Genomic DNA, 56865 nt, shown 5'->3' on the forward strand with positions numbered 1-56865 from the left:
CGGCGGCACGATGCGAACCCTCAGCCTGCTGGATCTGGACAAGGAAAAAGGCAAGTTCACTTCGATCGGCTACCAGTACGACAACGGCACCTGGGTCAGCAGCAACGAGTGGACCTCGCGCATGATCGAGAACGATGACATGGAAGCGATCGACTCCTTCTACCTGATGGGCGGCCGTCGTTTCGGCGACTTCCTGCCGCATGTCACCTACGCACAGCTGGACGACAACGGTGGCCGTCAGAGCTCCTGGACCCTGGGCTTGAACTACCAGGCCGCACCGACCGTGGTGATCAAGGGAGAATACAAGCGCGTCGACACCAAGAATGGCTACGACGGCGTATTCACCCGCAATGCTCAGGAAGTGTTCGACAACGCCGCTTACGACCTGAGCGGTGGTGCGGTTGGCGCCCTGGCCCGCAACTACGACGGCGACATCGTCTCCGTCGGCGTCGATTTCGTATTCTGAGGAGCGTCCAGATGAAAGCATCCATTCGCACCCTCGGCGCTGCCATGCTGCTCGGCCTGGCTTCCCTGGCGCAGGCCGAAGTGGCCGTGATCGTCAATCCGGCCGCGGCCAAGGCACCGTCGCAGTCGGAAGTAGCCAACATCTTCCTGGGCAAGGACAAGTCCATGAAGGGCGTCGACCAGGCGGGCTGGAACCCGGCCAAGGAAGCCTTCTACGCCGGCGTGACCAGCAAGAACGAGTCGCAGCTCAAGTCCTACTGGTCGGGTCTGATCTTCACCGGCAAGGGCCAGCCCCTGCCCAGCGTCGCTGACGACGCGGCGGTGGTGGCCAAGGTCGCCGCCGAAGCCGACGCCATCGGCTACGTCGACGCCTCGGCGGTAAATGGCTCGGTCAAGGTGCTGTTCACCCTGCCCTGAGTTCGATGACGAAGCAAAGGAGCCGGCCCCAGTGGCCGGCTTTCTTATGCCTGAAATTCATCGCAACAGCTCGAAACACGAGGCTGATCCCGATCAGCTTTCCTAGCGTCCGCGCTGACTAGACTTACGTCCAATTGGGTCTGGCCGACCCGCAGCCCACCATTAATAAAAAGTGGAAGCCAAACATGAGCACACCCGACGCCTTCTCCCAGGCAGGGAAGACGGCTGTACTGCAGAACATCCATGGAACCATGGAGTTTCTGCGCAAGTACGCCCCGTTCAACCAGATGGAGCCAGCCCATCTGGCTTACCTGGTGGAGAACTGCGAGCTGCGCTTCTACGCCGAGGGCGACTGCATCATTTCGCCCGAGGACGGTGTGGTACAGCACTTCTATATCGTCAAGCAGGGCCGCGTTCACGGTCAGCGCCCGCATACCGCCAAGCGCGGCACCGACACCACCTTCGAGGTCATCGTCGGCGAATGCTTCCCGATGGCCGCGCTGATGGGCGAGCGAGCCACCCGTACCGCGCACCTGGCGGCCGAGGACACCTTCTGTTTCCTGCTGAACAAGCCTGCCTTCGTCAAGCTGGTCTCCAGCTCCGACGTGTTTCGCGACTTCGCCATACGCGGCGTCAGCAGCCTGCTCGACCTGGTCAACCAGCAGGCGCAGATGCGTGCGGTGGAAAGCCTCGGTGAGAACTTCTCGCTAGAAACCAGCATTGGCGAGCTGGCCCTGCATCACCCGGTGTCCTGCCTGCCGACCCGGCCGCTCAACGAAGCGGTGGCGATGATGCAGGAGGAGAACGTCGGCAGCATCGTCATCGTCGATGAAGCGCTGCACCCCCAGGGCATCTTCACTCTGCGCGACCTGCGTCGCGCCATCGGCACCGGCACCACCGATCTGAGCCAGCCGATCTCGCAGTTCATGACGCACGATCCGTTCTATCTGCCACCCGACGCCACCGCCTTCGACGCGGCGATCGCCATGACCGAGCGGCATATCGCCCATGTCTGCGTCGTCGATAACGGGCTGCTGCGCGGCGTCATCTCTGAGCGCGACCTGTTCTCCCTGCAGCGGGTCGACCTGGTGCACCTGGCACAGACGATTCGGCATGCCGATCATGTCGATGCACTGGTGGTCATCCGCAGCCGCATTCGCCAGCTGGTCGACAACATGCTCGCCCATGGCGCGTCATCGACGCAGATCACCCGCATCGTCACCCTGCTCAATGATCACACCGTCTGCCGCGTCATCGAGCTGGCGATCAAGCACATGGGCGATCCGGGCGTTCCGTTCACCTGGCTGTGCTTCGGCAGTGAGGGTCGACAGGAGCAGACGCTGCACACCGACCAGGACAACGGCATGCTTTTCGAGGCCGCCGATGCCGCCGAGGCTGCGCACATCCGCGGCCGGCTGCTGCCGCTGGCCGAGCGGATCAACCGCGACCTGGATACCTGCGGCTTTACCCTGTGCAAAGGCAACATCATGGCCAGCAACCCGCAGCTGTGCCTGTCGCGACAGGAATGGAGTCGGCGCTTCAGCTCGTTCGTTCGTGAGGCGACGCCGGAAAACCTGCTCGGTAGCACCATCTATTTCGATCTGCGCAGCATCTGGGGCCCTTCCGAGGGCTGCGAGCAACTGCGCCAGGACCTGCTCGAGGAGATCGGCGACAACAGTCTGTTCCAGCGCATGATGGCCGAAAACGCCCTGCGCCATCGTCCACCGGTCGGCCGCTTCCGTGACTTCGTGGTGGCCCGCAAAGGCGACGGCAAGGACACCCTGGACCTCAAGGTGCAGGGCCTGACGCCGTTCGTCGATGGTGCACGGCTACTGGCGCTGAGCAATGGCATCGGCAACTGCAACACGCTCGAACGATTGCGCAAACTGGTCGAAAAGGGCGTGATCGAAAAGAAGGACGGTGCGGCCTACGAAGAGGCCTATCATTTCATTCAGCAGACCCGCATGCAGCACCACCAGCAGCAGGCACGCGACGGACTGCCCTATTCCAACCGCCTGGACCCGGATACGCTCAACGTGCTCGATCGCCGGATCCTGCGGGAGTCCTTCCGTCAGGCCCAGCGTCTACAGGCCAGTCTCGCGGTGCGCTATCAGCTATGAGTATGTTCTGGTTCAACCCACGCGGGCCGAAACTTTCCCTGGAGCAGCAACAGCGCGTTGCCGAGCTGCAGCGGCCTTCTCCTCCCAAAGCCGTGCCTCTGCGCGAGCAACGGCTGGTCGTCCTGGATCTGGAAACCACTGGCTTGCATCTCAAGCGCGACCTGGTGATCGCCATCGGCGCAGTGGTAATCGAGAACGGCGCCATCGCCTATTCCCAGCAGTTCGAATGCACGCTCTGCCGCCAGGTCAAGGTAAACGAAAGCGTACTGATCCATGGCATCGCGCCCAGCGAACTGGCCAGCGGCCTGCCGCCGGCAGAGGCTCTGCTGAGCTTCATGGAGTTCGCCGGCGACAGCGTCATCCTGGCCTTTCACTCCCCGTTCGATCAGCGCATGCTGGCCCGCGCGCTGAAACAGGAGCTTGGCTATAACCTGGAACACAGCTTTCTCGATGTAGCCGATCTGGCGCCCATGCTGTTTCCGGAAGCGATGATTCATCGCGGCGGGCTGGACCACTGGCTCGGTTACTTCAACATCCACATTCCGCAACGCCACAATGCCGCAGCCGACGCCATGGCTACAGCTGAGATCGCCCTGATCCTGCTGAATCGCGCGCAGCGCACCGGACTCCAGCGTTTCGACGAACTGGCTCAGCGACTCAGATGCTGGCAGCGCGCACGCAAGGCGGCGTTCAACTCGATCTGATGCCACGACCGCGCCGCGACGTGGCGGCAGGTGGCCTCGGTCACGCGGACTTCGGCCCGCTCCGATTCGCGCCACGCCGTGGCAGGCACCGAACACCGGCGGCCGGTGCGTGGTGCCTGGCTCTGCTGGTATATCCCGTCAGCGGTCACGTTCGCAGATGGCCTGGTACAGCGGTGAATCGCTTTCCAGCTCGGTCAGCGTCTCGACCTTGGCCTCTCCGGCATCGTTGAGCCTGAACATGGCCCTCTCGCTGCAGATCAGCTGATAGCTGGCGCTCTTCACGACCGACGTCAGGTGTTGCTTCTCGAAACGGTACAGCACGAAGCGGCCGAGACGGCCTTGAGTGGTGTCCTGTACCTGGGCATTCGCACCGTCCAGCACGGTATAGGCCAACGGCATCGGATAGATCATCGTCCATGGGCGCCAGAGCATTTCGCCCTCTTCGCTCCTGACCACCAGCGATCCTTCCGGCAGGCGCGCTTGCGTGGTTTCGAACCAGGTGTACTCGTAATGGATGGTGTAACTCAGCATTCCCAGACCGGCGCAGACGGGAATGATCCATTTCGGCAGTCGCTTACGCGTCAGTGAGCGCAGCAGCAGGCCAATACCGGCTCCCGCCACACCTGCGACGATTGCCGCGATTAGATGCCAGAACATATACGACTCCCCTAAAAAAATCGGGCTTCCAACTGGAAGCCCGACTTCTACCTCAACCTTGTGTCAGAGCAGGTCTGACGTCCGGCTGCATTATCAGTTAGTGATCAAGTGCAACGCCAGCACCCTTAGGGGTACGAACGCTCTCGACCAGATCCTGAATCTCCTGCGGCGGAGCCTCGGTGGCCATCGAAACGACGTAGGCAACAGCGAAGTTCAGAATCGCGCCCACGGCACCGAAGGCCTGCGGGGAGATGCCCATCCACCACTGATCAGGGGTGTTCGGGATGCTTGCGGTGCCAGGGATGAAGAACCAGCCGAGGTACAGGAAGATGTACACGGCGGTACTTACCACACCAACCAGCATACCGGCGACAGCACCCTTGCTGTTCACGCGCTTGGAGAAGATACCCATCATCAGCGCCGGGAACAGGCTCGCTGCCGCCAGACCGAATGCCAGCGCCACCACCTGCGCGGCGAAGCCCGGTGGATTCAGACCCAGCCAGGTGGCCAGCAGAATCGCTGCCGTCATGGACAGACGGGCTGCCAGCATTTCGTTCTTCTCGCTGATCTTCGGATTGATGAGTGTCTTGATCAGGTCATGACTGATGGCAGACGAGATCGCCAGCAGCAGACCCGCAGCGGTCGAGAGCGCAGCAGCGATAGCACCCGCAGCGATCAGACCGATGACCCAGCTCGGCAGGTTGGCGATTTCCGGGTTGGCCAGAACGATGATGTCATTGTTCACGGTCAGCTCGTTGCCGTTCCAGCCACGCTCGGTAGCGGTCGGAGTGAAGGCGGCGTTGGCGTCGTTGTACATCTGCACACGACCGTCGGCGTTCTTGTCTTCCCACTTGATCAGACCAGTCTGCTCCCAGGTCTGCACCCACTGCGGACGATCTTCATAACGGATCGCTTCGGCCTGCGGGCCTTCCGGATAAATGGTGTTGACCAGGTTCAGACGCGCCATGGAGGCAACGGCCGGAGCGGTGAGATACAGCAGGGCAATGAAGACCAGGGTCCAGCCAGCGGACCAGCGGGCATCAGCCACCTTCGGTACGGTGAAGAAGCGGATGATGACGTGCGGCAGACCAGCAGTACCGATCATCAGCGACAGGGTGAACAGGAACATGTTCAGCTTGTTGTCGACGTCAGCGGTGTAGGCGGCGAAGCCAAGGTCAGTAACGACCTGGTTCAGCTTGTCGAGCAGCGGCATACCGGACTCGGTATGAGTGCCGAACATCCCGAGCATCGGGATCGGGTTGCCAGTCAGCTGCATGGCGATGAACACGGCCGGGATGGTGTAGGCAATGATCAGAACCACGTACTGCGCCACCTGGGTATAGGTGATGCCCTTCATGCCGCCGAATACCGCGTAGGCGAACACGATGGCAGCAGCGATCCAGATACCGGCGGAGTTGCTCACTTCCAGGAAGCGGGAGAACGCCACACCAGCACCAGCCATCTGGCCGATTACGTAGGTAACGGAGATGAGGATGAGGCAGACGACAGCTACCAGGCGAGCGCCACGGCTGTAGAAACGGTCGCCGATGAAGTCCGGCACGGTGAACTTGCCGAACTTGCGCAGGTACGGCGCCAGCAGCATCGCCAGCAGCACGTAACCACCGGTCCAGCCCATCAGGTACACGGAAGTGGCATAACCGCCGGAAGCGATCAGACCGGCCATGGAAATGAAGGAGGCCGCAGACATCCAGTCTGCCGCCGTTGCCATACCGTTGGTTACCGGGTGAACACCACCACCAGCGACATAGAACTCTTTAGTTGACCCGGCGCGAGCCCAGACCGCGATCCCGATATAGAGCAGGAACGAGGCGCCCACGAACAGCATGTTGATCCAATATTGGCTCATGGCTTATTCCTCAACCCCAAATTCCTTGTCCAGTTTGTTCAGCCGCCACGCGTAGTGGAAGATGATCGCAATGAACGTGATGATGGAACCCTGTTGAGCAAACCAGAAGCCTAGATCCGTACCCCCGACGGGGATCCCGGAAAGCAGGGGACGCAAGAGAATGGCAAAGCCATAAGAGACCAGAGCCCAGACCACGAGGCTCCATGTTATGAGGCGAACATTCGCCTTCCAGTACGCAGCAGCATTTTCTTTATCGTTGTCGGCCATTGACGTTCTCCGCCTTATTGTTATTGCGAGTGAGAGAAAACCACATGCTGAATCTAACAAAGGTGCCTTATAGAATGAAAGCCCCGACTTTAGTCTGACAATCAACCCCGAGCGGCGACCGGGCACTGCGCCAGAGCCTGCGAAGACGCCGCGTTCGCCACCAGCATTTTGCCATCAGGCGGGCGCTAACCTTCGATCCAGACCGCCGCCCATCTCCTTGCCAGCGGTCCGCCAGCAGCCGTACGGATGAGGTTGGCGGCCGGCAACGGCCGGTTTAAACGCGACTAACCGGTCACCAAACTACCAACCGTTATATATATTTGAAAGACAACGGCAGAGCAGAACAATACACGGGCAATGCAATACAAACAGACACAACGAATTAATTAACTTATAGCGATCCCACTTAAATAAGTTAATTAATTCCACGCCAGATCACGCCATTAATTAGCACTAATGTATTGCCGATTCATTGCACTTGCTCGAGTCGGGCCGAGACAATCCGCAGCGCACCATGGCACGACTGCTAGCTAGTCATGCGCACCGCCGGCCAGTGAACGGCAGACCAGCCGTGAATGGAGGGGCGGACCCCGGCCCGGTACGGCCTGGGCCCGCCGTAGCACTGCGAGGCGAGGCGCAGGCCCAAGGCTGACGCACGGCGGCGCGCTCAGCAGGTCGGCTGGCCCGCCGTGTAACGTTCGGTCGGGTAGATCGCGGCGTTCAGGTCGCGAATGGTTTCCGCGCCGATGAGCAGCGGGTAGCTGAAATGGCTGCGGTCGGTGAGGTTGACCTCGACCTCGCGCAGCTGGTCGCCAATGCACAGCTGCATGCCGACGATGGGACGCTCGGCGCGCGGCGGCTCGCTTCCCGGATCGATGTCGCCGGCTTCCTCGGCACGGGTCTTGATCCGACTGACGCCCAGCATGCGCTGCTCATAGAGCGTGTCATCGGCGCCATCCACGGCCAGGCGGAACCGCACCCAGTCCTCGCCGTCGCGCTGGAACTGCTCGATATCACGGGCCGACAGCGAGGCCGTCATTGCGCCAGTGTCCATCTTGGCCGGAAGGATCTTGCCGATCTCTTCGATCTTGATTCGTTCGTAACGTCCATAGAGCGTGGGCTCGGCTGCAAAAGCGGGCAGTGCCAGCAACCCAGCGAGGAAAAGCACACGAGACAAAACAACCTCCTGCTTAGAGCGATTGGGTAGTTTTCGATCAGGTGTCACCTCCAGGGTTCCGTCTACCGAAGCGCCCATGCGCGCCGCGCGTTTCAGTAGCGCCTGTTAGACTGCCGGTCGATTCCTTGCCGAAGATTCTTTCCGTGACCAGTACCGCCTTTTCCTCGCTGCCCCTCTCCGCGGCCATGCTGGCCAATCTCGAAGCGCTCGGTTACACGGCGATGACCCCGATCCAGGCGCAGAGTCTGCCCATCATGCTCAAGCGCCAGGATCTGATCGCGCAGGCCAAGACCGGCAGCGGCAAGACCGCCGCCTTCGGCATCGCCCTGCTCGACCCGATCAACCCGCGCTACTTCGGCTGTCAGGCGCTGGTCCTGTGCCCGACCCGCGAGTTGGCCGACCAGGTGGCCAAGGAACTGCGCCGGCTGGCGCGGGCTGCGGACAACATCAAGATCCTCACCCTCTGCGGCGGGGTCTCCATCGGCCCGCAAATCGCCTCGCTCGAGCATGGCGCCCACGTGATCGTCGGCACGCCGGGACGCGTGCAGGAGCACCTGAAGAAAGGCACACTCAAGCTCGACGGCCTGAACACGCTGGTCCTCGACGAAGCTGACCGCATGCTGGACATGGGCTTCTACGACGCCATCGCCGAAATCATCGGACAGACGCCGGCCAGGCGGCAGACGCTGCTGTTCTCGGCCACCTACCCGGCCGGCATCAAGCAACTGTCGGCCACCTTCATGCGCGACCCGCAGCAGGTACGGGTCGAGGCGCTGCATGACGACACCCAGATCGAACAGCGCTTCTATGAAATCGATCCGCAGCAACGCATGACTGCCGTGGTGCGCGTGCTGAGCGCCTTTCGACCGCAGAGCTGCGTAGCGTTCTGCTTTACCAAACAGCAATGCCAGGAGCTGGTCGAGCAGCTGACCAGCAAAGGCATTTCCGCGGCAGCGCTCAACGGCGATCTGGAACAGCGCGACCGCGACCAGGTGCTGGCGATGTTCGCCAACCGCAGCCTGTCGGTGCTGGTGGCAACCGATGTTGCCGCGCGCGGCCTGGATGTCGAGGCGCTGGATCTGGTTATCAACGTCGAGCTGGCGCGCGATCCGGAGATCCATGTGCATCGCATCGGCCGTACCGGACGGGCCGGCAAGCAGGGCCTGGCGGTCAGCCTCGTGGCGCCGGCCGAAGCCCATCGTGCGCAGGCCATCGAGAATCTGCAGCAAGCACCACTCAACTGGCAGCCACTGGATGCGCTCAAGTCGCAGTCCGGGGAACCGTTGCAGCCACCCATGGTGACCCTGTGCATCGCCGCGGGGCGCAAGGACAAGCTGCGCCCCGGCGACATCCTCGGCGCCCTGACCGGCGACGCCGGCATCTCGGGCAGTCAGGTGGGCAAGATCGCCATCTTCGATTTCCAGGCCTTTGTCGCAGTGGAACGAACTGTCGCCAGGCAGGCCCTCAAGCGCCTGAACGATGGCAAGATCAAGGGCCGCTCGCTGAAGGTGAGACAACTGTAGAACCGTACCGCAGTGCACGGCGAAGACGAGACACGCATACGGCCATCAAGGGAATGGGACTTGCAAAGCAAGATCGCTACCGTGACAGCCGCAAGAGCGCGACCGTCCAATCCGCTGCCACCTTGATGGACCGATAGATGCCGCAACCCTCGTTCCGCCAGTCACTGCGGCGCCTCTGGGCGCTGGAGAAGTTCGGCTACAGCCTGCGCGTGCTGATCGCCATGGCCGGCAGCATGGGCCTGAGCTGGTACCTCGGACAGCCGTCGCTGATCATCCCGCTGTTCCTCGGCATCATCGCCAGCGCCCTGGCGGAGACCGACGACAGCTGGCTGGGCCGGCTCAGCGCGCTGCTGGTGACCCTGCTGTGCTTCAGCATCGCCGCGATCGCCGTCGAGTTGCTGTTTCCCTATCCGTGGCTGTTCGTTGCCGGCCTGGCGTTGTCCACCTTCGCCCTGGTCATGCTCGGCGCGCTCGGCGAACGCTACGGCGCGATCGCCCAGGCCACGCTGATCCTCTCCATCTACAGCATGATCGCCGCCGACCAGCGCAACGGCGAGCTGCAGCAGTTCTGGCGCGACCCACTGCTGCTGGTGGCCGGCGCCGCCTGGTATGGCCTGCTGTCGGTATGCTGGAACGCGCTGTTCGCCCATCAGCCGGTGCAGCAGAGCCTGGCGCGGTTGTATCGCGAGCTGGGCCTGTACTTCCGCTACAAGGCAGCGCTGTTCGAACCGGTGCGCCAGCTGGACGTCGAACAGCGCCGGCTCGAGCTGGCGCAGCAGAACGGCCGGGTGGTCAGCGCTCTGAATGCGGCCAAGGAAACCCTGCTGCACCGCCTGGGCAGCGGCCGCCCCGGCAGCAAGATCAATCACTACCTGAAGCTGTACTTCCTCGCCCAGGACCTGCACGAGCGGGTCAGCTCTTCGCACTACCCTTACCAGGCCCTCGCCGAAGCCTTCTTCCACAGCGACGTGCTGTTTCGCTGCCAGCGCCTGCTGCGTCTGCAGGCCAGTGCCTGCGCCGAACTCGGCGAGGCCATCCAGCTGCGCCAGACGTTTCGCTACAGCGAGGCCAATGCCCAGGCACTGGAGGACCTGCAGGCGTCGCTGGAGCACCTGCGCGAGCAGAACAACCCGGCCTGGCGCGGCCTGCTGCGCTCGCTGCGTGCGCTGTCGAGCAACCTCTCCACCCTGCAGCGCCAGCTCGCCAGTGCCAGCGACCCCGCCGCGCTGGAAGGCACGCAGGACAGCAGCCTGCTGGATCGCCAGCCGCAGACGCTGCGCGAGGCATTCAACCGCATCCGCCTGCAGCTGACGCCCACTTCCCTGCTGTTCCGCCACGCCTTGCGCATGGCCATCGCCCTGGTCGCGGGTTACGCCGCGCTGCACGCCATCCACCCCGAGCAGGGCTACTGGGTGCTGCTGACCACCGTATTCGTCTGCCAACCCAACTATGGCGCTACCCGGATCAAGCTGGTGCAGCGCATCAGCGGCACTGTGCTCGGCCTGGTGGTCGGCTGGGCGCTGTTCGATCTGTTCCCCAGCCAGCCGGTGCAGGCACTGTTCGCCGTGGTCGCCGGAGTGGTGTTCTTCGCCACCCGCAGCACGCGCTACACCCTGGCCACGGCCGCGATCACGCTGATGGTGCTGTTCTGCTTCAACCAGGTCGGCGATGGCTACGGGCTGATCTGGCCGCGCCTGTTCGATACCCTGCTCGGCAGCCTGATCGCCGCCGCCGCGGTGTTCCTGATCCTGCCGGACTGGCAGGGCCGGCGTCTGAACCAGGTGGTCGCCAACACCCTCAGCTGCAACAGCGACTACCTGCGCCAGATCATGCGCCAGTACGACAGTGGCAAGCACGACGACCTGGCCTACCGCCTGGCCCGGCGCAACGCCCACAACGCCGATGCCGCGCTGTCGACCACCCTCTCCAACATGCTTCTGGAGCCCGGCCACTTCCGCAAGGATGCCGAGACCGGCTTTCGCTTTCTGATCCTCTCGCACACCCTGCTGAACTACCTGTCCGGCCTCGGCGCCCATCGCGAAAGCCTGCCTGACGATGCCAGCGATGCGCTGCTCGAGCGCGCCGCGGAGCAGCTGGCGGCGAGCCTCGACGACCTGGCCACGGCGCTGGCACAGAACAAGCCGGTGGCCATCTACAGCGAAGAGGAAGAAGCGCTGGCGCAGCAGCTCGAACAGACTCCGGAGGAGATGGACGATGCCCATCGCCTGGTGCAGACCCAGCTCGGGCTGATCTGCCGTCAGCTGGCGCCGCTGCGCAGCATGGCCGCGCACCTGATCAAGCAGCAGCCGGCGCAGCGCTAGTACCGGGGCAAAGCTTCCGGGGCGGGCATGCCGTGGCGGCGAAAGATCGCCGCGTAGCTGCCGTCCTCGACCATCGCGGCGATCTCGCGCTCGAAGGTCGCCACGACGTCAGTCGCCTGCGGGTGGTCGCTGCGCACCACCAAGGACAGCCCGGCCCGCCTGAACTCGCCGGGGACGAAGGAGAGTTCATCCCGCTCATGGCCCAGCTCGCGCTCGAGATGGAACAGCACGGTGCGCTCGTCCTCCAGCGTCAGGTCGACACGGCCGGCAAGCACCATCGCCGCCGCCTGGACGAAACTGGCAGCGTAGCCCTTTTGCAACCGCGCATTGTCGTCCAGTTCGTCGCTGTACATGTAGCCCCGGCTCAAGGCGATCGGATGGCCGATCAGGCTATCGAGGCCGTCATAGCGAAAGCCGCTTCCGCGTCGCTGGACCCAGCGCATCCGGTTGATCAGAAAGGGGCGGGAGCTCAGCGTGTAGTCGACGCGCTTGAGCGTCGGCCAGCCATTGACCATGTCGTAGCTGCCGCTGCGCAGGCCGAACAGTGCGCGCTCCCAGGGCACCTCGATGTACTCGACCCGGTAGCCCCCGCGTTCCAGCGCGGTACGGATCAGCTCGACGGACAGCCCTTCGCCGGGCAGGCTCTTGTCCGTATAGGGCGGCCAGACGTTGCCGGCCAGACGAAGCACTTCGGCCGGCAGCGAAGCGCTTGCCAGCAGCAGCATCAGTCCGATCAATCGTCGCATGGCCATCACGCCCACCCGCCCCTCTGGCAAAGAGCTATCAGCTCATCAGAACACAACGCAGGTCGATTGACGTCGGCGCCTCGTCGGATGCCTGGCTGCAGCGAAACCGCGAGCGGAGTACCATCGCGCGTTTTCCGGCGAGGTAACACAGTGGTGCAGACTGACGTGGTGGTAATCGGCGCCGGTGCCGCCGGCCTGATGTGTGCATTTACCGCCGCCGCGCGCGGCCGCCAGGTGCTACTGCTGGACCACGCCAACAAGGCCGGCAAGAAGATCCTCATGTCCGGTGGCGGGCGCTGCAACTTCACCAATCTCTATACCGAGCCGTCGAACTTCCTCTCCAGCAACCCGCACTTCTGCAAGTCGGCGCTGGCGCGCTACACCCAGTGGGACTTCATCGAGATGGTCAGCCGCCACGGCGTGCCCTATCACGAGAAGAAGCTCGGCCAGCTGTTCTGCGATAACAAGTCCAGCGACATCCTCGAGATGCTGCTGGACGAATGCGCGCAGGCCGGCGTGGATCTGCGCCTGGACACCGCCGTGACAGCGATCGAGCGGCTCGATCAGGGGTATGCGCTGCAGACCGGCATTGGCGCGGTGCGCTGCCAGTCGCTGGTGATTGCCACTGGCGGGCTGTCGATCCCGACCCTCGGCGCCAGCGGCTTCGGCTACCAGATCGCCCGCCAGTTCGGCCACAACGTGCTGCCGACCCGCGCAGGGCTGGTGCCATTCACCATCACCGACCCGCAACTCAAGACCATCTGTAGCGAACTGTCCGGCACCTCGGTGGAGGATTGCCTGGTCAGCTGCAACGGGCAGAGCTTTCGCGAGAACATCCTGTTCACCCATCGCGGCCTGTCCGGACCGGCGATCCTGCAGATCTCGTCGTTCTGGCAGCCAGGCGACGTGGTGCACATCAATCTGCTACCGCATCTCGAGCTCGGCGAATGGCTGGTGACGCAGAAGCAGGAACGGCCGAACATCGAACTGAAAACGCTGCTCGGCGAAGTCTTCACGCGCAAGATGGCCGGGCTGCTGTGCGAGCACTGGTTTGACTCCCGACCGCTGAAGCAATACGGGCCCAGTGAGCTGGAGGCGATCGCGAACAAACTGGCGGACTGGCAGCTGGTACCCGCGGGGACTGAGGGTTACCGGACGGCGGAGGTCACGCTGGGCGGGGTGGATACCCGCGAAGTTTCGTCCAAGACCATGGAATCGCAGAAGTCGCCAGGGCTGTACTTCGTCGGCGAGGTACTGGACGTTACCGGCCACTTGGGCGGGTTCAACTTCCAGTGGGCCTGGGCATCCGGCCACGCCGCCGGCCAGTTCGTCTAGCGGACGCTGCCGGAGCAGGCCGCCCGGATTACTCGTTGGTTCGGTTGGAGGGTGGCGAAATCTCCCGCGGCCCCGCCGGGTCGGTCGCGGTGTTCTGATATTCCTGCTGGTTGCGGGTGTTGTTGTCGTAGGCAGATCTTTCATCGTCCGGCGAGCAGCCCAGCAATGTGAGGGCAGCCAGCGCGCCGGCCAACGCATGTATCGGCTTCATCTTCGTCTCCGGTTGAGGGCACCCCCGCATGTGCGGAGGCGCCTGGATCAGATGCGCGGCGGTTACTGGGAAGTGCCGGTGCCAGTGCTCGGTGCGGTGCCCGAACCGGACTCGGTGCCCAGCCCGCTGCCGTTGTCGGCCGGTGGGGTTGCCATGCCGCCGGAAGTGCCGGTGCCGGTGCCAGTTCCGGTGCTTGGTGCGGTGCCGGTACCAGTGCCGGTGTCTGCAGGCGGCGTGGTGGTGTTGGTGGAAGGCGCGGCAGGCTGCTCGGTAGTCGCCGGCGGCGGAGTCGGCTCGCGCTCGCGGTCTTCATCCGGACCGCAACCTACCAGCAGAAGTCCGAGCACGGGGGGCAGCAGATAGCTAAGACGCATGATTAACCTCCTTCAGAGTGAACCGGCGGGTGGCCGGCAATCGCTTGAATCATCAGATTCACAGAAGGTTGACCCTGTCTTGGCACAAGAGTGCCCTGCCCGCCTGGTCGGTTATCCGCAGCGCAGCTCGATCAGCCCGATAAGGCCTCAGTTGACAGGCGCTCCGCTGCCGCCGGACGCCGCAGGCTCCACAGGCCGTCCAGACACCGCTCGCCGTCGAACAGCCGCTGCAACTCCGCCGCCGGGCGCGGCGGGCTGAGCCAGTAGCCCTGGATCGTCCGACAACCCTCGGCGCCGAGAAAGACCACCTGCTCGCAACGCTCCACACCCTCGGCGACCACCGCAAGGCCCAAGCTCTGGCCGAGCCCGATGATCGCCCGACTGATCGCCACCGAATCGGTATCTGCCGGCGCCGCGGCAATGAAGCTGCGATCGACCTTCAGGACATGCAGCGGGTAGCGCTTCAGGTAGCCGAGCGAACAGTAGCCGGTGCCGAAATCGTCCAGCGCCAGGCGCACGCCCAGCGCCGCGATCTCGCGCAGGCAACTGAGCATCATCTCGCTGTCGTGCATCAGCAGCGTCTCGGTGATCTCCAGCAGCAGGCTCTGCGGCGGCAGCCCGGTTTCTTGCAGTACGCGCGCCAGCAGCGCGGCGAAGTCAACCTGCTGCAGCTGACGTATCGACAGATTGACCGCGCAGTACAGCAGAGGCTGTCCCGCCTGCTGCCAGCGGCGGACCTGCCGGCAGGCTTCGCGCAGCACCCACTCTCCGACCCGGACGATCTCGCGCGACTCCTCCAGCACCGGAATGAATTCGTTGGGCGCCACCGCCTTGTCATTGAAGCGCCAGCGCAACAGTGCCTCGACGCCAAGCAGATAGGGTTGATCGCCCACCACCCGGCAGATCGGCTGAAAGTGCAAGGTGAATTCGCGGCGGGTCAGCGCCTGCGCCAACGCGCTTTCGAGTTCCAGCTGGCGTGCCGCCTTGCTGTGCAGACCATCGCAGAACAGGGCGAACTGGTCCTTGCCGGCGCTCTTGGCCCGGTACAGCGCCAGATCCGCCGCCTGCAAAGCGTTGAGTGCCTGCCCGTCGCGCTGCAACGGCGCGATGCCGATGCTGGCGCTGACCGACAGGGTGCGCTCGCCCAGCTGCAGCGGCTCGCGCAGGGCAATCAGCATGCGCTGGGCAACCCGCTCGGCGTCGGCTTCGCAGGCCAGGTCGCCGAGCAGGGCGACAAATTCGTCACCGCCGAAACGCGCCAGGTGATCGCCCGGCCGCAGGCAGCGCAGCAACCGCTGCGCCACTTCGACCAGCACCTTGTCGCCGGCGCCATGTCCGAGGCTGTCATTGATCAGCTTGAAACGGTCCAGATCGACGAAGAGCAATGCGGCGGCACGCCCATGCGGGCGTTGCTGAACCTCCTTGAGTAGCTCTTCCAGGTGCAGGCGGTTGGCCAGCCCGGTCAGCGAATCATGGCGCGCCGCATGCCGCAGGCATTCCTCTGTCGCCTTGCGTGCGCTGATGTCAGTCTGCGAACCGGCCAGGCGCAGCGTGCCCAGCTCGCAGCGCTCGGCGACGCCGCGCAGCAGCACCCATAGGTATTCACCGCGTTCGGTGCGCACCCGGTACTCGTGGGTCAGCGAGGCGGTGTGTCCGTTGAGATGATCGGCGATGGCCTCGCGCAGGCCCGGCAAGTCGTCTGGATGCACCCGCCCGAACCAGTCGCGGCTGGTGTAGTCGGGCTGCGACGGCATTTCCAGCATGGCGGTCCAACGCTCGGACAGGTGCAGCTGGTCATGCTCGATGTCCCATTCCCAGATGCCGTCTTCGGAGCCACGCAAGGCGCGGGTCAGACGCGCCTCGCTGTCTTCCACCGCGTGCCGCTGAGCGGCGCTGTAGGTGTCGATGGCCAGAATCATGTCGAAGAAGACGATCTTCAGCAGGCTGTCATAGGCCGCCTGCTGCTCGCCTTCGCCCAACAGGGCCCGCAGCATGTCCGACAGGTACAGCCGGTAAGCGCCGAGATACCATTCCAGATCGACACCGACGCGCTGGTGCACCAGGCCGACCAACAGGCGGTCGCGCACGTAATCACGCTCGTACGGGCCGTTCCAGAGTCGCCGGTAGTAATCCTGCTGACGCTGCTTGAGACGTGCCAGGCCGACCCCATCGTTCTGCATGACCGTTGGCTGGCCGAACGTGGCGAGATGCGTATAGAGCCGCTCGATAAAGGCGTGATGAGCCGGTTCAAAGTCCGCGGCGAGCCGATTCAGGCGCAGCGCATCAGCGGTCTGCCATTGTAGGAAACGCTTACGCGTCAGGATCTGATCGAGTCCCAGACCAACCCGATGCAGCAATGACCTCAGCTCGTCTTCCATGCCCGCCCCTGTCGATGCTGGCCCAACCACACCTCCACACCCGGCTTGCAGCCAGCTGAGTGTGGTGAGTGCGCCAGCTGATGCTATAAAGCCATCAAGGGTAGCAGCGACGCTTCGTCGCATTATTGATGCACGTCAGCAAAGACGAAGGTCCGCTCGGAAGCTAGGAGCGCGGGATACCGGGTCGGGCGATCCCGGTATCCAGGCGAACGGATCAGGCGGCCTGCTTGCCAGCCATCTCCTTCTTCAAGCGGGTGCGCAACTGGCTCATCTGCTCACCCATCTCCTCGAGTCGCTTGGCATCGAACAGTTCTCGCGCCTGCGGGAACATCTCCGACTCCTCTTCCTCGATATGGTGCTCGAGCAGTTCCTTGCATACCTTGGCGCGCCCGGAGAATTCCACACTTCCGGGGTCGGTGGCCTTGAGATCCGGTAGCACCAGCGAATCGACGGCGCGATGCTCTTCCTTGGCCTCGTGGAACATCTTCAGTTCTTCCTTGCCGCCCGCTTCCTTGTAGGCCGGATAGAGGATCTGCTCTTCGAGCTGGGTGTGAATGGTCACTTCCATTTCCAGCTTGCTCAGCAGATCGGTGCGCGTCTTCACGGCGCGCTCGGTGGACTCGGTCAAGCGCGTCAGCAGGTCCTTCACGCGCTCATGGTCCTCAATCAGCAGGTCGATGGCGTTCATGTGTTGTCCTCTTCAGCTTCACGGCAAAGGAGCCGAACCGCGACGTTCGGCTCGAAGGGCTGCGGCGTGGGCGGCAGCCGGTAGGAGCTCAGGCGTACTCGTATGTCGGCAGTGCGGTACGGCTCTGGCTCTGCAGATGCGCGATGGATGGAGACATCCCGGCCTCCAGCGCCAGATCCCGGCGAACCGAGCTGACGACCCACTCCAGTTGAATCTTCGTCTGGGTCTGCCCCTTCGACAGCGCTCGCTTGACCAGCGTGCGGTCATCGTTGCGCAGGGTCAGCAGCAAGCCGCCATCCGGGCGTGGCTCGGTGAGTACTTCGAACTCAGGGAAAGCGGCAGTGAGGAATTGTTGTGCAGCGGTCATTGTTCTGTACTCCAGTAAAGTTCCAGCGAACATTACGGGAGCAGCGTTCGTGCCAATCGCGGATTATTATTTTTATTCTTATAAAACAATGAGTTAAGTAAAACTCACATTTCATCCGACCGTGCAAAACGCAACATGAAGTGTGACGCAGCTTGCATTCTGCGGCCTGCGCTACCGCTAAGCCTTGCGCCAGACGCTCGCCAGCCAGGGCTGCTGGGCACGCGGCAAGCCGGCCGGACGATAGTAGTGCTCCAGTTCGGTGAAACCGGCAGCCAGCAACCGCTGGCGCCAGGCAGGCCAGTCGTACCAGACGCCGTAGCGGTCGCCGCTCCATCCTTCCTCGTTGTGACCGCGCGGATTGGAACAGAACAACACCCCGTCCGGCCTCAGGGTTTCGTGCAGCTGCGCCAGCACCCGGGGCAGCTCACGGCTGGGCACATGAAACAGCACCGCGTTGGCGAATACACCGTCGAACGACGCTGACGGCAGCTGCAGCTGCAAGAGGTCTTGTTGCCAGACCTCACAGCCGCTCTCGGCGCGGGCCATGTCGACGAATGCCTCGGTGCCATCCAGTCCTACGGCTACATGCCCTCGCGCCTTGAAAGCCCTGAGATCGCGCCCAGGACCGCAACCGAGATCAAGGATGCGCAGGGGAGGCTCGGCCCGAATGTGACGCAGAAGGGCATCAATGTTCTGGCTGACGTCATGTTCGCGCGTGCCCTCTCGAAAGGCCTGTGCATTGCTTCGGTAATGATCGAGCGTGCGCTGTGCCGCGCTCCACGGGTCGCTCATGGTCTCTCCTGCAAGAATGATCAAGGGCAACCCTAGCGCGGCTGGGCGCCGCGAGCCAGCCCACACGCTCCCAGCTGGGCGCCCCCAGCTAGGCGCCCCCAGCTAGGCGCCCCCAGCTAGGCGCCCCCAGCTAAAGTCGACATTGAGCGCAGTGCTGAAAGCGTCGAGTATGATCGCAAGCGTGCACCAGCGCACAGCGGCAGCCGACACGACGACCGTTCAGCCGCAGGACTGAAACTTGCAGCGCGTAACCTGTCGAAACCCTGTCCGGCTCCTTGCTACGGGCGGGCATGCAGCACGTAACGCAACATCGAGACCCACCATGAATCACGCCCTGCCAAAAATCGTACTGCTCGTCGAAGACGAGCCGCATATCCTCAGCCTGCTCTCGGACTATCTGGCCAGCGAGGGCTATCAGGTGCTGGAAGCGGACAGTGCGCCCAAGGCTTTCGAGATCCTGGCGACCAAACCGCATCTGGATCTGCTGGTCACCGACTTCCGCCTGCCGGGCAATGTCTCCGGAGTGATGATCGCCGAGCCCGCACTCAAGCTGCGGCCGGAGCTGAAGGTGATCTTCATCAGCGGCTATCCCATCGAGATCTACGAATCCGGCAGCCCCATCGCCCGCTCGGCACCGGTGCTGGCCAAGCCCTTCGCGCTGGACACCTTGCGCTGCCAGATCCAGGAACTGCTCGCCAGCTGAGTACTGCCGGCGCGCAGAAACGAAAAAGCCCGCATCAGCGGGCTTTTTCATGTCCGAGCGATCAGTTGATCTTCGGATCCAGCTCGCCATTGGCATAGCGCTGGAACATGCCTTCCAGCGAGATCGGCTTGATCTTGCTGGCATTGCCGGCAGTGCCGAAGGCTTCGTAGCGGGCGATGCAGATGTCGCGCATGGCGGCGACGGTCTTGGCCAGGTACTTGCGCGGGTCGAACTCGCTGGGGTTCTTCGCCAGGAATTCGCGGATCGCGCCGGTGGAGGCCAGACGCAGGTCGGTGTCGATGTTGACCTTGCGCACGCCGTACTTGATGCCCTCGACGATCTCCTCGACCGGCACGCCGTAGGTTTCGCCGATCTCGCCGCCGTACTCGTTGATGATCTTCAGCCACTCCTGCGGCACCGACGAGGAACCGTGCATCACCAGATGGGTGTCCGGGATGCGCGCATGGATTTCCTTGATGCGCTGGATCGACAGGGTGTCGCCGGTCGGCGGCTTGGTGAACTTGTAGGCGCCGTGGCTGGTGCCGATGGCGATGGCCAGGGCGTCGACCTTGGTCTTGGCGACGAAGTCGGCAGCCTCTTCCGGGTCGGTCAGCAGCTGGCTGTGATCGAGCACGCCCTCGGCGCCAACGCCGTCTTCCTCACCGGCCATGCCGGTTTCCAGGCTGCCCAGGCAACCCAGCTCACCTTCCACGGAAACGCCGCAGGCATGGGCGAAGGCCACGGTCTGCTGGGTGACGCGAACGTTGTAGTCATAGTCGGCCGGGGTCTTGCCGTCTTCGCGAAGCGAGCCGTCCATCATCACCGAGCTGAAACCCAGCTGGATCGAACGCTGGCAGACGTCCGGGCTGGTGCCGTGGTCCTGGTGCATGCACACCGGGATGTGCGGGAATTCTTCGATCGCCGCCAGGATCAGATGACGCAGGAACGGCGCACCGGCATATTTGCGCGCACCGGCGGAAGCCTGGACGATCACCGGGGAATCGGTCTTGTCGGCCGCTTCCATGATGGCGCGCATCTGCTCGAGGTTGTTGACGTTGAAGGCCGGCACGCCGTAGCCGAACTCGGCGGCGTGGTCGAGCATCTGGCGCATGCTGATGAGTGCCATGTTTTCCTTTCTCCCGGTCTGGGTCGTTTGATCGTGTAGAGCCTGCCGCAGTGGCCGACGCTGTTCAAGCGCCGCACGCTGGGCGCGGCATTGTAGAGGCGGGAGCGACAAATGCCAGCGTCCCGCCAGCTTTCAATTGGTGCCCCGCAGCCGCGAGGCGTTCGCAACGTGTCGCCTAGAGGCTGATGAGCGATGCGCTGCAGCCGTGGGCCAGCACCTTGTCATCGGTGACGCGATACACCAGCGCCTGGTTGCCTCTGTCATGGAAAGCGATTACGCCATCGCTATAGAAAGTGCCATGCGTTGCAGGTTCCTTGCGCAACGTATGAATCCGCTCGCTGTCGCCGATCTTCAGATCGATGACGTTGCGTTCGGCATTGGCATAGCGCCAGGCGATGTGCTGCTGGCTCTGGCACTTCCAGCGCACGAACGGTGCGTCCGGGCCGGACTGCCAGTGCCCGCACCCGCCGAGCAGCAGCGCGGCGAGCAGCATGGGCAAGCCTTTGTTCATTCCATCTCCTCGAGGCGAAATCAGTCCGGACAGTCTTGCAGTCCGCCCTGGGTAACGACGGTCGGATCGCCAGTGGCCTGCATCTGCATGCGCTGATCATGCTCGGCGGTCGGGCTGAGCACCGGCGGCGGGTCGAGCACCTGACAGGCGGTATCCGGTGAATTGCCGGCGCAACCGGCCAGGCCCAGGCAACAAACGGCAACAGCGATGTAGCGCATGGGGAATCCCCTTTCCTTGTTCCGATAAGAACAAAGACCACGGCGAGCCGCCGGGGTTGCCGCTTGCATCAGCGGGCAGCCAGTACCGAGGACGACACTGGCTGCCCGATTGGTATCAGCTGGCGCGCTGTTCCAGCACCTCGACCGCCGGCAGCACCTTGCCCTCGACGAACTCGAGGAAAGCGCCGCCACCGGTGGAAATGTAGGAGATCTGCTCGGCCACGCCGTACTTGTCGATCGCCGCCAGGGTGTCGCCACCGCCGGCAATGGAGAACGCCGGGCTCACGGCGATGGCCTGGGCCAGCACCTTGGTGCCGTTGCCGAACTGGTCGAACTCGAACACGCCCACCGGGCCGTTCCAGAGAATGGTCTGCGAAGCCTTGAGCATCTCGCCGAACATGGCCGCGGTTTTCGGCCCGATGTCCAGGATCATGTCGTCGTCGGCGACGTCGGCGATGGCCTTGACCGTGGCCTCGGCGCTCTCGGCGAACTCCTTGGCGACCACCACGTCCACCGGCAGCGGCACGGCAACCTTGGCCGCGATGGCCTTGGCGGTGTCGATCAGATCGGCCTCGTGCAGCGACTTGCCGACCTTGTAGCCGGCCGCGGCGAGAAAGGTATTGGCGATGCCGCCGCCGACGATCAGCTGGTCGCAGATGTCGGCCAGCGAGGTCAACACGTCGAGCTTGGTCGATACCTTGGAGCCGGCGACGATGGCCACCATCGGCCGCTGCGGCTTGTCCAGCGCCTTGCCCAGCGCGTCCAGCTCGGCGGCCAGCAGCGGGCCGGCACAGGCGACCTTGGCGAACTTGGCCACGCCATGAGTCGAGCCCTGGGCGCGATGAGCGGTGCCAAAGGCATCCATGACGAAGACGTCGCAGAGGGCAGCGTACTTCTGCGCCAGCTCGTCGGTGTTCTTCTTCTCGCCCTTGTTGAAGCGCACGTTCTCCAGCAGGACCAGCTCACCCGCCTTGACCTCGACACCGTCCAGGTAATCCTTGACCAGCGGCACCTCACGGCCGAGGGCCTTGGACAGGTAGTCGGCGACCGGCTTGAGGCTGTCTTCCTCGCTGTAGACGCCCTCTTCCGGACGGCCCAGGTGCGAGCAGACCAGCACCGCGGCGCCTTTCTCCAGCGCCAGCTTGATGGTCGGCAACGAAGCCAGGATGCGCGCATCGCTCTTCACCGCGCCATCCTTCACCGGCACGTTGAGATCCTCGCGGATCAGCACGCGCTTACCCTGGAGGTCGAGATCGGTCATCTTCAAAACGGTCATGTTGGTCTTCCTTAAGGTCGAGAAGCAGCGATGTTGCAAGCGCGTGCCGCTACGGGCGATGGGCCACGCGCAGGTAATGGTCGGTGACGTCGAGCATGCGGTTGGCGAACCCCCATTCGTTGTCGAACCAAGCCAGCAGGTTCACCAGGCGCGGGCCGGAGGCACGGGTCAGGCTGCCGTCGACGATCGCCGAATGCGGGTCGTGGTTGAAGTCGCAACTGGCATGGGGCAACTCCGTGTAGGCCAGCAACCCCTGCAACGGGCCGCTTTCGGCGGCCTCGCGCAGCACCTTGTTGATGGTCTGAGCATCGGTATCGCGCGCCGTCTGCAGTGTGATGTCCAGGCAGGAGACGTTCACCGTCGGCACCCGCACGGCTTTGGCCTGAATCCGCCCGGAGAGTTCCGGCAGCAGGCGTTCGATGCCTTTTGCCAGGCCGGTGGACACCGGAATCACCGACTGGAAGGCCGAGCGGGTGCGGCGCAGGTCATCGTGATGGTAGGCGTCGATCACCGGCTGGTCGTTCATCGCCGAGTGGATGGTTGTGATCGAGGCGAACTCGATGCCCACCGCATCGTTGAGCAGCTTGAGCAACGGCACACCGCAGTTGGTGGTGCAGGAGGCGTTGGACACCAGCCGCTCGGAACCCGTCAGCTGCCCCTGATTGATGCCCATCACCACCGTGGCGTCGACATCCGCCGCGCTGGCCATCGGCTGGGAAAACAGTACCCGCGGCACACCCGCCGCAAGGAAGCGCTCGCCATCGGCACGGCTGGTATACGCGCCGGAGCACTCCAGCACCAGATCGACGTCGAGCGCCCGCCAATCGATGGCTTCCGGGGTCGACTCGCGCAGCACCTTCACGCAGTGCCCGTTCAGATGCAGGCAGTCGCCATCGACACTGACGTCGCCGGGGAAGCGGCCATGGGTGGAATCGAAGCGGGTGAGGTATTCCAGGCTGGCCATGTCGGCCAGGTCGTTGAGGGCAACGAACTGGAAATCGAAGGCAGCGCCGCGCTCATACAAGGCACGCAGCACGCAGCGACCGATGCGGCCGTAACCGTTGAGGGCGACGCGATAGGGACGGGCGTTGGCCATGGGAGTCGTCGGTCCTGGCGGTGGAAAACCGCTGCGCGGGTTTTCCACCCTACGCAAGGGGGCGTGACGTAGGGTGGATGACCAGAGTCATCCACCGCCGCTCGATTCAGTCTTCCAGCAGCTCTTCGGCCACCGAGAGGATGTTGTCGACGGTGAAGCCGAATTCCTCGAACAGCTGACCGGCCGGAGCCGACTCGCCGTAGGTGGTCATGCCGATGATGCGGCCGTCGAGACCGACGTACTTGTACCAGTAGTCCGCGTGGGCCGCCTCGATGGCGATGCGCGCACCGACTTCCACCGGCAGTACCTGCTGCTTGTAGGCCGCGTCTTGGGCGTCGAACACGCTGGTGCAGGGCATCGAGACGACGCGCACCTTGCGGCCCTGCTCGGTCAGCTTGTCGGCAGCCTGCACCGCCAGGCTGACTTCCGAACCGGTGGCGATCAGGATCAGCTCCGGCTCGCCGGCGCAGTTCTTCAGGATGTAGCCGCCGCGGGCGATGGCCGCTTCGGTTTCATTGTCGCGCACATGGAACGGCAGGTTCTGCCGCGAGAAGATCAGCGCGCTCGGGCCGTCCTTGCGCTCGACCGCGTGCTTCCAGGCCACCGCGGACTCGACGGTGTCGGCCGGGCGCCAGGTGTCCAGATTCGGCGTGGTGCGCAGGGCGACCAGCTGCTCGACCGGCTGGTGGGTCGGACCGTCTTCGCCGAGGCCGATGGAATCGTGGGTGAACACGTAGATCACCCGCTGTTTCATCAGCGCCGACATGCGCACGGCGTTGCGGGCGTATTCCATGAACATCAGGAAGGTCGCGCCGTAGGGGATCAGGCCGCCGTGCAGGGCGACGCCGTTCATGATCGCGGCCATGCCGAACTCGCGCACGCCGTAATACATGTAGTTGCCCGAAGCATCCTCGGCCACCACCGGCTTGCAGCCCTTCCACAGGGTCAGGTTGGAGCCGGCCAGGTCCGCCGAGCCGCCAAGCAGCTCCGGCAGCAGCGGGCCGAAGGCGTTCAGGCAGTTCTGGCTGGCCTTGCGGCTGGCGATGGTTTCGCCCTTGGTGGCGACTTCACGGATGAACTCGCTGGCCTTCTCGGCGAAGTCCGCCGGCAGCTCGCCGGCCATGCGCCGCTTGAACTCGGCAGCCAGCGCCGGGAACTCGGCCTCATAGGCGGCGAAGCGCTTGTTCCACTCGTTCTCGGCGTCGGCGCCCTTCTGCTTGGCGTCCCACTCGGCGTAGATCTCGGCGGGGATTTCGAACGGCGGGTGGTTCCAGCCCAGCGCTTCGCGGGTCAGGGCGATTTCGGCATCGCCCAGGGCAGCGCCGTGGGACTCTTCCTTGCCCTGCTTGTTCGGAGAACCGAAGCCGATGATCGTCTTGCAGCAGATCAGTGTCGGGCGTGCGCTCTTGCGCGCGGTTTCCAGCGCAATCTGAATCTCGTCGGCGTCATGCCCGTCGACATTGCGGATCACCTGCCAGCCATAGGCCTCGAAGCGGCGCGGGGTGTCGTCGGTGAACCAGCCATGCACCTCGCCATCGATGGAGATGCCGTTGTCATCGTAGAAGGCGATCAGCTTGTTCAGCCCCAAGGTGCCGGCCAGCGAGCAGACCTCGTGGCTGATGCCTTCCATCATGCAGCCGTCGCCGAGGAACACGTAGGTGTTGTGGTCGACGATCTCGTGGCCGGGGCGGTTGAACTGCGCGGCCATGACCTTCTCCGCCAGGGCGAAGCCGACGGCGTTGGCCAGACCCTGACCCAGCGGGCCGGTGGTGGTCTCGACGCCGGCGGTGTAGCCGAACTCCGGGTGGCCCGGGGTCTTGCTGTGCAGCTGGCGGAAGTTCTTCAGGTCGTCGATGGACAGGTCGTAGCCGGTCAGGTGCAGCAGCGAGTAGATCAGCATCGAGCCATGGCCGTTGGACAGCACGAAGCGGTCGCGGTCGGCCCACTGCGGGTTGGTCGGGCTGTGCTTCAGGTGGTCGCGCCAGAGCACTTCGGCGATGTCCGCCATGCCCATGGGGGCACCGGGATGGCCGCTGTTGGCTTTCTGCACGGCATCCATGCTGAGTGCGCGGATGGCATTGGCTCGCTCACGACGGCTGGGCATCGCTGAATCTCCTGCGGGGGTGTACGTAGAAAAAGGCGGCCATTTTCCCCTACCGAGGGTGGCCGGGGCAATGACTGAATCGGCCGTCAATCCAACAGTTCGACGCCTTGGCGGGTCACATCCGGCAGGTGTTCGAGCAGGTAGTCGCGCATGCGCGCAAGCGTCGCCGACTCGCTACCACCGCCTGGCCACACCAGGTAATAGCTGTCGCCGGAGCGCACCGCCTGACGCAGCGGCAGCACCAGGCTGCCGCGCTGCAGTTCGGCACCGACCAGGGCCAGATCGCCGATCGACACGCCATGGCCCTGGGCGGCGGCGGAGATGCCCAGTTCGAGGGTGTCGAACAATTTGCCCTGCTGCCAGGCGACCTCATCCACGCGCCCGGTGCGCTGCAGCCAGCGCCGCCAGTCACGGCAGTCACGCGACGGGTGAATCAGCTCGGCCGCCGCCAGCTGCTCGGTGCTCCAGGGCGCCGCGCCGAGCAGTTCCGGCGCGCAGACCGGCACCAGCCATTCGTCGAACAGCTTGACCCGGCGCCAGTCGGCCGGAAAGCCGCCGTTGCCCAGCAGGATCGCGCAGTCGAACGGCTCGCTGTGGAAATCCACCGCGTCCAAATCCATCCAGGCGCTGGTGAGCTGCACACGATTCTGCGGATGAGCCAGCTGAAAGGCGTTCAGCGCGCCGAGCAGCCAGCGCATGGTCAGCGTCGAAGGCGCCTTGAGGCGAAGCGCGCCGCGCTGGCGCGTCACCGCGACGCAGGCGTTCTCGATGGTACGGAAACCGATCTTCAGCTCCTGCGCCAGCAGGCGGCCGGCATCGGTCAGCACCAGCCGCGAGCCATGTCGCTCGAACAGCTGGCAATCCAGATGCTCCTCCAGCGTCTTCACGTGCCGGCTTACCGCACTCTGGGTGATGAACAGGCTCTGCGCCGCCTGGGTGAACGAGCCGAAGCGCGCCGCCACCTCGAACGCACGTAGCGCATACAGAGGCGGCATGCGCGGTACTGCCATAACGGATTCCGGCATGACTAAAACTCATCCTTAGCGGCTGTTTTTTCCATTTTTCAATCCTCATGCACCTCCCAATACTGCGCCAGCTAAGGGTCGTAGGCCAACCCCGCCAAAACACCCATCACGCCAGCACATACAAAAGTCAGGGACGGATGTATGCACAACGATCATTACGAGACGCTTCTGGCCCGCGCCGTGACCAAGGGCGCGCTGCAGCATGAGCAGATCGGCGATATCCTCAATTTCAGGCTGTTCGGCAACAAGCGCGGCTACCTGACACTGGAAAACCTGCCGGTCGGCGATATCCCGCCCACCCCGCCCAGCCGCGAACAGCTGAACAAGCCCGACGAGAGCAGCGAACGCCTGTTGCTGCAGGCGACGGCGCTGCTGGGCGAGCCGATCGAAGAGCAGGCCTTCTTCCTCACCGAGCCGTACAACTTCCTGTCCGACTACGGCCCCACCGGCAAGAACCAGCGCATCGACATCAACCGCCACCAGACCATCCTCTATGGCGATCCGGACGCGCCCTTCTTTCGTTTCGACCCGCAGTTCATGCTGGCTTTCAGCAGCCGCGCCCAGCAGCTGATGGACAAGCTGCGCAACATCGCCTGGGAAGTGGTCGAGCCCGTGCGCCTGAACCGCGGCGACATGCTGATCATCGACAACCGCCGCACCGCCCACGCGCGCAGCCCCTTCAGCGCGCGCTTCGATGGCAGCGACCGCTGGATCCAGCGCGCCTTCGCCATCACCAATCCCAACTTCTACGCCGAGCGGCTGGGCAAGCGCAGCCGCGTATTCGGCCTGGTGACCGAACTATGAACGCCACCTACCTCGCCTTCGCCGCCGCGGTCGCACTGCTGATCGCCTCCCCCGGACCGGTGGTCGCCCTGGTGGTGGCCGACGCTCGCCGCCGCTGGCCGCTGTGGACGATTCTCGGTGGCGTGGTATCGGCCCAGGTACTGATGATCGCCGCGCTGGTGATGATCTACCTGGCGCTGGACCTGCAACCGATCGTGCTCGAGGCCGGCCAGATCCTTGGCGGGCTCTACCTGATCTGGCTCGGCTGCGACGGCCTGTGCGGCGGCCGCAGCGACACCGCCACGCCAACCCGCAGTGAAGCGCACTATTTCTGGCGGGCCATGGCGGTGGGCCTGTCCAACCCGAAGGACATCCTGTTCTTCCTCGCCTTTCTGCCCGGCTTCATCCTGCCCGCGCAGCCGTTCGCGCCGCAGGCGACGGTGCTCATCCTGATCTGGGCAATCATCGACCTGAGCATCCTGCTCACCTACAGCCTGCTGTCGCGCCGCCTGGCCGGCGAAGGGCTGATCCAGCGTCTGCTGGATATCCTGCCCAACTACTTCCTCATCGGCCTGGGTCTGGTCTCCTGCACCCTCGGACTGTCCCGCCTGCTGCATTGACCCTGCGCCAGCAAGGGCAATATCAAAACTTTTTGATATTGCCCTTGCTGGGTGAAAACGGTCCGACTAGACTTCGCGGCCTATGAGCCTGCGCTTTCCCCAGATCCGTTACGACGCCAGTGACCAGCTCGCCGCCCTGTGCAAGGCCGGCGGCGATGCGCTGCGCCTGAACGTGCTGCGCGCGTTGGCCAGCGACTCGTTCGGCGTGCTGGAGCTGGCGCAGATCTTCGCCACCGGCCAGTCGGGAATGAGCCATCACCTCAAGGTGCTGACCCAGGCCGGGCTGCTGGCGACCCGCCGCGAAGGCAATGCCGTGTTCTACCGGCGCAGCCTGCCGCAGCTCGACAGCCTCGGCGGCAGGCTGCATGCGGCGCTGCTGGAAGAAGCGGACCGCCTGGAGCTGCCGCGCGAGATCGAGGGGCGCATCGCCGCCGTGCACGCCCAGCGCAGTGCCGCCAGCGAGGATTTCTTCGCGCGCATGGCCGACAGCTTCCAGGCCCGCCAGGATCTGATCGCCGGCCTGCCGCAGTACCGCGACAGCGTGGTGGCCCTGCTCGACGCGCTGAACTTCGCTGCCGGCGCCACGGCGCTGGAAGTCGGCCCCGGCGACGGCAGCTTCCTGCCGGAACTGGCCGGCCGCTTCGCCCGCGTCGTGGCGCTGGACAACAGTCCGGCCATGCTCGACCTGGCGCGTGCCCGCTGCGAACAGGAGGGGCTCGACAACGTCGAGCTGAAGCTCGCCGACGCACTGCACGACGACTGCCGGCCAGCCGACTGTGTGGTGTTGAACATGGTGCTGCATCACCTGGCAGCGCCGGGCGAGGCAATGAAACAACTGGCACGGCTGGTGAACGCAGGCGGTAGTCTGCTGGTCACGGAGCTGTGCAGCCACAACCAGAGTTGGGCCAGGGAGGCCTGCGGCGATCTCTGGTTGGGCTTCGAACAGGACGATCTGGCCCGTTGGGCCGATGCCGCGGGGCTCACGCCCGGCGAGAGCCTCTACATTGGCTTGAAAAACGGTTTTCAGATCCAGGCCCGGTGCTTCTCCCGGTCCGCTCCTGACGACCGACTCACCCACCGGTAATAGGAAACCGATAGATGAGCGAATACTCGATTTTCACCTCCGAGTCCGTATCCGAAGGGCATCCGGACAAGATCGCCGACCAGATCTCCGATGCGGTGCTCGACGCCATCATCGCCGAGGACAAGCACGCCCGCGTGGCCTGCGAAACCCTGGTCAAGACCGGTGTGGCCATCGTCGCCGGTGAAGTGACCACCAGCGCCTGGGTCGATCTGGAGCAACTGGTGCGCGACGTCATCGTCGACATCGGCTACAACAGCTCGGAGGTCGGTTTCGACGGCGCCACCTGCGGCATCATCAACATCATCGGCAAGCAGTCGGTGGATATCGCCCAGGGCGTCGACCGCACCAAGCCGGAAGACCAGGGTGCCGGCGACCAGGGCCTGATGTTCGGCTACGCCAGCAACGAGACCGACGTGCTGATGCCGGCGCCGATCCGCTTCTCCCATGCCCTGGTCGAGCGCCAGGCCGAGGCACGCAAGAACGGCCTGCTGCCGTGGCTGCGTCCGGACGCCAAGAGCCAGGTCACCTGCCGCTACGAGAACGGCAAGGTCGCCGGTATCGATGCCGTGGTGCTGTCGACCCAGCACAACCCCGACGTCAAGCAGAGCGACCTGCGCGAAGCGGTGATGGAGCTGATCATCAAGCACAGCCTGCCGGCCGAGTTGCTGCACAAGGACACCCAGTACCACATCAACCCGACCGGCCAATTCGTCATCGGCGGCCCGGTCGGCGACTGCGGCCTGACCGGACGCAAGATCATCGTCGACACCTACGGCGGCATGGCCCGCCACGGCGGCGGCGCCTTCTCCGGCAAGGACCCGTCCAAGGTCGACCGCAGCGCCGCCTACGCCGGCCGCTACGTTGCCAAGAACATCGTTGCCGCAGGCCTCGCCGACCGCTGCGAGATTCAGGTGTCCTACGCCATCGGTGTGGCACAGCCGACCTCCATCTCGCTGAACACCTTCGGCACCGGCAAGCTCAGCGACGATAAGATCATCGCCCTGGTGCGCGAGCACTTCGACCTGCGTCCCTACGCGATCACTCGCATGCTCGACCTGCTGCACCCGATGTATCGCGCCACCGCCGCCTACGGCCACTTCGGCCGCAACCCCTACGAAATGACGGTGGGTGCCGACACCTTCACCGCCTTCACCTGGGAACGCACCGACAAGGCCGACGCACTGCGTGCTGCAGCGGGGTTGTAACTAACCAACCCACGCAGCAGCCAAAGCCCCGCCGGCCATGCCGTGCGGGGCTTTTTCATTGCCGCGCCACCACCTCGATACAGGCGCAGGCCTGGATGCGACCATCTGCCGCAGATTGCTATCAATCCCCCAGTATTGACGCCGCTTTTTGCCCGCTGAGCCTGCCCTGCGGCAGCCCGCCGAGGGTTTACCGCAATTTCCTGCCCCGCATAAACTGATATCAAATCGCCATCCATGTACGGATGCGTCACGGATTCAGAACCACGATCAGGGATAAGGAAAAAGGATCATGATCAAACGTTGCTGCCTATCGCTCGCCATCGCCACGCTGATTACCGGCTGCCAAAGCACCGGCGAGCAGTACCAGGCGGACGTCTTCGACGCCTCACAGGTCAACACGCAGCAGGAGGCTAAGACGGTCAAGATCGTCACCGTCTCCGCCACCAAGATCAAAGTCAGCAACGAGCAGAACAAGAAAGCCGCCATGATGGTCGGCGGCCTGCTCGGTGCCATTGGTGGCGCCGCGCTGGGCAACCAGAACAACACTGACACGGCCATCGTCGGCGGGGTCGCCGGCGGTGCCGCCGGCGCCATGGCTGGCTCGCTGGTCAGCGACACCTCGCTGGTTCCCGGCGTGCTCATCGGTTATTCGGAGAACGGCAAGATTTTCACCTCGGCTCAGGTTGGCCGTCCCTGCGAGTTCAAGGCAGGTGAAATCTCGTTGATGGTGATGACCATCAACAACGAGACACGCATTCAGCCGAATGCGACCTGCCCCGAGCCGCAGAAGGGTTAAGCGATGAGACTCGCCCTTCTCGCAACAACTGCACTGCTCGTCTCTACGTCTGTCGCCGCCAATCAATTCGATCAGCTCTACCAGATCGAACAGCAGACCAAGCAGGCCGAGGCCGCTGCCGAAGCCGAGCGAATCCGCGAGGCTGCAGCCGCCCGTGCCCGAGCAGAAGCCCGAGAGGAGACCGAGCGGCGCCAGCGCGCCGCCGCGCAGCAAGCCGCACAGAAACGAGCTAGCGAGCAGCGCGCTGCGATCGAAGCGGAGAACAAGCGTGTCCGCTCGCGCGAGGAAGCCTTCGAGGACGAACTACGAGCCCTCGAGCTCGAAGAGCGTCGCCTGGAGCTTCAGGCCAAGCGTGCACGCACCGCGCGCGCCAACGACTATATCGATGCCGAACTGCGCGATCAGGCCGCACGTACCGACGTGATCCAGTCGGAGGCGGACTCGCTGCGCAACGTAACTTCCGGCACCAAGGCTCTGCTCGAAGATGCCGGCCAAGCCGAAGTCAATCGCTCCAAGCGCCTCTTCGACTAAGGCTCAGCTACCGCCCCGGTAAGCCGGGGCTTTCAGGATGATTTCATGAAGCACATTACGATCCTGGCATTCGCATGCCTGGCGTTATCCGGCTGCTCGAATGAAGACCCGGTACCAAGCGTTCCCAACGTGGACGTGCGTGGTCGTCTGGAAGTGGATCAGGAAAGAACTCGGGAGCGACAAGCCCAGGGAATCGAAGGCGAATACTGGCGCCGCATCCTCACCGTGGATGGCTCCGACATGACGCTGGATGCATTCATCAGCCGCTACTGTCCGAGCGGAACGCGCGATGAGACCTGCCACAAGGCCCTGCGCATCAAGAAAATCGATGATGTAAGCGGGGCCACCCGCTTCCTACCTCAAGGGCTCTGATCCACCAGCCGCGGCTCTCGGTGCAGGATGCCGAGAGCTGATCAGCCGATCCGGTAGGATGAAATCCTGCGCTGCCCGCGAAACCGCCTTTCCTTCCTCAGTTCTTCAAGCGATAGCCGGTCTTGAAGATCCACCACACCGCCAGCAGGCAGGCGGCGAGGAAGCCGAGAATCATCGCCAGGCTGATGCCGACGCTGATGTCCGAGACACCGTAGAAGCTCCAGCGGAAGCCGCTGATCAGGTAGACCACCGGGTTGAACAGGGTGACCTTCTGCCACAGCGGCGGCAGCATCTCGATGGAGTAGAAGCTGCCGCCGAGAAAGGCCAAAGGCGTGACGATCAGCGCCGGGACGATCTGCAGCTTCTCCCAGCCGTCGGCCCAGATGCCGATGATGAAGCCGAACAGGCAGAAGGTAATCGCCGTCAGCACCAGGAACAGCGCCATCATCAGCGGATGCTGGATCTCGTAGTCGACGAACAGCCGCGCGGTGATGAGGATGATCACGCCGAGCACCAGCGACTTGGTCGCCGCCGCACCGACGTAGCCGATGACGATCTCGATGTAGGACACCGGCGCCGACAGCACCTCGTAGATCGTCCCCGAGTAGCGCGGCATGTAGATGCCGAACGAGGCATTGGAAATGCTCTCGGTGAGCAGCGCCATCATGATCAGGCCGGGGATGATGAACGCGCCGTAGGGGATGCCGTGCATCGCCTCCATGCGCGCGCCGATGGCCGAGCCGAATACGACGAAGTAAAGCGACGTCGAGATCACCGGGGTGGCGATGCTCTGCAGCAGGGTGCGCCAGGTGCGCGCCAGTTCGAACAGGTAAATCGCGCGGATCGCGTAGACATTCATGCAGTTGTTCCTTCAGCGACCGTGAACAAGGTTGACGAAGATTTCTTCCAGCGAGCTCTGGCTCGACTGCAGGTCCTTGAAATCGATGCCGTGGGCGGCCAGGCGCCTGAGCAGCTCGGCGATACCGGTGTCCTCGTGCTGGGCATCGAAGGTGAATACCAGCTGATTGCCGGCATCAGTCAGCTCCAGCGGATAATCGGCCAGCTCGCCCGGGATCGCCGCCAGCGGACGCTGCAGGTGCAGGGTCAGCTGCTTCTTGCCGAGCTTGTGCATCAGCACATGCTTGTCCTCGACGAGGATGATCTCGCCCTTGCTGATCACCCCGATGCGGTCGGCCATCTCCTCGGCCTCCTCGATGTAGTGCGTGGTGAGGATGATGGTCACGCCGCGCTCGCGCAGGCCGCGGACCATCTCCCACATGTCGCGACGCAGCTCGACGTCGACGCCGGCGGTGGGCTCGTCGAGGAACAGGATCGATGGCTCGTGGGACAGCGCCTTGGCGATCATCACGCGGCGCTTCATGCCGCCGGAAAGCTCCAGGATTCGGGCATGGCGCTTGTCCCATAGCCACAAATCGCGCAACAGTTTCTCCAGGAACGAATCGTCAGGCGCCTTGCCAAACAGGCCGCGCGAGAACCGCACCGTCGCCCAGACGCTTTCGAAGCCCTCGTTGAACAGCTCCTGCGGCACCAAGCCGATCTTCGAGCGGGCGGCGCGGTAGTCCTGGACGATGTCGTGGCCGTCGACCAGCACCCGCCCGCTGCCGGGGTTGACGATGCCGCAGATGATGCTGATCAGCGTGGTCTTGCCGGCACCGTTCGGGCCGAGCAGGGCGAAGATCTCGCCCTTGCGGATCTCGAGGTCGATGCGCTTGAGCGCCGGGTGGCCGGAAGCGTAGGTCTTGGTGAGCTGCTCGATGGCGATCACTGGTTGCACGGGCTCGTCTCTTCGAGGAATCAGGGGCGGAATTGTAGATAAAAACGCAACGCAGAGCGCCCGCGTCTCCCAGTCACGCTTCGTAGTGACCGTGATCATGGCGGCGTCGCGGTACTGCATAGATGCTTGGAAGCGCTGGCACACGGGTCGCCAGCAAGGAGGCTTTCCCGAGATGAGACAGATAAAACTCACCTACGTCGCGCTGTTCGTCGGACTGACGCTGCTCTGGTTGCTGGTGGACGACTTCATCATGGCGCGCTATCAGATCTGGCCGCTGCGCAAGGTAATGGTGCACTACAGCGGGGTCCTCGGCATCGTCGCGATGAGCGTGGCAATGATACTGGCGGTGCGGCCGCGGCGCTTCGAACGCTTCTTCGACGGCCTGGACAAGACCTATCGGCTGCACAAGTGGCTGGGTATCAGCGCGCTGGTGATCGCCATCTTCCACTGGGGCTGGGGGCAGATTCCGAAATGGCTGGTCGGCTTCGGCTGGTTGGAAAAGCCGGCCCGGCGCGCCGGCGAGGGCCAGGGGCACGAAGGCATCTTCGCCCTGCTGCAGCGTTTCCGCGGCCTCGCCGAGGACATCGGTGAATGGGCCTTCTATGCCGCCGTCATCCTCATCGTGCTGGCATTGGTCAAGCGCTTCCCCTATCGCTGGTTCTTCAAGACGCACCGCTGGCTGGCGCTGGTCTACCTGGCCCTGGTGGCGCACTCGATCGTGCTGACCCCGCCAGGCTACTGGACCTCGCCGTTGGGCCTGGTTCTCGCCGTGCTGATGGCGTCGGGCTCTGTCGCTGCCTGCATTTCGCTGCTGCGCCGCATCGGCCGCAAGCATCAGGTGGTCGGCCGCATCGAAAGCCTGACCCATCACCGCGATAACCGCGTGCTACGTGTCGATATCAAGCTCGACGGTGCCTGGCCGGGGCACAAGGCCGGGCAGTTCGCCTTCGTCACTTTCGACGACAAGGAAGGGCCGCACCCCTTCAGCCTCTCCTCGGCTTGGTGCAACGACGGCAAGCTGGCCTTCTCCATCAAGGGGCTCGGTGACTACACCCGAACCCTGCCGGACACCCTGAAGGTGGGCGACGCGGTGAAGGTCGAAGGGCCCTATGGCTGCTTCGATTTCCACAGCCGCCAGCCGCGTCAGATCTGGGTGGCCGGCGGCATCGGCATCGCGCCGTTCATTGGCCGCCTGCAGGCGCTGGCCGACAGCGGCACGGGCGACAACGTCGACCTGTTCTACTGCACCAGCGCGCCGGATCAGGGCTTCATCGAGCGCATCCGTCAGCTGGCCGAGCGCGCCCGGGTGCGTCTGCACGTGCTGGTAGCCAGCGAGGGCGGCCGGCTGACACCCGAGCGCCTGCGCCAGTTGGCGCCGCAGTGGCAGAACAGTGACGTCTGGTTCTGCGGCCCGGCCGGCTTTGGTCAGGATCTGAGCAAGGACCTGCAGCGCCGCGGCCTGCCACCGCGAGATTTCCATCAGGAGCTGTTCAACATGCGCTGACGCACGGTCGGCACGCGCCAGGCAGGCGACAATCCGGCATCGGCCCGCCAGCGACGGCGGGCCACGCTCCTGTCACCAGAGCAAGGATGCTCGTCATGCCACGCCTGATCGCACTATCGCTATGCCTGTTTACCCCTGTCTGCCTCGCCACCTGCCCGACCTGGGACGACGCCCGAGCACAGCAGGAAATCCACCAGCTGCAAACGCAGCTCGCCGAGTGGGACGACGCCTATCACCGCCGCGGCCTGGCGCTGGTGGATGACGAAATCTACGACCAGAGCCGTGCGCGCCTGCACGACTGGCACCTTTGTTTCCCCAGCACCCTCGCGGCTCCGGACCCGTTGGCCGGCGCCGGCGGCCCGCTTCGCCATCCGATCCGCCAGACCGGCCTGGCCAAGCTCGCCGATGAGCAGGCGGTCGCCGCCTGGATCGCGCGGCGCGAGGACCTGTGGATCCAGCCCAAGATAGACGGTGTCGCGGTCACCCTGGTCTATCGCGACGGCGTCCTGCAGCAGGCCATCAGCCGCGGCGACGGCCTCACCGGGCAGGACTGGACGGCCAATGCCCGCAGACTGGCGGCGATCCCGGCGCGCCTGGCGCTGGCCGGCGAGGTCATTCTGCAGGGGGAGCTGTATTGGCGAATGGACCAGCATGTCCAGGCCACCCACGGCAGCGCGGGGGCTCGCGGGCGCGTCGCTGGCGCCATGGCCAGCAACAGTCTGGGCGCCAGCACCGCCGCGCGGATCGGCCTGTTCGTCTGGGACTGGCCAAACGGCCCCGCGCCGATGCAAACCCGCCTCGCACGCTTGGCTGAGCTTGGTTTCGCCGACAGCCAGGCGCTTACGCAACCGGTTCAGGGCTTCAAACAAGCGCAACATTGGCGCGAGCACTGGTACCGCCAGGCGTTGCCGTTCGCCAGCGATGGCGTGGTGCTGCGCCAGGGTCAGCGTCCACCGGCCGAGCGCTGGCAGGCGGAACCCTATTGGGCCGCCGCCTGGAAGTACCCGCTGCGCAAGGCGTTGACCGAGGTGCGCGAGGTGGAGTTTCGCATCGGTCGCACCGGGCGCATCACGCCGCTGCTGCAGCTCGTCCCGGTCCAGCTCGACGGCCGTCGCATCCGCACGCTGAGCCTCGGCTCGCTGGAGCGCTGGCGGGCGCTGGATGTGCGCCCCGGCGACCGGGTCGCGGTTGCGCTCGCCGGGCACAGCATTCCGCAGCTGGACTCAGTGGCCTGGCGCGCCACGGAGCGGGCCGCAGTGGCCGTGCCTGAGCCGAACCGTTATCACCCACACAGTTGCTGGCGGCCACTGCCCGGCTGCGAGCAGCAGTTTCTTTCCCGACTTGTCTGGCTCGGCGGCAAGCAGGGCCTCGCCCTCGATGGCATCGGAGCCGGCAGCTGGCAGGCGCTGCTCGACGCCGGATTGCTGCCCGACCTGCTCGCCTGGCTGACGCTGGATGCCGTCACGCTGCAGAAGGTGCCGGGCATCGGCGAAGCGCGCGCGAGCAAACTGGCGACCACCTTCGCCCAGGCCCGCAAACGACCGCTGGCGCAGTGGCTGAAGGCGCTGGGCATGCCCGGCAAAGCATTGCAGGCGACTCTGGACTGGGACGCACTGTCAGCGCGGGACCCGGCGCAATGGCAGGTCGAAGCCGGCGTGGGGCCGGCGCGAGCGAAACAGCTTCAGGCATTCTTTCGCGAACCCGAACTGCAAGCGCTGCGTGAAAGGCTACGGGTCGTCGGCATTCCGGGTACCTGAGGGACTTTCGCCCCACCCAGCTGTCGATAGAGGCTGAATAACAATCATGGAGGCGAGGCATGTCTTTGCGACATTGGCCATTTGCCCTGCTGATCGGTACGGCCGTCATCAGCCCGCTGCTGGCAGCCCCTTCGACAGTCGAGAGCCAGTGCCAGACCGAGCGTCAGGCGCTGGGCGAGCAGCTGCAACAGGCACGCCTGCAGGGTGACAAGCTGCGCCAGACGCAACTCGACAGCGAATTGCAGGGCCTGACCGAGCAGTGCCAGGGCGTGGTTGCCCTGCACCCGCATCAAGTCGAATACGATCACACCAATCGCCAGGTTGAGCGGCGCGAGACGCTGCTACGCGAGGCTCTGGGCACCGGTGATGCTCAGCTGATCGAGCTGCGCCGCAATCAGCTGGCCAAGTCGCGGGAAAAGCTCGAATCGCTGCGCCGTCAGTAGGCGCGGAACTCCTTGTGGCAGGCTTCACAGGCATCCTCGACCCGCTGGAACGCCGGCGCCACGCTTTGTGCAGTAACCGGGGCGGAGGTCGTCACGCTCACCAGCGCGGCCGTGGTCGCTTCCAGTTCGCGGGCCATCTCCTTGAATCGCTCCTGACGCTGCCAGACGTCGTCACGCGCGTCGCTCTGCTCTTCCTTCACATCGGGATAATGCTGCCAAGGCTGTCGCGAGAGTTCGTCCAGCTTGGCCGCGCCTGCACTGAAGCCTTCGCCGTCAAACGGGATGCGCCCACGCAGCATGCCGCCAAGGTCTTCCTTGGTATCGAGCATCGCCTGGTAGATCGCCTTGCGCTTGCCCAATGGGGAATTGGGGTCGACCCGGTCGCAGCCAGTCAGCGCCAGGACAGCAATCAGGGACAGGCTCAGCAGACTCAGCTTCATGGTTCAACCACTCGTCGATGCAAAGCGCGGGATTATCCCCGTCCACGCGCGGTTGAACAAATCAGTCGGGTTTCGACTCCGTCAGCCAAGATTGCTCAACAGGCTATTGCGACCAGCTGCCGCCAGCGCTTTCGCAATCGATCTTGGCCTGGGCCCGATCACTGGCGTGATAGTGATAGGTGACGATCGTAGCATCGCCGCCCACCTGGCTGGGCAAGGTACCGTTCTTCGCCTGGGAGCCAGTGGCACGTTCGTTGGCCAGCGTCTCTGCCGTCATCGGCGCGGTGCAGACACCGAAGTGGCCGTCGGGACAGCTGTCGCGGAGCTCGCGGCGCGAATTTCTCACGGCCTCATTGTCCTGGCAAACCCAGTCGATGGCGTCGTCCTTGTCCACGCCGTGGAATTCGAAACACTGCTCGGTCACCACTGGCGCAGGAACCGCGCCGGAGGTTTCGCTGTGCACGTAGCAGGATTTGGCGGCGGCAGGCAGGCTGAAGGCGCCGACAAGCAACACGGGCGCTAAGCGAAGCATGGGGTTCATGGCGGTCTCCTGAAACGGTTTCGCCCGGCAAGGGTCACCGAACCTGCAGTTTTCGACCCCCTCACGCGCACGGTAGTTCGCGCCACGCGGGGTTGGGATTGCCGCGCGGCGCAGCTATAATCGCCAGGCTTTTCCCCGGTCGACTCCGCTTCGACCGTGCCCGCCACCCGTCCGAGGGGCGCTGCAGCAGGATGAAACCTGTCAGGCTCGGATGGGGCGTTTCCAGAACGCATCAACGGCGCCCATTCGCATCTATACGAATGGAGAACTCTTCGATGAGTGCTGTCATGACGCCTGCCGGTTTCACCGACTTCAAGGTCGCCGATATTTCCCTGGCTGCCTGGGGCCGCCGCGAAATCATCATCGCCGAATCCGAAATGCCCGCGCTGATGGGCCTGCGCAAGAAATACGCCGCCGAGCAGCCGCTCAAGGGCGCGAAGATCCTCGGCTGCATTCACATGACCATCCAGACCGCCGTGCTGATCGAGACGCTGATCGCGCTCGGCGCGGAAGTGCGTTGGTCGAGCTGCAACATCTTCTCCACCCAGGACCAGGCCGCTGCCGCCATCGCCGCTGCCGGCATCCCGGTGTTCGCCTGGAAGGGCGAGACCGAGGAAGAATACGAGTGGTGCATCGAGCAGACCATCCTCAAGGACGGCCAGCCGTGGGATGCCAACATGGTGCTGGATGATGGCGGTGACCTGACCCAGATCCTGCACGACAAGTATCCGCAGGTGCTCGAGCGCGTCCACGGCGTGACCGAGGAAACCACCACTGGCGTGCATCGCCTGCTCGACATGCTCAAGGGCGGCACGCTGAAGATCCCGGCGATCAACGTCAACGACTCTGTAACCAAGAGCAAGAACGACAACAAGTACGGCTGCCGTCACAGCCTGAACGATGCCATCAAGCGCGCCACCGACCACCTGCTGTCGGGCAAGCAGGCGCTGGTCGTCGGCTACGGCGACGTCGGCAAGGGCTCGGCACAGTCGCTGCGCCAGGAAGGCATGATCGTCAAGGTCTCCGAGGTCGATCCGATCTGCGCCATGCAGGCCTGCATGGATGGCTTTGAGCTGGTCTCCCCCTACAAGGACGGCATCAACGACGGCACCGAAGCCAGCGTCGACGCGGCACTGCTGGGCAAGATCGACCTGATCGTCACCACCACCGGTAACGTCAACGTCTGCGACGCCGGCATGCTCAAGGCACTGAAGAAGCGCGCCGTGGTGTGCAACATCGGCCACTTCGACAATGAGATCGACACCGCCTTCATGCGCGCCAACTGGGGCTGGGAAGAGGTCAAGCCGCAGGTGCACAAGATCCACCGCACCGGCAAGACCGTCGACCCCACCAACGACGACTACCTGATCCTGCTGGCCGAAGGCCGCCTGGTGAATCTGGGCAACGCCACCGGTCATCCGAGCCGGATCATGGACGGCTCCTTCGCCAACCAGGTGCTGGCGCAGATCCACCTGTACAACGAGAAGTTCGCCGACCTGCCGGTGGCCGAGAAGAGCAAGAACGTCACCGTCATGGTGCTGCCGAAGAAGCTCGACGAGGAAGTGGCGCTGGAAATGGTCAAGGGCTTCGGTGGCGTGGTCACCCAGCTGACCACCAAGCAGGCGGAGTACATCGGTGTGACCGTCGAAGGCCCGTTCAAGCCGGACAGCTACCGCTACTAAGCAGGTCATGCTGCTGGCGACGAACTGTGCCCTGCATTCGTCGCCAGCAGCCTGCAGCCCAAGGAATAACCGAATGACCGCTTTGAACCGCCCATCCATCAGCTTCGAATTCTTTCCCACCAAGACCGAAGCCGGGCACGAAAAACTGCTGAACGTGGCCCGCCAGCTGGCCGGCTACCAACCCGATTTCTTCTCCTGCACTTACGGTGCCGGTGGCTCGACCCGTGACCGCACGCTCAACACCGTGCTGCAGCTCGACGGCGAGGTGAAGGTGCCGACCGCACCGCACCTGTCCTGCGTCGGCGACAGCAAGGCCGAGCTGCGCGAACTGCTGAACCTCTACAAGGATGCCGGTATCAAGCGCATCGTCGCCCTTCGCGGCGACCTGCCCTCCGGCATGGGCATGGCCAGCGGCGAGCTGCGCTACGCCAACGAACTGGTCGAGTTCATCCGCAGCGAAACCGGCGATCACTTCCATATCGAGATTGCCGCCTACCCGGAAATGCATCCGCAGGCGCGCAACTTCGAAGACGACCTGACCAACTTCGTGCGCAAGGCCAGGGCCGGCGCCGACAGTGCCATCACCCAGTACTTCTTCAATGCCGACTGCTACTTCTACTTCGTCGAGCGCGTGCGCAAACTCGGAGTGGAAACCCCGGTGGTGCCCGGCATCATGCCGATCACCAACTACAGTAAGCTGGCACGCTTTTCAGATGCCTGCGGTGCGGAGATTCCGCGTTGGGTGCGCAAGCAGCTCGAAAGCTATGGCGACGACATGCAGAGCATCCAGGCCTTCGGCGAGCAGGTCATCACCGAGATGTGCGAGAAGCTGCTGGCCGGCGGTGCGCCCGGCCTGCACTTCTATACGCTGAACCAGGCCGAGCCGAGCCTGGCGATCTGGAACAACCTCGGGCTGTCACGCTGAGCACCAACCGGCTCCGTAGAAATACGGAGCTGGCTAATGAACCCGTGACCTGCGACACTGTCAGAGCAATGCGGCGTTAACAGGCTCTGTTATACTCCGCGCTTCCGCCAGGCTTACGCCCGGATGCCGCCATATATGACCCGCGGCAGGACCGGACGGGATCGCACGCCAGTCGCGATTCGAGCCAGGCATGACCATCCCAGGGCTTCGCCCTAAACAAGACAGGATTACTCATGTCCTTTGCTTCCCTCGGTCTCTCCGAGGCTTTGGCCGGTGCCGTCGAGGCCGCCGGTTACACCCAGCCTACACCGGTGCAACAGCGGGCCATTCCCGCCGTGTTGCAAGGACGCGACCTGATGGTCGCTGCACAGACGGGAACCGGCAAGACCGGTGGTTTTGCACTCCCCGTTCTGGAAATTCTCTTCCCAGGTGGTCATCCCGATCGCGAGCATCGTCACGGTCCACGCCAGCCGCGCGTATTGGTACTGACGCCGACCCGCGAACTTGCCGCCCAGGTTCATGACAGCTTCAAGGTCTATGCCCGTGATCTGCCGTTGAAAAGCGCGGTGATCTTCGGTGGCGTCGGCATGAACCCACAGGTTCAGGCTGTGGCCAAAGGTGTTGACGTCCTGGTTGCCTGCCCCGGCCGCCTGCTCGACCTGGCGAATCAGAAGGCCATCGACCTTTCCCACGTGGAAATTCTGGTGCTCGATGAAGCCGACCGCATGCTGGATATGGGCTTCATTCATGACGTGAAGAAGGTCCTGGCCAAGCTGCCGACCAAGCGCCAGAACCTGCTGTTTTCGGCCACCTTCTCCAAAGACATCACCGACCTCGCCAGCAAGCTGCTCCACGAGCCGGAGAAGATCCAGGTAACACCGCCGAACACCACCGTTGAGCGCATCGAGCAACGGGTGTTCCGACTGCAGGCCTCGCACAAGCGCGCCCTGCTGGCCCACCTGATCACACAAGGCGCTTGGGAACAGGTCCTGGTGTTCACCCGCACCAAGCACGGTGCCAACCGCCTTGCCGAATACCTCGACAAGCACGGGCTGCCGGCGGTTGCGATTCACGGCAACAAGAGCCAGAACGCCCGCACCAAGGCGCTGGCGGACTTCAAGGCCAACCAGGTGCGCATTCTGGTCGCCACCGATATCGCCGCACGCGGCCTGGATATCGATCAACTGCCTCACGTGGTCAACTTCGAGCTGCCGAATGTCGAAGAAGATTATGTCCACCGTATCGGTCGTACCGGCCGCGCGGGGCGCAGCGGTGAGGCCATCTCGCTGGTCGCGCCCGACGAGGAAAAACTGCTGAAGGGCATCGAGCGGATGACCAAGCAGAAGATTCCGGACGGTGATCTGATGGGCTTCGATGCCAGCACAATCGAAGCGGAGAAGCCGGAAGTCCGTGAGCCGCGCCAGCCACGTCCTGCTCGCAACAGTGAGCGCAAACCTCGGGGCGAGCGCACCGCCAAAACCACCGAAACTGCAGCCAGCGAGCCGAAAGCGGGTGATCGCAACCGCCGCGGGCGCAACAAGCCGCGCACTGCGCGTCCAGCGCAGGGCTCAGCAGAGCAGACTGCTGCAGCGCCGGTGAGCCGTCCGCCTCGCCTACCGAATGATCGCGCTCCGGACGTATTTCTTGATGACGAAGTCGATAACTTCGGCAACAGCGTCGACTACGTCAGCCCCTACCAGAACAAGCAGGGACGTGGCCGTCGCCCCGCCGCCCCGGCTCAACCCGGTGGTAGCCAACCACGTGCCGCGGCAGCTCCACGCAGCGGCACTGCCGGAGCAGGCGCTCAGGGCAAAGGCAAGCGCCAGGGCCAATCGGCCCGTGGCGGTCAACCACGCCGCAAGAACGAAGGGCGTCGGATCGACGGTGATAGCGGTGGTCCCCGCCGGGACGTTGCGGAGAAGCCGAAGGAAAAGCAGCCGGTCATCATCCACAAGGAGTCGAAGCTGGACCGACTGCCCAGCATTGAGCAGTTGGAACAGCTTCCGACCAAGCCTCGTGGTGAGAAGCCAGCATTGCTGACCCGCAACCGCTGAAATGCAGAAATAAAAACGCCGCCTTCAGAGGCGGCGTTTTTGTTAGAGCGTTAGCTCGGCAAGAACATCATCGAACGACGGCAAGCGCCGTAAAACATCCTCAACCCTGCCCTGGTATAGCCTCGCCCTGTGCATCCCAGCCACCCCCCAAGGCCTTGAACAGATCGACTTCGCTGATCATCTGCGCCAGACGGTCGCTGATAAATTGCTGCTGGACTTCGAACAGCTGCCGCTGCGCATCAAGCAACGTCAGGTAGCTGTCGATGCCCGTGCGGTAACGCCGCTCGGCAAGGCGGTAGTAGTCCTCGCTGGCTTCCACCAGATCACGCTGAGCCTGTAGCTGGCGAACATAGGTGGCCTGAGCAGCCAGACCATCCGCGACTTCGCGGAATGCGGTCTGGATAGTCGCTTCGTACTGCGCCACCTGAATGTTGCGGCTGATTTCGGCATAGTCGAGATTGGCGCGAAGTTGACCGGCGTTGAAGATCGGCACACTGATGCTCGGGGCGAAATTCCAGTAGCTTGAGCCGCCATCGAACAGCCCGGACAGCTCACTGCTCGCAGTACCCACCGCACCGGTGAGGCTGATGCGCGGAAAGAACGCCGCCCTCGCCGCGCCGATATTGGCGTTGGCGGCACGCAATTGGTATTCGGCCTGAATGATGTCGGGGCGCTTGTAGAGCAGATCAGACGGCAACCCCACCGGCACCGTGGCCAATAGATCGCGTTCCAAACGGCCATCGGCCGGCAATGCGACCGGAACGTTCTGCCCAAGCAGCAAAGTCAGTGCGTTGCGATCCTGCGCCACCTGACGCGTGTAACGCTCGATGCCCACCCGTGCAGTATCGACCGCGCTACGCGCTTGGCTCAGTTCGAGTGCCGAGGCAACCCCCACATCGAAACTGCGCTGAGTCAGCGAGAGGCTTTCCTCATAAGTCTTCAGGGTGTCACGACTCACGTGCAACAGGGCCTGATCGGCCTGCAACGTCAGCCAGGCATTGGCGACGCTGGCGATCAGGCTGATCTGCGTGCTCCGCTGCGCCGCCTCGGTGGCGAAATATTCCTGCAACGCCTGCTCGCGAAGGCTATCCAGCCTTCCGAAGAGGTCCAGTTCCCAGGAAACGCCGAGCGTCGCACTGTACTGGCTGCTGATACCGCTCTGCCCGGTCTGGTTGAGATCACCAGGCGTGCGGGTGCGGCTACCGGAGCCATCGGCACTCACCGCAGGCAGAAGGTCGGCGCGCTGAATACGGTACAGCGCCCGGTACGCGTCGACGTTGAGCGCAGCAACACGCAGGTCGCGATTGTTTTCCAGTGCCACGTTGATCAGCTGGCGCAAGTCTGGATCGCGGAAGAACACTTGCCAATCCAGCTCCATTTCATTCCCTGCGTCAGGGGCACCGATGTAAGCCTCGCCCGCTGGCCAGCTTGCTGCTGTTGGCGCCTCTGGACGCTGATAGTCGGGAATCAACGAGCACCCGCCCAATGCGGCAAGGAGTGCGATGCTCAACAATGACATCTTCATTGCGTATCTCCCTTTGGCGCTTCGTCAGCGGCTTTTTTACGCTCGCCTATCGAAGACACCAGAACATAGAACAGCGGCACCCAGAAGATCACCAACACGGTGGCGGTCATCATGCCGCCGATCACCCCCGTGCCGATCGCATGCGAGCTACCCGCCCCCGCACCGCTGGCCAGCGCCAGCGGAACCACGCCAAGCGTGAATGCCAGCGAGGTCATGACAATCGGTCGCAAACGCATGCGGCAGGCCTGAACTGCCGCATCGAAGCGGCTCATGCCCTGCTCGTGCAGATCCTTGGCGAACTCGACGATCAGGATCGCATTCTTCGCAGTCAGGCCAATGGTAGTCAGCAGACCGACCTGGAAGAACACGTCATTGGACAAGCCTCGTCCCAGCGTGGCGAGCAGTGCACCGATAACGCCAAGCGGCACCACCAGCATCACGGCGAATGGAATCGACCAGCTTTCATAAAGGGCTGCCAGGCAGAGAAATACAACCAGCAGCGACAACGCATAAAGGGCAGGCGCCTGATCACCGGAGAGGCGCTCTTCATAGGACAGGCCAGTCCAGGAGATGCCGACCCCCTGCGGAAGCTTCTGCGCAATCTCCTCCACCGCAGCCATGGCATCGCCGGAGCTGTAGCCTGGCGCGGCCTGGCCCAGAATCTCCATTGCCGAAACACCGTTGTAGCGAGACAGCTTTGGTGAGCCGAAGACCCATTCCCCGCTGGCAAAAGCGCTGAAAGGCACCATCTCGCCAGCATCATTGCGCACGAACCACTTTTCGAAATCTTCAGGATTCATCCTTGAACTGGCTTCGCCTTGCATGTACACCCGTTTGACCCGTCCGCGATCGATGAAATCGTTGACGTAACTCGAGCCCCAACCGATCGACAGCGTCTCATTGATCGAGCTCAGCGAGACGCCCAATACACGCGCTTTCTCGTCGTCGATCTGCAACTGATACTGCGGCTCATCGTTGAGTCCATTGGGTCGTACGGCCATAAGCGCCGGATGCTCCGCGGCCAGCCCCAGGAACTGGTTGCGGGCATCCATCAGCACGTCATGGCCTACGCCGGCGCGATCCTGAAGGAAGAAATTGAAACCCGTGGCATTACCCAGCTCCATGACCGCAGGGGGCGCAAATGCAAACACCATCGCATCGCGGAACGAGTTGAAATGCTGCTGCGCGCGTAGGGCCAGCGAAGCGACGTCCTGACCCTCTTCCGTACGCTCATCCCACGGTTTCAGGCCGATAAAGGCCAGTCCTGAATTCTGACCGCGACCAGCAAAGTTGAAGCCGGTAACCGTGAATACCGAGCGAACCACATCCGACTCTTCCTTGAGCAGGTACTCGCGCATCGCGTCAATCGTCTGCTGGGTACGCTCGGCGGTCGAGCCGGCCGGCGTCTGCACCTGGGCAAAGAGCACGCCCTGATCCTCGTCTGGCAGGAAGGAGCTCGGCAACCGGGTAAACAGCACCGCCATGATCGCGACAAGCACAACATACAGAAGCAGATAGGGAATTTTGCGCTTGAGTACGCTGCGCACGCCTTTTTCGTAGCCGCCCACGCCGCGTTCGAAGGTGCGATTGAACCAACCGAAGAAGCCGCGCTTTTCGTGGTGCTGCCCTTTTGCAATGGGCTTGAGCAGCGTTGCGCAGAGCGCTGGAGTAAAGATCAGCGCAACCAGCACCGACAGCGTCATGGCAGAGGCGATGGTAATTGCGAACTGCCGGTAGATCACGCCCGTGGAGCCACCGAAGAAAGCCATCGGCACGAACACCGCGGAGAGCACCAAGCCAATACCGATCAGCGCACCCTGGATCTGGATCATGGATTTTCTCGTCGCCTCGAGCGGCGATAATCCTTCCTCCGCCATCACACGCTCGACGTTTTCCACCACCACGATGGCATCGTCCACTAGCAGCCCGATCGCCAAGACCATCGCAAACATGGTCAGGGTATTGACGCTGAAACCAAACACCGCCAGCACACCAAAGGTTCCAAGAAGCACGACCGGAACGGCCAACGTCGGAATCAATGTTGCACGGAAGTTCTGCAGGAACAGATACATCACCAGGAACACCAAGGCGATGGCTTCGAACAGCGTATGCACCACACCGGTAATCGATGCCGAAACCACGGGTGACGTGTCGTAGGGATAAACGATTTCCATGCCCGCAGGGAAGAACGGTTTCAGCTCCTCGATAGTGGCTCGCACTTCCTTGGCGGTATCCAGTGCATTGGCACCGGTCGCCAGTTTGATCGCGATGGCTGCGGCCGGCATGCCGTTATAGAGCGCACTGATTGCTGCGCTCTGCTCAGCCATTTCGACCCGCGCCACATCACCTAGACGTACCTGCGAACCGTCACTATTGACCTTGAGCAGGATGTCGCGGAACTGCTCGGGCGTCTGCAGACGGGTCTTGCCGATGATCGTTGCGCTGAGCTGCTGGCCTGGCACCGCCGGCAGCCCGCCGAACTGACCCGCCGACACTTGTACGTTCTGCGCACGAATGGCATCCCCCACATCGGTCGGGATAATGGCGAAGTTGTTCAGCTTGGCCGGGTCGAGCCAGATCCGCATGGCGTATTGCGAGCCGAATACCTGAAAGTCACCGACGCCTGCGGTCCGAGAAATGGGATCCTGGATATTGGTGACGATGTAATCCGACAGGTCACCGCGGGTCATGCCGCCATCGGTGGATACCACGCCAATGACCATCAGAAAGTTGCGCACCGCCTTGGTCACCCGAATGCCCTGCTGCTGGACCTCCTGCGGCAACAGCGGTGTGGCCAGCTGCAGCTTGTTCTGCACCTGGACCTGCGCGATATCCGGATCGGTGCCCTGCTCAAAGGTCACGGTGATCGACATGCTGCCGTCAGAGTTGCTTTCCGAAGACATGTAGCGCAGGCCGTCGATGCCGTTCAGCTGCTGTTCGATAACCTGGACCACAGTGTCCTGAACGGTTTGTGCGGAGGCACCTGGATAGGAGACCGAAATGCCGACCGCGGGCGGCGCGATGCTTGGGTACTGGTTAACCGGCAGTGAAAGAATGGAAAGCCCACCTGCCAGCATGATCACCAGGGCGATTACCCAGGCAAAAATGGGCCGGTCGATAAAGAATCTGGACATGTATGTTTATCCTCGGCTCAGCCTTACTGGGCTTGTGGCTGGGCAGCGGCAACGTTGGTGGCCGGCACGGGTTTGACTTCGACGCCCGGGCGAATGAATTGCAGCCCCTCGGTGATCAGGCGATCCCCTGAATTGAGGCCCTCGGTAACCAGCCAGCGGTTGCCGACGGCGCGCGACGTTATGATCTTGCGGGCTTCTACCTTGTTATTGGCATCGACTACCATGACGGTCGCTTCACCCGTCGGCGTGCGGGTAACACCTTGCTGCGGCGCTAGAATCGCTTCGCTCCTCACGCCCGCGACCAGGTGCGCATGCACGAACATGCCGGGCATCAACACCTTGTCCGGGTTAGGGAACACCGCGCGCAACACCACCGAGCCGGTACCGGCATCGACCGATACTTCGGAAAACTCCAGTTTGCCCTCGTGTGGATAAGGGCTGCCGTCCTCGAGCATCAGGGTGGCCTTCGCCGCGTTTTCGCCAGCCTTTTCCAGGCGCCCTTCCTTCAGGTCGCGGCGCAGGTTGATCAGATCCCGTGCGGGCTGGGTAACGTCGACATAGATCGGATCAAGCTGTTGAATGACCGCCAGCGCCTGAGTCTGGCCACTGCTGACCAGCGCGCCTTCAGTGACCGCCGAGCGACCAATACGACCGGAAATCGGTGCCAGCACCTTGGTGTAGCGCACATTGATTCGCGCACGCTCCAGTTCTGCCTCAGCCTGCAGGCTCGCCGCGCGTGCTTCGTCAAACGCCTGTTTGCTTACCGCCTGCTCCTTGACCAACAGCGCATAGCGATCAGCGAGGGACTTGGCCGAAGCGAGACTGGCCTTCGCACTCTGAAAGGTCGCCTGGTAAATCGCGTCGTCGATTTGATAAAGCTGCTGACCAGCCTTGACATCACTGCCTTCGGTGAACAGGCGCCTCTGGATGATGCCATCCACCTGAGGACGCACTTCGGCGATTCGATAAGCCTGGGCGCGACCAGGAAGTTCGGTAGTCACTGCGAACGGCTCGGCCTCGAGCGTCACGATGCCCACCTGCGGTATTTGCTGGCCCTCGGCGGGCGCCGTCGCCTGTTCTTCCTGACAACCGCTGAGCAGAGTCGCAGCGGCAATGAAAGTGATCAGAGCCGTACTGGCTGACTTGATTGACATCGAAAGCGACCTCATTGAAACAGATAGCCCAAAAGCAGAACAGCCCGGGCAGATGCGAATGGCAGAATGCGGCGAATATACTTACATTCAAGACTGTCTGTAAACAGACGATCACCTCTACCGCACGCTATGGCCTCGATTCGTGGTGCTAATCACGCTAGGTCCTGACAGTCTCAAGATGCAGTCACGGCTATGGCGCAAAAAACAGAACGCCGGCTGACGCCGGCGCTCGATGAACTATCTTCAATTACTGGCGGACGCCTTCCACCGAGATGATCAGATCAACAGTCTGCGAAGCCGGGCCGAGATCCATCTTGATATCGAAATCCTTCAGCTTGATGGTAGTCATCCCCTCGAAGCCAGCGCGGTAGCCACCCCAAGGGTCCTTGCCTTCACCGAGGAACTTGGACGCGATCACGACAGGCTTGGTTACCCCGTTGAGGGTCAGATTACCGGTGATATCAGCCGTCCCTTCGCCTGTCGACTTTACCGCGGTCGACTCGAAGGTCGCGGTCGGATGCTCGGAGACGTTCAGGAAATCCTCGCTGCGCAGATGCTTGTCGCGTTCGGCGTGGTTGGAAAAGACGCTGTCGGTGTGCAACGTGACCTTCACACTGCTAGCTTCTGGCTTCTCGGCATCGAAGCTGAAACTGCCATCGAAATCCTTGAACGTGCCCCATAGCCAGCTGTAGCCGAGGTGGCTGATCTTGAAATTGACGAAGGCGTGCTGGCCCTGCTTGTCGATGGCGTAGTCGGCAGCGAATGCCTGGCCACCGACCAGTGCGGAACCGAGGACCAGTGCGGCGAGGGTTTTCTTGAGCATCGATGGATTCTCCTATCGGGGGTGATTAACCGGCACTACGACCGAGCATGCGCTTGAGTGTCGCGTCGCGGTCGATGAAATGGTGTTTGAGCGCAGCCAGGGCGTGTACCACGGCGAAGATCACCAGCGCCCAGGCAGCGTATTCGTGAACAACCCCGGCGCTGTCGGCCTGATCGGGGATGGAAGTGATCAGCGCCGGCACCTCGAACAGGCCGAACACGCTGATCGGCCGGCCATCGGCGGTGGAGATCAGGTAACCCGAGATCATCACCAGGAACAGGCCGAGGTACAGCAGGCTGTGACCAAGCCTGGCCGCGATCCGGGTCAGCCGCCCCTGACTCGCCAGCGGCGCCGGCGCAGGGCTGACGAAACGCCAGAGCACCCGCAGCAGCATGATCAGAAACAGCGCGATGCCAATGCTCTTGTGCAGGTCCAGCGCGGTGCGATACCAGCTGCTGTAGTAGTTCAGCCCAACCATCCAGAAGCCCAGGCCGAACAGACCGAATACGGCGATGGCCACCAACCAGTGCAAGGCAATGCTGGTCAGCCCATAGTTCGTTGAGGAGTTACGCCAGTGCATTGAATCTTCCTTCAAATTCAGGCCTAGAAGCCTAGCCGGTTACCTATCGGAATAGAGCGCATTTTTTCGCTTTGAAATATCGAGTAAATCGATGACTGATCGCATCAAGTCATGCCCCAGCGCTTCTGCTAGGCTTCGCGACTCATTGCGGAGGAGTAACGATGAGCCTGAACGACAGCTGGATGCAACGCGACCTTGCCGTACTCTGGCATCCCTGCACCCAGATGAAAGATCACGAGCAGCTGCCGCTGATTCCGATCCGCCGCGGCGAAGGCGTCTGGCTGGAGGATTTCGACGGCAAGCGATACCTGGATGCGGTCAGTTCCTGGTGGGTCAACGTCTTCGGCCATGCCAACCCACGCATCAATCAACGCATCAAAGACCAACTCGATCAGCTCGAACACGTCATGCTCGCCGGCTTCAGTCATCAGCCAGTCGTCGAGCTGTCGGAGCGACTGGTAAGCATCACGCCTGCCGGGCTAGATCGAGTGTTCTACACAGATAATGGATCGACCGGCATCGAAGTTGCGCTGAAGATGAGCTTCCACTACTGGCGCAATATTGGACGCTCGGACAAGCAGCGGTTCGTCACCCTGACCAACAGCTACCACGGCGAAACCGTAGCAGCCATGTCGGTGGGCGATGTCGCACTGTTCACCGACACCTACAAGCCACTGTTGCTGGACACCTTCAAGGTACCGAGCCCGGATTGTTACCTGCGGCCGGACGGCGTGAGCTGGGAAGAACATTCGCGCACCATGTTCGCCCATATGGAGCAGACGCTGGCCGAGCATCATGGCGAAATTGCTGCGGTGATCGTCGAGCCTTTGATTCAGGGCGCAGGCGGCATGCGCATGTATCACCCGATCTACCTCAAGCTGCTGCGCGAAGCTTGCGACCGGTACGACGTGCATCTGATCCATGATGAGATCGCGGTCGGCTTCGGCCGCACCGGCACCATGTTTGCCTGTGAGCAGGCCGGCATCACGCCAGACTTCCTCTGCCTGTCCAAAGCCTTGACCGGCGGCTATCTGCCGATGGCCGCAGTGCTCACCACCGACCGGATGTACCGGGCGTTCTACGACGACTATTCGACGCTGCGCGCCTTCCTCCATTCGCACACCTACACCGGCAACCCGCTGGCCTGCGCCGCGGCACTGGCGACGCTGGATATCTTCGCCGAAGACAACGTGATCGAAGCGAACAAGGCGCTGGCCGAGCGCATGGCCAGCGCCACCGCGCACCTGGTCGAGCATCCGCACGTGGCCGAAGTCCGCCAGACCGGCATGGCACTGGCTATCGAGATGGTTCAGGACAAGGCCAGCCGCACGGCCTATCCCTGGCAGGAGCGTCGCGGCCTCAAGGTCTATCAGCACGCGATGGAGCGCGGCGCTCTGTTGCGCCCGCTCGGCAGTGTGGTGTATTTCCTGCCGCCCTATTGCATCACCGAGGAACAGATCGACTTTCTCGCCACCGTGGCCAGCGAGGGTATCGACATCGCCACGCGCGACAGTGCGCAGGTATCGGTGCCGGCGGGGCCGTATCCGGATTTCCGCGATCCGGGCTGAAATCACGCAAGCGTGCGGCGGTCTGCTGACCGGACCGCCGATGCTTTAGACTTGCAGCCTCATCCACCTCGCCCTGCCGGTGCCCTATGCGCCTATCCCGCTTCTTCGTCGACGCTCCCCTTTCCCTCGGTCAGCATGCACTCCCCGAGGCAGCGGCCCACTACATCGGGCGAGTCCTGCGCCTGTCGACCGGCAGCGTGGTGCAGCTTTTTGATGGCAGCGGCCAGGAGTATCGCGGCGAGCTGACGGAGGTCGGCAAGAAGCGCGTTAGGGTCGAGTTGCACGAACGCCTGGCCGGGATGCCGGAATCACCGCTGCAGATACACCTCGGGCAGGGCCTGTCGCGCGGCGAGCGCATGGACTGGGCGATCCAGAAGGCCACCGAGCTAGGCGTCAGCGAGATCACGCCGCTAATCAGCGAGCGGTGTGAAGTGCGCCTCAACGATGAGCGGGCCGACAAGCGTCTGGCCCACTGGCGGCAGATCGCCATCAGCGCCTGCGAGCAGTGTGGCCGTTCGGTCCTGCCGATCATCCATTCACCGGTTGCGCTGCGCGACTGGCTGGCCGTCGAGGCCCACCTCAAGCTCGTGCTGCACCCAGTAGCCGAGCCGCTGGCGAGCCATGCCAAGCCGCAAAGCCTGGCGTTTCTGATCGGTCCGGAGGGTGGTCTGAGCCAGAGCGAAGTCGAACAGGCTAGCGGGCAGGGCTTTCTTCCGGCGCGGCTGGGGCCGCGGGTTCTGCGCACCGAAACGGCGCCGGTGGTGGCGCTGAGCGTGGCGCAGCAGCTATGGGGAGACTTCTAGCACCCGGGCGTGCTCAGATCAGCCCGGCATTCGCCAGCTGCTGCTCCAGGCCGACCAGATCGGGAATGCGCGCCTGCATATCGCCCAGGTCGACAGCGTCCAGCTCCAGCGGAGCAAGCGCCGCATCCGCTCGAGCCAGACTGGTATCCACCTTTATCGAATGCGGAATACCCTGCACCAGCAATGCGATGAACTTGACGTGTTCGCGCCCACCCACCGCGTTGAGCACAGCTACCCGGGCAGTCTGGCCAACCGCTGGCGGCTGGCCGGTAGACGCTGCCTCGAACGACAGCAGCGGCAGGCTCAGGTCGCGCCACTGCACCTGACCGAGAAACCAGGCCGGCATGCCCTCGGCAGCCTGCGGCGCGCGGTACGGAATCAGCTCGGCCACCGCGACGTTGGGTACCAGCAACATGCGGTCGGCAAGCGGCATCAGCAGCCCGGTGAGGCTTTCCGCGTCCTGAGAAACGACCATCTGACTCATGAGTTATTCCGTAGTAAAGACGTGGTGGTCGTACCGACCTGATTCACCAAATGATTGACCAGCGCCTGGGCCAGTTCGCGAGGATCGCCACTGTAGGAGCTGTAGCCACCCTCGCGAAGATTGTCCGGCATGCTCGAGCATGCGCAGGAGTCGGCCCGCTGCGTCCAGACCCTGGCGCCCTGGCGCAGGGCATAGGCGGCGGCCGCGCTGCCGTCGCTGCCCATGCCGCTGAAGGCGATGACGCCGCAACGTTCGCCGAACTGCTGCGCCAGGTTCAGCATCATCTGATCGATCGACGGGCTATACGGCTCCGGCCAGCAGCGACCGGTCAGCCGCGTGCGGCCGTCGGCCTCGAACCCCAGCTCCTCGGCGATCGGCGCGATGATCACTTCGCCGCAGCGAACCCGCTCGCCCGGACGGACCTGGCGCACCTGCCATTGGCTGTGCCGGCCCACGGCCTGGGACAGCGCCGATTCGAAGCTGGCTTCGATGTGCTGGGCATAAATGAAACCCACCGGCAGCCCGCCCGGCAAAGCGTCGAGAAACGCCTTCACTGCCTCAGGCCCGCCAAGCGAGGCAGCCAGCAACCAGACCTGAGCTGCTGGCTCGCCTACATGCAGCGCCGAATCGGCGAGCACCGCCGGCAGCGTCAGTCGCTCGAGCCCCTGCCCGTCGCCCTGCAACACATCCAGGCGTGGTCCCACCGCACGCGACGGATCCCCCACCAGGCGCTTGAGCTTGCTGAACAGGCTGCGCTCCCAGCGCGGGTAGAACTCGGAGTGCCGTTCCGGTGCATGCCCCTCGCCGAACAGCACGCGCGTGGTATCTCGCTCCAGGAGCGCGTCCACCAGCGGTGAATCCTCGGTCTGCGCAAGGTCCACCAGCCAAAGATCGGCCTCGGTACCGTCCAGGTCAGCCGGCTCCAGGCGTGCCGGGTCGTTGTTCAGCACGACCTGATAGCCACTTCCGGTCAGCGCCTGCTGCAGCACGTGGCGCTGCAGCGAGGTGTCGGCTAGTACCGCTATGCGTGCAGAGAGAACGTCAGACATCGGCGTGAACCAGGCGCTGAATGGCTTCGAGCAGGACAGACTCCTGATACGGCTTACCCAGATACTCGTTGACACCGATGCCGAGCGCCCGATCGCGGTGTTTTTCGCCTGTACGCGAGGTGATCATGATGATCGGCAGGTCCTTCAGACGCTCGTCGTGACGTACCAGCGTGGCCACCTCGAAACCGTCCATGCGCGGCATTTCGATATCGAGCAGCATGATGTCCGGCTTGCGCTCCTGCAGCTGGGTGATGGCGTCCACCCCGTCCTTGGCGGTCAGCACGTTCATGCCGTTGCGCTCCAGCAGACGGCTGGTCACCTTGCGCACGGTGACCGAGTCGTCGACCACCATGACCAGGGTTGGCCGCTCGCTCTCCGTCTCGACGGGCTCCTGCGGTAGCTCGAGCAGGCGAGGCTGATGCAGTTGAGTGAGCTGGTGGGCATGCAGCACGCGAATGGTAGCCAGCAGGTCGAGAATCACCACCACGCGGCCGTCCCCGAGGATGGTCGCGCCTGAGATGCCATGGACACCAGCAAACTGCGGGCCGAGGCTCTTCACCACGATTTCGCGGGAGCCGGCCAGGCTGTCGACCTGCACCGCGACGCTGTGCTCTTTCGAGCGCACCAGGATCACCGGCAGCGGCAGACTCTGTCCGACCAGCTTCGGCTTCTGCCCGTTGTTCAGCAGATCTCCGAGGTAGCGCAGTTCGTACGCCTGCCCGGCGTACTCGAAACGCGGTGCATCCGGCTGGTAGTAGGCCTCCAGCTCATAAGGCGAGACCCGTACGATACCCTCGATGGTATTCAGCGGAATCGCATAGAGGTCCTCACCGGAATAGACCATCAGCGCCCGGTTGACCGACACCGTGAATGGCAGGCGAATCAGGAAGCGTGTGCCCTGGCCGAGGATCGATTCGATGCTCATCGAGCCGCCGAGTTGCTTGACCTCCGAGTGCACCACGTCCATGCCGACGCCGCGGCCGGAAATCTGCGTGACGCGCTCGGCGGTGGAGAAGCCAGCTTCGAGAATGAACTGCAGAATCTCATGCTCGGACAGATCGCTACCAGTGGACATCAGGCCGCGCTCGATCGCCTTGCGCCGCACCGCCTCCAGGTTGATTCCGCCACCGTCATCCGCGAGGGTCAGCAGGATATCGCCACCTTCACGCGCCAGGTCCAGACGGATCGTGCCCTGCTCGGGCTTGCCGGCGGCCCGGCGCCGCTCGACGGACTCGATGCCGTGGTCGACGGCGTTGCGCAGCATGTGTTCGAGAGGCGCGACGATGCGTTCAAGAACGCTACGATCCATCTCCCCGGTGGCATTGCCGACCATGAACTCGACCTGTTTTCCGAGCTCACCAGCGACCTGCCGAACGATCCGGCGCAGGCGCGGCACCAGGCGCTCGAAGGGCACCATGCGGGTGCGCATGAGGCCCTCCTGAAGCTCGGTATTGACCCGCGCCTGCTGCAGCAGCAGCGTTTCAGCGTCTCGGTTGCGCGCCGCCAGGGTTTCCTTCAGGTCGAGCAAGTCGGAGGCCGACTCGAACAGCGCACGGGAAAGCTGCTGCAGCTGCGAATGGCGGTCCATCTCCAGCGGATCGAAATCGTCATAGCCAGCGCGCTCGGCTTCGGCCTGATAGCGGCTGAGAATCTGCGCCTGGGTTTCCGTGTCCAGACGGCGAAGCTGGTCGCGGACACGCTCGATGGTCGCTTCCATCTCGCCAAGCGTGAACCCGACGTCGCTGACCTGCTGCTCCACCCGGCCACGGAAGATCGAGGTTTCCCCGGCCAGGTTGACCAGCCCCTCCAGCAACTCCGCCGGTACCTTCACCAGTTCCTGTGGTGCGCGCCGTGCGGCAGCTTCCTGGGCCGCCTGCTGCGCGCGGCGAATGAACGGCAGCACCTTTGCCGGAGCGGGGCTTGCAGCCGGCTGGACGCTGGCAGCGACAATCGGCTGTAGCAACGCCGCCGGCTGGCCGAGCGGTTGATCAACCTCGACCGGCTCCTCCTGCGGTTGCTCGGCGCCATCGTCCGCTAGGCCGGCGCGCAGCTGCTCGACATCCCTCAGCAGTGCGTCATATCCCTGTTGTACATCGAGAAACAGGCTGTCCGGCCAGGGCGCCCCCGACTGCTGGGCCTCGCTCAGGCGCTGTTCCAGATCGTGAGCCAGGTTGCCCAGCGCACCCTGCCCGGCAAGGCGCGCACCGCCCTTGAGTGTATGCAGAACGCGAAGCATGTCAGCCAGCGGTGCAGCATCGTCGCGGCACGCATCCCAGCGACCAAGGGCTGCCTCCATGTCCTCAAGCAGATCATCGGCCTCCTCGACGAAAATATCGAGAATTTCGGCCTCAGCAGTCTGTGGAGCATCGTCTTGCGCGGCCTTCAGCGACACGCTGCTGGGCATACTCAGCTGTTCGGCGGGGCTGTCGCGAAAAGCCTTGATGGTTTCGATCAACCCATCGCCTTTCGGCAACGGTTGATGAGCACGCACGGCCTCGAGCATCTCGGCCAGTCGGTCCTGACAGGCTTGCAGCAGCCCGAACAGCTCGGGGCTGGCCCGATAGCGGCCGGCACAAAGCCCCTCGTACAGGTATTCAAGTTCGTGCGCCAGGTCGCCGACCTCACCGATATCGGCCATCCGCGCACCGCCCTTGAGGGTGTGCAGGTCACGCTGTAGCGCTTCGAGCTCGAAACTGTTGTCGACATCGGTCATCCAGCGCTGCAGGCCACCAGCAGCACTCTCCA

The 56865-nt window shown here is 63.5% G+C and carries 52 protein-coding genes, 1 pseudogene and 1 riboswitch (2 of these 54 running past the window's edge); of the genes and pseudogenes, 23 read left to right on the forward strand and 30 right to left on the reverse strand.

Annotated elements, in window-relative coordinates; genetic code table 11:
- From HZR81_RS02065 to HZR81_RS02080, 4 genes and pseudogenes are all read left to right on the forward strand, one after another.
- Positions 1–466 (forward strand): annotated as a pseudogene (locus tag HZR81_RS02065) (hypothetical protein) (it extends 695 nt beyond the left edge of the window).
- 11 nt (positions 467–477) lie between these two features.
- Complete coding sequence (locus tag HZR81_RS02070) at positions 478–882, forward strand: phosphate ABC transporter substrate-binding protein (RefSeq protein WP_125867189.1); 405 nt, start codon at positions 478–480, stop codon at positions 880–882.
- A 185-nt stretch (positions 883–1067) separates the two neighbouring features.
- Positions 1068–3002 carry a putative nucleotidyltransferase substrate binding domain-containing protein gene (locus HZR81_RS02075; RefSeq protein WP_110778870.1) on the forward strand — a complete coding sequence of 645 codons (1935 nt, stop codon included), beginning with the start codon at positions 1068–1070 and terminating at the stop codon, positions 3000–3002.
- Positions 2999–3706, forward strand: a complete 708-nt coding sequence (locus tag HZR81_RS02080; protein WP_110778869.1) for a 3'-5' exonuclease — start codon at positions 2999–3001, stop codon at positions 3704–3706. The genes HZR81_RS02075 and HZR81_RS02080 overlap by 4 nt, the downstream gene beginning before the upstream one ends.
- Positions 3707–3844: 138 nt before the next feature.
- Here the strand turns inward: HZR81_RS02080 and HZR81_RS02085 are convergent, their stop codons facing one another.
- From HZR81_RS02085 to rloA2, 4 genes are all read right to left on the reverse strand, one after another.
- Positions 3845–4363, reverse strand: coding sequence for a hypothetical protein (locus tag HZR81_RS02085; RefSeq protein ID WP_102838855.1), 519 nt, complete (start codon positions 4361–4363; stop codon positions 3845–3847).
- Between the two features lie 97 nt (positions 4364–4460).
- Positions 4461–6230 (reverse strand): sodium:solute symporter family protein, encoded by a 1770-nt coding sequence (locus HZR81_RS02090; protein ID WP_316958589.1) that lies wholly within the window; start codon positions 6228–6230, stop codon positions 4461–4463.
- A gap of 3 nt (positions 6231–6233) precedes the next feature.
- On the reverse strand, positions 6234–6497 hold the full coding sequence (locus tag HZR81_RS02095) for a DUF4212 domain-containing protein (RefSeq protein ID WP_063540741.1): 264 nt from the start codon (positions 6495–6497) through the stop codon (positions 6234–6236).
- 667 nt (positions 6498–7164) lie between these two features.
- Positions 7165–7674, reverse strand: a complete 510-nt coding sequence (gene rloA2 / locus HZR81_RS02100; protein ID WP_500127196.1) for a retropepsin-like aspartic peptidase RloA2 — start codon at positions 7672–7674, stop codon at positions 7165–7167.
- A gap of 143 nt (positions 7675–7817) precedes the next feature.
- Between rloA2 and dbpA the strand changes: the two genes are divergently transcribed.
- Both dbpA and yccS read left to right on the forward strand, forming a co-directional pair.
- A complete protein-coding gene (gene dbpA / locus HZR81_RS02105; protein ID WP_500127197.1) occupies positions 7818–9197 on the forward strand; it encodes an ATP-dependent RNA helicase DbpA in 1380 nt (459 codons plus the stop codon).
- A gap of 137 nt (positions 9198–9334) precedes the next feature.
- Entirely contained in the window at positions 9335–11518 is a 2184-nt protein-coding gene (gene yccS / locus HZR81_RS02110) for a YccS family putative transporter (RefSeq protein WP_500127198.1), read from the forward strand.
- On the opposite strand, the gene HZR81_RS02115 is transcribed toward yccS, so the two are convergent.
- Positions 11515–12279 carry a substrate-binding periplasmic protein gene (locus HZR81_RS02115; RefSeq protein WP_500127199.1) on the reverse strand — a complete coding sequence of 255 codons (765 nt, stop codon included), beginning with the start codon at positions 12277–12279 and terminating at the stop codon, positions 11515–11517. The genes yccS and HZR81_RS02115 overlap by 4 nt on opposite strands.
- A 135-nt stretch (positions 12280–12414) precedes the next feature.
- On the opposite strand from HZR81_RS02115, the gene HZR81_RS02120 reads away from it, so the two are divergent.
- Positions 12415–13599 (forward strand): BaiN/RdsA family NAD(P)/FAD-dependent oxidoreductase, encoded by a 1185-nt coding sequence (locus HZR81_RS02120; protein WP_500127200.1) that lies wholly within the window; start codon positions 12415–12417, stop codon positions 13597–13599.
- A 28-nt stretch (positions 13600–13627) separates the two neighbouring features.
- On the opposite strand, the gene HZR81_RS02125 is transcribed toward HZR81_RS02120, so the two are convergent.
- The 6 genes from HZR81_RS02125 to HZR81_RS02150 form a co-directional block, all read right to left on the reverse strand.
- A complete protein-coding gene (locus HZR81_RS02125; protein ID WP_102838861.1) occupies positions 13628–13810 on the reverse strand; it encodes a hypothetical protein in 183 nt (60 codons plus the stop codon).
- Positions 13811–13872: 62 nt separating this feature from the next.
- Positions 13873–14184 carry a hypothetical protein gene (locus HZR81_RS02130; RefSeq protein ID WP_500127201.1) on the reverse strand — a complete coding sequence of 104 codons (312 nt, stop codon included), beginning with the start codon at positions 14182–14184 and terminating at the stop codon, positions 13873–13875.
- Positions 14185–14315: 131 nt separating this feature from the next.
- Positions 14316–16562 carry a putative bifunctional diguanylate cyclase/phosphodiesterase gene (locus tag HZR81_RS02135; RefSeq protein ID WP_500127202.1) on the reverse strand — a complete coding sequence of 749 codons (2247 nt, stop codon included), beginning with the start codon at positions 16560–16562 and terminating at the stop codon, positions 14316–14318.
- Positions 16563–16776: 214 nt separating this feature from the next.
- Positions 16777–17250 carry a PA2171 family ribosome-binding persister protein gene (locus tag HZR81_RS02140; protein ID WP_063540733.1) on the reverse strand — a complete coding sequence of 158 codons (474 nt, stop codon included), beginning with the start codon at positions 17248–17250 and terminating at the stop codon, positions 16777–16779.
- 88 nt (positions 17251–17338) lie between these two features.
- Positions 17339–17617 carry a DUF3509 domain-containing protein gene (locus HZR81_RS02145; RefSeq protein WP_063540732.1) on the reverse strand — a complete coding sequence of 93 codons (279 nt, stop codon included), beginning with the start codon at positions 17615–17617 and terminating at the stop codon, positions 17339–17341.
- A 177-nt stretch (positions 17618–17794) separates the two neighbouring features.
- A complete protein-coding gene (locus tag HZR81_RS02150) occupies positions 17795–18409 on the reverse strand; it encodes a class I SAM-dependent methyltransferase (RefSeq protein ID WP_500127203.1) in 615 nt (204 codons plus the stop codon).
- A 322-nt stretch (positions 18410–18731) separates the two neighbouring features.
- On the opposite strand from HZR81_RS02150, the gene HZR81_RS02155 reads away from it, so the two are divergent.
- Positions 18732–19112, forward strand: a complete 381-nt coding sequence (locus tag HZR81_RS02155; protein WP_011914922.1) for a response regulator — start codon at positions 18732–18734, stop codon at positions 19110–19112.
- Between the two features lie 61 nt (positions 19113–19173).
- Here the strand turns inward: HZR81_RS02155 and fba are convergent, their stop codons facing one another.
- From fba to HZR81_RS02190, 7 genes are all read right to left on the reverse strand, one after another.
- Positions 19174–20238, reverse strand: coding sequence for a class II fructose-bisphosphate aldolase (gene fba / locus HZR81_RS02160; RefSeq protein ID WP_133455413.1), 1065 nt, complete (start codon positions 20236–20238; stop codon positions 19174–19176).
- Between the two features lie 175 nt (positions 20239–20413).
- The gene (locus HZR81_RS02165; protein WP_063540728.1) at positions 20414–20749 is read right to left on the reverse strand and encodes an MliC family protein; all 336 of its coding nucleotides are present in this window, start codon (positions 20747–20749) and stop codon (positions 20414–20416) included.
- 20 nt (positions 20750–20769) lie between these two features.
- Positions 20770–20967: a hypothetical protein gene (locus HZR81_RS02170; RefSeq protein WP_013984292.1), complete on the reverse strand. Its 198-nt coding sequence runs from the start codon at positions 20965–20967 to the stop codon at positions 20770–20772.
- 115 nt (positions 20968–21082) lie between these two features.
- Complete coding sequence (locus HZR81_RS02175) at positions 21083–22243, reverse strand: phosphoglycerate kinase (RefSeq protein ID WP_500127204.1); 1161 nt, start codon at positions 22241–22243, stop codon at positions 21083–21085.
- A gap of 49 nt (positions 22244–22292) precedes the next feature.
- Positions 22293–23339, reverse strand: a complete 1047-nt coding sequence (epd, locus tag HZR81_RS02180; RefSeq protein WP_500127205.1) for an erythrose-4-phosphate dehydrogenase — start codon at positions 23337–23339, stop codon at positions 22293–22295.
- A 106-nt stretch (positions 23340–23445) separates the two neighbouring features.
- On the reverse strand, positions 23446–25443 hold the full coding sequence (gene tkt, locus HZR81_RS02185; RefSeq protein ID WP_063540725.1) for a transketolase: 1998 nt from the start codon (positions 25441–25443) through the stop codon (positions 23446–23448).
- A gap of 86 nt (positions 25444–25529) precedes the next feature.
- Positions 25530–26453 (reverse strand): LysR substrate-binding domain-containing protein, encoded by a 924-nt coding sequence (locus HZR81_RS02190; RefSeq protein WP_013984296.1) that lies wholly within the window; start codon positions 26451–26453, stop codon positions 25530–25532.
- Positions 26454–26609: 156 nt separating this feature from the next.
- On the opposite strand from HZR81_RS02190, the gene HZR81_RS02195 reads away from it, so the two are divergent.
- The 7 genes from HZR81_RS02195 (at position 26610) to HZR81_RS02225 (ending at position 31859) form a co-directional block, all read left to right on the forward strand.
- On the forward strand, positions 26610–27272 hold the full coding sequence (locus HZR81_RS02195) for a TauD/TfdA family dioxygenase (protein WP_500127206.1): 663 nt from the start codon (positions 26610–26612) through the stop codon (positions 27270–27272).
- Positions 27269–27871 (forward strand): LysE family translocator, encoded by a 603-nt coding sequence (locus HZR81_RS02200; protein ID WP_133455407.1) that lies wholly within the window; start codon positions 27269–27271, stop codon positions 27869–27871. The genes HZR81_RS02195 and HZR81_RS02200 overlap by 4 nt, the downstream gene beginning before the upstream one ends.
- 82 nt (positions 27872–27953) lie before the next feature.
- The gene (locus HZR81_RS02205; RefSeq protein WP_326429062.1) at positions 27954–28955 is read left to right on the forward strand and encodes an ArsR/SmtB family transcription factor; all 1002 of its coding nucleotides are present in this window, start codon (positions 27954–27956) and stop codon (positions 28953–28955) included.
- A gap of 14 nt (positions 28956–28969) precedes the next feature.
- Positions 28970–30160: a methionine adenosyltransferase gene (metK, locus tag HZR81_RS02210; RefSeq protein WP_110778853.1), complete on the forward strand. Its 1191-nt coding sequence runs from the start codon at positions 28970–28972 to the stop codon at positions 30158–30160.
- A 289-nt stretch (positions 30161–30449) separates the two neighbouring features.
- Positions 30450–30956 (forward strand): hypothetical protein, encoded by a 507-nt coding sequence (locus tag HZR81_RS02215; RefSeq protein WP_063540719.1) that lies wholly within the window; start codon positions 30450–30452, stop codon positions 30954–30956.
- 3 nt (positions 30957–30959) lie between these two features.
- Positions 30960–31487 (forward strand): DUF5384 family protein, encoded by a 528-nt coding sequence (locus tag HZR81_RS02220; protein ID WP_063540718.1) that lies wholly within the window; start codon positions 30960–30962, stop codon positions 31485–31487.
- Positions 31488–31532: 45 nt separating this feature from the next.
- Entirely contained in the window at positions 31533–31859 is a 327-nt protein-coding gene (locus tag HZR81_RS02225; protein ID WP_063540717.1) for a hypothetical protein, read from the forward strand.
- 97 nt (positions 31860–31956) lie between these two features.
- On the opposite strand, the gene HZR81_RS02230 is transcribed toward HZR81_RS02225, so the two are convergent.
- Positions 31957–32718, reverse strand: coding sequence for an ABC transporter permease (locus tag HZR81_RS02230; protein WP_063540716.1), 762 nt, complete (start codon positions 32716–32718; stop codon positions 31957–31959).
- Between the two features lie 12 nt (positions 32719–32730).
- On the reverse strand, positions 32731–33654 hold the full coding sequence (locus tag HZR81_RS02235; RefSeq protein WP_063540715.1) for an ABC transporter ATP-binding protein: 924 nt from the start codon (positions 33652–33654) through the stop codon (positions 32731–32733).
- Positions 33655–33826: 172 nt separating this feature from the next.
- Here HZR81_RS02235 and HZR81_RS02240 point away from each other — a divergent pair, with 172 nt between their 5' ends.
- The 3 genes from HZR81_RS02240 to HZR81_RS02250 all read left to right on the forward strand — a co-directional run bounded on the left by HZR81_RS02240 (position 33827) and on the right by HZR81_RS02250 (position 37358).
- A complete protein-coding gene (locus HZR81_RS02240) occupies positions 33827–35158 on the forward strand; it encodes a ferredoxin reductase family protein (protein WP_500127207.1) in 1332 nt (443 codons plus the stop codon).
- 95 nt (positions 35159–35253) lie between these two features.
- A complete protein-coding gene (gene ligB / locus HZR81_RS02245; protein ID WP_063540713.1) occupies positions 35254–36915 on the forward strand; it encodes an NAD-dependent DNA ligase LigB in 1662 nt (553 codons plus the stop codon).
- A gap of 59 nt (positions 36916–36974) precedes the next feature.
- Positions 36975–37358: a DUF1090 domain-containing protein gene (locus tag HZR81_RS02250; protein ID WP_500127208.1), complete on the forward strand. Its 384-nt coding sequence runs from the start codon at positions 36975–36977 to the stop codon at positions 37356–37358.
- Here HZR81_RS02250 and HZR81_RS02255 read toward each other — a convergent pair.
- Both HZR81_RS02255 and HZR81_RS02260 read right to left on the reverse strand, forming a co-directional pair.
- Positions 37352–37798: a c-type cytochrome gene (locus tag HZR81_RS02255; RefSeq protein WP_046617533.1), complete on the reverse strand. Its 447-nt coding sequence runs from the start codon at positions 37796–37798 to the stop codon at positions 37352–37354. The genes HZR81_RS02250 and HZR81_RS02255 overlap by 7 nt on opposite strands.
- Before the next feature lie 103 nt (positions 37799–37901).
- Positions 37902–38339 (reverse strand): hypothetical protein, encoded by a 438-nt coding sequence (locus tag HZR81_RS02260; protein ID WP_102838879.1) that lies wholly within the window; start codon positions 38337–38339, stop codon positions 37902–37904.
- Positions 38340–38506: 167 nt separating this feature from the next.
- Positions 38507–38590, forward strand: a riboswitch (S-adenosyl-L-homocysteine riboswitch).
- Positions 38591–38614: 24 nt separating this feature from the next.
- Here HZR81_RS02260 and ahcY point away from each other — a divergent pair.
- The 3 genes from ahcY (at position 38615) to rhlE2 (ending at position 43000) form a co-directional block, all read left to right on the forward strand.
- Positions 38615–40021: an adenosylhomocysteinase gene (ahcY, locus tag HZR81_RS02265; RefSeq protein ID WP_014818766.1), complete on the forward strand. Its 1407-nt coding sequence runs from the start codon at positions 38615–38617 to the stop codon at positions 40019–40021.
- Between the two features lie 73 nt (positions 40022–40094).
- Positions 40095–40946 carry a methylenetetrahydrofolate reductase [NAD(P)H] gene (gene metF / locus HZR81_RS02270; protein ID WP_014818765.1) on the forward strand — a complete coding sequence of 284 codons (852 nt, stop codon included), beginning with the start codon at positions 40095–40097 and terminating at the stop codon, positions 40944–40946.
- A 233-nt stretch (positions 40947–41179) separates the two neighbouring features.
- The gene (rhlE2, locus tag HZR81_RS02275) at positions 41180–43000 is read left to right on the forward strand and encodes an RNA helicase RhlE2 (protein WP_313485075.1); all 1821 of its coding nucleotides are present in this window, start codon (positions 41180–41182) and stop codon (positions 42998–43000) included.
- A gap of 100 nt (positions 43001–43100) precedes the next feature.
- Here the strand turns inward: rhlE2 and adeC are convergent, their stop codons facing one another.
- The 5 genes from adeC to HZR81_RS02300 all read right to left on the reverse strand — a co-directional run bounded on the left by adeC (position 43101) and on the right by HZR81_RS02300 (position 50216).
- Positions 43101–44525: an AdeC/AdeK/OprM family multidrug efflux complex outer membrane factor gene (adeC, locus tag HZR81_RS02280; RefSeq protein ID WP_313485076.1), complete on the reverse strand. Its 1425-nt coding sequence runs from the start codon at positions 44523–44525 to the stop codon at positions 43101–43103.
- A complete protein-coding gene (locus HZR81_RS02285; RefSeq protein ID WP_313485077.1) occupies positions 44522–47659 on the reverse strand; it encodes an efflux RND transporter permease subunit in 3138 nt (1045 codons plus the stop codon). Before HZR81_RS02285 ends, adeC begins: the two co-directional genes overlap by 4 nt.
- Before the next feature lie 23 nt (positions 47660–47682).
- Positions 47683–48813 (reverse strand): efflux RND transporter periplasmic adaptor subunit, encoded by a 1131-nt coding sequence (locus HZR81_RS02290; protein ID WP_313485078.1) that lies wholly within the window; start codon positions 48811–48813, stop codon positions 47683–47685.
- A 247-nt stretch (positions 48814–49060) separates the two neighbouring features.
- Positions 49061–49636, reverse strand: a complete 576-nt coding sequence (locus HZR81_RS02295; RefSeq protein WP_313485079.1) for a YceI family protein — start codon at positions 49634–49636, stop codon at positions 49061–49063.
- Positions 49637–49661: 25 nt separating this feature from the next.
- Positions 49662–50216 (reverse strand): cytochrome b, encoded by a 555-nt coding sequence (locus HZR81_RS02300; protein WP_500127209.1) that lies wholly within the window; start codon positions 50214–50216, stop codon positions 49662–49664.
- A 161-nt stretch (positions 50217–50377) separates the two neighbouring features.
- Here HZR81_RS02300 and HZR81_RS02305 point away from each other — a divergent pair, with 161 nt between their 5' ends.
- A complete protein-coding gene (locus HZR81_RS02305) occupies positions 50378–51784 on the forward strand; it encodes an adenosylmethionine--8-amino-7-oxononanoate transaminase (protein WP_500127210.1) in 1407 nt (468 codons plus the stop codon).
- A gap of 86 nt (positions 51785–51870) precedes the next feature.
- Complete coding sequence (locus HZR81_RS02310) at positions 51871–52587, forward strand: 16S rRNA (uracil(1498)-N(3))-methyltransferase (RefSeq protein ID WP_500127212.1); 717 nt, start codon at positions 51871–51873, stop codon at positions 52585–52587.
- Positions 52588–52600: 13 nt separating this feature from the next.
- On the opposite strand, the gene HZR81_RS02315 is transcribed toward HZR81_RS02310, so the two are convergent.
- The 3 genes in view from HZR81_RS02315 to HZR81_RS02325 are tightly spaced (each overlapping or abutting the next) and all read right to left on the reverse strand, a layout consistent with a single transcriptional unit that may run on beyond the window.
- Entirely contained in the window at positions 52601–53071 is a 471-nt protein-coding gene (locus HZR81_RS02315; protein WP_500127213.1) for a chemotaxis protein CheW, read from the reverse strand.
- Positions 53068–54120, reverse strand: coding sequence for a chemotaxis protein CheB (locus HZR81_RS02320; RefSeq protein WP_500127214.1), 1053 nt, complete (start codon positions 54118–54120; stop codon positions 53068–53070). Before HZR81_RS02320 ends, HZR81_RS02315 begins: the two co-directional genes overlap by 4 nt.
- Positions 54113–56865: the 3' end of an Hpt domain-containing protein gene (locus HZR81_RS02325; RefSeq protein WP_500127255.1), read on the reverse strand. The gene runs 4474 nt beyond the window's last position; only the last 2753 of its 7227 coding nucleotides appear in the window; its start codon lies off the right edge, out of view; the stop codon is at positions 54113–54115. The genes HZR81_RS02320 and HZR81_RS02325 overlap by 8 nt, the downstream gene beginning before the upstream one ends.

It is taken from the genome of Pseudomonas sp. LM13, from assembly GCF_041381355.1.
GTDB classification, from domain to species: Bacteria; Pseudomonadota; Gammaproteobacteria; order Pseudomonadales; family Pseudomonadaceae; genus Stutzerimonas; species Stutzerimonas frequens.

Coding starts and splice junctions, on each gene's coding strand:
- HZR81_RS02295 (WP_313485079.1), bottom strand. CDS start 49,636: ATGCTCAAGAAAACCCTCGCCGCACTGGTCCTCGGTTCCGCACTGGTC.
- fba (WP_133455413.1), bottom strand. CDS start 20,238: ATGGCACTCATCAGCATGCGCCAGATGCTCGACCACGCCGCCGAGTTC.
- HZR81_RS02205 (WP_326429062.1), top strand. CDS start 27,954: ATGAGCCTGCGCTTTCCCCAGATCCGTTACGACGCCAGTGACCAGCTC.
- HZR81_RS02090 (WP_316958589.1), bottom strand. CDS start 6,230: ATGAGCCAATATTGGATCAACATGCTGTTCGTGGGCGCCTCGTTCCTG.
- adeC (WP_313485076.1), bottom strand. CDS start 44,525: ATGAAGATGTCATTGTTGAGCATCGCACTCCTTGCCGCATTGGGCGGG.
- HZR81_RS02075 (WP_110778870.1), top strand. CDS start 1,068: ATGAGCACACCCGACGCCTTCTCCCAGGCAGGGAAGACGGCTGTACTG.
- HZR81_RS02300 (WP_500127209.1), bottom strand. CDS start 50,216: ATGCACTGGCGTAACTCCTCAACGAACTATGGGCTGACCAGCATTGCC.
- ligB (WP_063540713.1), top strand. CDS start 35,254: ATGCCACGCCTGATCGCACTATCGCTATGCCTGTTTACCCCTGTCTGC.
- HZR81_RS02190 (WP_013984296.1), bottom strand. CDS start 26,453: ATGGCAGTACCGCGCATGCCGCCTCTGTATGCGCTACGTGCGTTCGAG.
- HZR81_RS02175 (WP_500127204.1), bottom strand. CDS start 22,243: ATGACCGTTTTGAAGATGACCGATCTCGACCTCCAGGGTAAGCGCGTG.
- HZR81_RS02215 (WP_063540719.1), top strand. CDS start 30,450: ATGATCAAACGTTGCTGCCTATCGCTCGCCATCGCCACGCTGATTACC.
- HZR81_RS02230 (WP_063540716.1), bottom strand. CDS start 32,718: ATGAATGTCTACGCGATCCGCGCGATTTACCTGTTCGAACTGGCGCGC.
- HZR81_RS02070 (WP_125867189.1), top strand. CDS start 478: ATGAAAGCATCCATTCGCACCCTCGGCGCTGCCATGCTGCTCGGCCTG.
- HZR81_RS02250 (WP_500127208.1), top strand. CDS start 36,975: ATGTCTTTGCGACATTGGCCATTTGCCCTGCTGATCGGTACGGCCGTC.
- HZR81_RS02240 (WP_500127207.1), top strand. CDS start 33,827: ATGAGACAGATAAAACTCACCTACGTCGCGCTGTTCGTCGGACTGACG.
- metF (WP_014818765.1), top strand. CDS start 40,095: ATGACCGCTTTGAACCGCCCATCCATCAGCTTCGAATTCTTTCCCACC.
- HZR81_RS02125 (WP_102838861.1), bottom strand. CDS start 13,810: ATGAAGCCGATACATGCGTTGGCCGGCGCGCTGGCTGCCCTCACATTG.
- HZR81_RS02290 (WP_313485078.1), bottom strand. CDS start 48,813: ATGTCAATCAAGTCAGCCAGTACGGCTCTGATCACTTTCATTGCCGCT.
- tkt (WP_063540725.1), bottom strand. CDS start 25,443: ATGCCCAGCCGTCGTGAGCGAGCCAATGCCATCCGCGCACTCAGCATG.
- HZR81_RS02200 (WP_133455407.1), top strand. CDS start 27,269: ATGAACGCCACCTACCTCGCCTTCGCCGCCGCGGTCGCACTGCTGATC.
- HZR81_RS02310 (WP_500127212.1), top strand. CDS start 51,871: ATGCGCCTATCCCGCTTCTTCGTCGACGCTCCCCTTTCCCTCGGTCAG.
- HZR81_RS02130 (WP_500127201.1), bottom strand. CDS start 14,184: ATGCGTCTTAGCTATCTGCTGCCCCCCGTGCTCGGACTTCTGCTGGTA.
- HZR81_RS02080 (WP_110778869.1), top strand. CDS start 2,999: ATGAGTATGTTCTGGTTCAACCCACGCGGGCCGAAACTTTCCCTGGAG.
- epd (WP_500127205.1), bottom strand. CDS start 23,339: ATGGCCAACGCCCGTCCCTATCGCGTCGCCCTCAACGGTTACGGCCGC.
- HZR81_RS02225 (WP_063540717.1), top strand. CDS start 31,533: ATGAAGCACATTACGATCCTGGCATTCGCATGCCTGGCGTTATCCGGC.
- HZR81_RS02140 (WP_063540733.1), bottom strand. CDS start 17,250: ATGAACGCCATCGACCTGCTGATTGAGGACCATGAGCGCGTGAAGGAC.
- HZR81_RS02305 (WP_500127210.1), top strand. CDS start 50,378: ATGAGCCTGAACGACAGCTGGATGCAACGCGACCTTGCCGTACTCTGG.
- rhlE2 (WP_313485075.1), top strand. CDS start 41,180: ATGTCCTTTGCTTCCCTCGGTCTCTCCGAGGCTTTGGCCGGTGCCGTC.
- HZR81_RS02085 (WP_102838855.1), bottom strand. CDS start 4,363: ATGTTCTGGCATCTAATCGCGGCAATCGTCGCAGGTGTGGCGGGAGCC.
- HZR81_RS02315 (WP_500127213.1), bottom strand. CDS start 53,071: ATGAGTCAGATGGTCGTTTCTCAGGACGCGGAAAGCCTCACCGGGCTG.
- metK (WP_110778853.1), top strand. CDS start 28,970: ATGAGCGAATACTCGATTTTCACCTCCGAGTCCGTATCCGAAGGGCAT.
- HZR81_RS02165 (WP_063540728.1), bottom strand. CDS start 20,749: ATGAACAAAGGCTTGCCCATGCTGCTCGCCGCGCTGCTGCTCGGCGGG.
- HZR81_RS02255 (WP_046617533.1), bottom strand. CDS start 37,798: ATGAAGCTGAGTCTGCTGAGCCTGTCCCTGATTGCTGTCCTGGCGCTG.
- HZR81_RS02170 (WP_013984292.1), bottom strand. CDS start 20,967: ATGCGCTACATCGCTGTTGCCGTTTGTTGCCTGGGCCTGGCCGGTTGC.
- HZR81_RS02320 (WP_500127214.1), bottom strand. CDS start 54,120: ATGTCTGACGTTCTCTCTGCACGCATAGCGGTACTAGCCGACACCTCG.
- HZR81_RS02260 (WP_102838879.1), bottom strand. CDS start 38,339: ATGAACCCCATGCTTCGCTTAGCGCCCGTGTTGCTTGTCGGCGCCTTC.
- HZR81_RS02145 (WP_063540732.1), bottom strand. CDS start 17,617: ATGACCGCTGCACAACAATTCCTCACTGCCGCTTTCCCTGAGTTCGAA.
- HZR81_RS02195 (WP_500127206.1), top strand. CDS start 26,610: ATGCACAACGATCATTACGAGACGCTTCTGGCCCGCGCCGTGACCAAG.
- HZR81_RS02155 (WP_011914922.1), top strand. CDS start 18,732: ATGAATCACGCCCTGCCAAAAATCGTACTGCTCGTCGAAGACGAGCCG.
- HZR81_RS02095 (WP_063540741.1), bottom strand. CDS start 6,497: ATGGCCGACAACGATAAAGAAAATGCTGCTGCGTACTGGAAGGCGAAT.
- HZR81_RS02135 (WP_500127202.1), bottom strand. CDS start 16,562: ATGGAAGACGAGCTGAGGTCATTGCTGCATCGGGTTGGTCTGGGACTC.
- yccS (WP_500127198.1), top strand. CDS start 9,335: ATGCCGCAACCCTCGTTCCGCCAGTCACTGCGGCGCCTCTGGGCGCTG.
- ahcY (WP_014818766.1), top strand. CDS start 38,615: ATGAGTGCTGTCATGACGCCTGCCGGTTTCACCGACTTCAAGGTCGCC.
- HZR81_RS02150 (WP_500127203.1), bottom strand. CDS start 18,409: ATGAGCGACCCGTGGAGCGCGGCACAGCGCACGCTCGATCATTACCGA.
- HZR81_RS02285 (WP_313485077.1), bottom strand. CDS start 47,659: ATGTCCAGATTCTTTATCGACCGGCCCATTTTTGCCTGGGTAATCGCC.
- HZR81_RS02220 (WP_063540718.1), top strand. CDS start 30,960: ATGAGACTCGCCCTTCTCGCAACAACTGCACTGCTCGTCTCTACGTCT.